Source organism: Pigmentiphaga sp. MLSB6-MA01 (assembly GCF_058793475.1).
In genome coordinates this window covers 55,597-110,773 of sequence record NZ_JBXAFV010000006.1, presented here as the reverse complement: position 1 = coordinate 110,773, position 55,177 = coordinate 55,597, and the positions used below count along the sequence as shown (strand labels likewise).

Sequence of the window (55,177 nt, the reverse complement as noted above, 5' to 3'; positions counted from 1 at the left end):
GGCGCGCTGTTCATGCTGGGCGCCTTCATCGCCTTCACCGGCGTGGCCCTGCTGCAACTGCCGCTGCCCGTGGCGGCCACCGGTTCGGTGCTCATCGTCGCGCTGCTCGGCATGCTGCTCGAACGGGTGGCGCTGCGGCCCCTGGAGAACGCGCCCTATATCGCCCCCGTGCTGTCCACCCTGGCGATCAGCCTCATCCTCGAACAACTGGCCGAGATCATCTGGTCGCCCGAGAGCCAGTCCTTCCCGGTGTCGTTCGACGAAGCCACGTATTACTTCGGCAATGCCTACCTCACCAGCACCGACCTGCTGATCTTCGGCTTCGGCGCGCTGGCCACGCTGGCCCTGACGCTGTTCCTGTCGCGCTCGTGGTGGGGCCGCGCGCTGCGCGCCACCGCGCAGGATCGCGACGCCGCGGCGCAACTGGGCGTGCGCACCGGCAGCGTGCGGCAACTGGCCTTCGCCCTGGCCGGCGCGCTGGGCGCCCTGAGCGGCGTGCTGGTCGCGCTTTATTTCAAGAGCGTGTTCCCGCAGATGGGGCTGCCCTTCGGCCTGAAGGGTTTCGCGGCGGCGCTGCTGGGCGGCCTGACCAGCACGCCGGGGGCGGTGCTGGGCGGCCTGCTGCTGGGCGTGGTGGAGACGCTGGCCAGCGCCTACATCGGGGAAGGGTCGCGCGACCTGGTGGCGTTCTCTCTGGTATTGGTCTTCCTGGTCTTCCGGCCGCACGGCCTCCTGGGCGACCGGCGCCTGGACGCGCTGGGCGGCGCCAGCGGCGCGGCGGGCGCCATGCCGACCACCAGCGTGCTGGCTTCGTCGTCCAGCCAGCGCGGCGCCGTGCGCGCCTGGGAGCTTCCCCCCTGGGGCTTCCTGGCGGCGGCCGCCGTACTGGCGCTGCTGCCCGCGCTCACACAAAACGCCTACTTTCTCCAGGCGGTGGTCTACGCCATGATCTTCGCCCTGCTGGTGGCCAGCGTCACGCTGGTCTCCGGCGCGCTGGGCGTGCTGTCCATCGGCCACGCGGCCTTCTATGGCGTGGGCGCCTACGCGGTGGGCCTGCTGGCCCGCAATCTCGGCTGGCCGGCGGAGGCGGCCCTGGTCGGCGCCGCGCTGGCCACCGCCTGTGTGGCGGTGGTGGCCGCCCTGCCCTTGCTCAAGCTCAGCGGCCATACGGCGGCGCTGGGCACGCTGGCCGTCGGGCAGATCGGCTATCTGGTCTTCATGAGCTGGCTGGATGTCACGCGCGGCCCCATGGGCTTCATCGGCATTCCCGCCCCCAGGCTGGCACTGCTGGGCGGGCAGTCGCTCACCAGCCTGGCCGGCAAGTTCTGGCTGGTGGCGGCCGTGGCCGGACTCGCGCTGTTCCTGGCGCAGCGCCTGCTGGACTCCGGCGTGGGCCGGGCCTGGCGCGGCATACGCGAGGACAGGCTGGCCGCGCACACCGCCGGACTGCCGGTGCGCCGCTACCTGCTCGTGGGCTTCGCCTGTTCCGGCCTGCTGGCGGGCCTCGCGGGCGGACTGTTCGCCTATGTGCAGAGCGTGGTCAGCCCCGAGAGCTTCACCGTCAGCGCCTCCATCCTGCTGCTGACCATCGCGGTGCTGGGCGGCCTGGGCAACCTGACCGGCGCGGCGCTGGCCGGCTTCGCGCTGACCCTGCTGCCGGAACTGCTGCGGCCCTTCGCCGAATGGCGCATGGTGGCCTACGGACTGGCGCTGCTGATCATGCTGCGCCTGCGCCCGCATGGCCTCCTCGGAGCAAGATGAAACCCACCCCCTACGCGCTACGCGCGCCCCCTCAAGGGGGCGGCACTGGCGGACCGGCAAAGCCGGATCCGCTGTGCCCTCGATCGAAACACGCGTCGCAACGGACTCCTCTTTGCCATGAACGACTGATATGACGACTCGCGATGAACAACGAGGACTGCGGGTGGAGCGCCTGAGCCGCCATTTCCGCGGCGTCAAGGCGGTGGACGACGTCAGCTTCACCGTCGGCCCGGGCCAGACCGTGGCGCTGGTGGGCCCCAACGGCGCCGGCAAGTCGACCCTGATCCAGTTGCTGAGCGGGGTCGAGAAGCCTTCTTCGGGGCATGTCTTCCTGGACGGCCGCCGCATCGACGGATTGGCCCCCGAGCGCATCGCCCGGCTGGGCCTGGGCCGCAGCTTCCAGACCTCGCGGGTCTTCCCCGCGCTGAGCGTCTGGGACAGCGTGATGCTGGGCACCCAGGCCGGATTGCTGGGCCGGACGGGATCCGCGCGGCTGGTCGATCCGCTGACCGAGATCGCCGGCGAACTGTTCGACCTGCCCGCCTGGCGCCGCCGCCGTGCCGAGGCGCGGGAGCGCGCCCGCGCGGCCCTGCAACGCTTCGGCGACCGGCTCTGGCCGCGGCGCGACCAGCCGGCCTACAGCCTGTCCTACGCGAACCGGCGGCGCCTGGAACTGGCGCGCGTACTGGCGGCCCGGCCGCGCTTCGTGCTGTTCGACGAGCCCGCGGCCGGCATGAACCCCAGCGAGACCGCGGAACTCACCGACCTGCTGCTCGCGCTGCGCGCGGAGCAGCCGCAGCTCGGCATCCTGGTCGTCGAACACAAACTGTCGCTGGTCCGCCGCATCGCCGACCACGCCATCGTCCTCAACCAGGGACGGGTACTGGCCACCGGCACACCGGCCGAAGCGCTGGACCATCCCGAAGTCGTCGAAGCCTACCTCGGCCGCGCGCGCAAGCGGCCGGTCAATTCGGATGCCCATCTTGGCTGAGCTGCCCCCCTCTTCCCCCCTGCTGCGGCTGGACGCGGTCGACGTGCACTACGGCGCCGTCCAGGCCTTGTTCGGAATCAGTCTTCACGTCCAGGCCGGAGAAGTGGTCTCCGTGCTGGGCGGCAATGCCTCGGGCAAGTCCACGACGCTCAAATCGGTGCTGGGCCTGGCCCGCCCGTCCCGCGGCCGCGTCCTGCTGGACGGGCGCGAGATCCAGGGCCTGGCGCCCGCCGAGGTCATCGATCTGGGCGTGGCCAGCGTACCCGAGGGACGCCGCGTCTTCCCGGACATGACGGTGCGCGAGAACCTGCTGCTGGGCGCCTACCCCCGGCGCCACGACAAGGCCGCCCTGGCCGGCGACCTCGATGAGGTGTTCCGGGCCTTCCCCCGCCTGGCCGAGCGCCGCGGCCAGTTGGCCGGCACGCTGTCGGGAGGCGAACAGCAGATGCTGGCGCTGGGCCGCGCGTGGCTGCGGCGGGGGCGGCTGGTCTGCATCGATGAACCGTCGATGGGCCTGTCGCCCAAGTTCGTCGATGCCGTCTACGAAGTGCTGTTCCGCTGGAAGGAATCCGGCCAGACCATCCTGCTGGTCGAACAGAACGCCCGCATCGCGCTGGAACTGGCCGACCGCGCCTATGTGCTTCAGCACGGCCACGTGGTATTGCAAGGCCGGGCCGCCGACCTCGCGGCGGACCCCGCCGTGCGGCGCGCCTACCTGGGCGCCGAGGCCCCGGTCCGAGAATTGGAGGGGGCACCGGTCCCCGACGGAGAATGAACATGTCCCATCCCACCCTGCACACGCTGGACACCGACGTACTGGTGATAGGCGCCGGCGGCGCCGGCCTGAGCGCGGCGATCGCCGTCTCGCGGGCCGGCAAGCGCGCGCTGCTGGCCGACCGCAGCCTGATCGGGCGCGGCGGCGCCACCATCATGGCGCAGATGACCGTGGCCGCCGCCCTGGGCGAGCAGGGGCCCGACCATTGGCAACACCACCTGCGCGACACGCTGGCGGCGGGCCGCGGCCTGTGCAGCGAACCGCTGGCACGGCTGCTGTGCGAGGAAGGCGTGGACGCGATCCGCCTGCTCGACCGCTGGGGCGTGGGCTGGGCCCGCGACGGCGAGCGGATGGCGCAGACCCGCGCCCCCGGCCACGACCGGCCGCGCTGCGTCTACGTGGACTACCTGAACACCGGTCCGGCCGTGGCCAAGACCCTGCGCGCGCAGGCCGCGCGCGAGGCGGGCGTGCGGCGCGTGGGCGACCTGCTGGTGGTGGAGCTGCTGCGCCAGGACGGCCGCGTCGTCGGCGCGGTGGCGCTGCACCTGGGCACCGGCGACCCGGTCCTGATACGCGCCGCGGCCACCATCATCGCCACGGGCGGCCTGACCCGGCTCTACCGCCGCAACAGCGCCTCGCTCAACATGGGCGGCGACGGCTTCGCGCTGGCCCTGCGCGCGGGCGCACGGCTGATCGACATGGAGTTCGTGCAGTTCTTCCCCATCGGCCACCTGGCACCGCGCCTGGTCGGCTTCGACCCCATCATGTGGGACCCCTTCCGCTACAAGCTGGGCGGCAAACTGCTGAACAACCAGGGCGAGGAATTCGTCGAGCGCTACGGCAACGCGGCCGAAGGCCAGGGCTACACCACCACCCGCGACGCCGCGACCTACGCCATCCTGAAGGAAGTCGAGGCCGGCCGCGGCACGCCGGCCGGCGGCGCGTGGCTGAGTTTCCGCCACGTGCCGGAAGACACGCTGCGCGCGGCGTTCGGCCCCATCATCAACAAGCTGGCCAAGGCGGGCATCGACCTGACGAAGCAGATGATAGAAGTGGCGCCCATCGCCCACTATCACATGGGCGGAATCCGGGTGGACACCGACCTCGCCACCGACGTGCCCGGCCTGTATGCCGCGGGCGAGGCCGTGGGCGGCGCCAACGGCGCCAACCGGCTGTCGGGCAACGCCATCACCGAGGCCATCGCCTTCGGGCTGCGGGCCGGACGCGTCGCCGCCGCCGACTGCCCGGAACCGCCGCCGCTGGAAGCACTCGAGGCCCTGGCCCGCCCCTGGCTGCAGCGGCTCGCGCCGAGCCACGGCGAACCGGACGGGCGCAATGCCGCATCGCTGATCGAGGAATTGCAGGCGCTGATGCAAACCCACGTCGGCCCTTTCCGCACCGAGGAAGGACTACTGCGCGCGCTGAGCGAACTGGACGCGCTGCGGACCCGGGCCGGCGACGACCTGCCGGGCGGCGGTCCGCAGGATCCCGTGCGGCTGGACACGCTGGACCTGCGCAACATGCTGCTGGTGGCCGAAGCGGTGACGCGCTGCGCGCTGGCGCGGCGCGAGAGCCGCGGCGCCCACCAGCGCGAAGACCATCCCGGGCAGGAAGACGCCTGGACGCTGAACCAGACCATCGCCTGGCGCGACGGCCAATGGACGCTGGCCCGCCAGCCCGTTCAGCGCCTCGAGGCCGCGCAGGAGGACATCGCATGACATCGCCCAACGACTCCATCCGCCTGAAGATCCGGCGCGCCGGCGCCGATACCGAGCCCCGCGTCGTCGAGTACGACGTGCCGCCCCAGGCGGCCGCCTCGCTGCTGGACGCGCTGCGCTGGGTGCGCGCGCACCAGGACGACACGCTGGCCTTCCGCTATGCCTGCATCAACGCCAACGCCTGCAAGGAATGCATGATGCGCCTGGACGGCAAGGTCGTGTACGCCTGTCTGGCCAGGCTGGAGCCGGGTAGCTCGCACACGGTCGAACCCCTGCCCAACAAGCCGCTGGTGCGCGATCTCGTGACCGAGATCGCCCCTCCCAAGGAACGCCTGTTCGTCATCGAGGGCGACGACGATGACGAATGACGCCCGGCACGACGAGGCATCCGACGGCCCCGGCGAACGCCTGCGTATCCTGTCGTCGGCGCACCTGGCCACCGGCCCGCACGCGGAGCTTTCCGAACTCGAGTTCGGGCTCATCATCGCCCACAACGCGTTCAGCCGATGGGTGGTGCGCTGCATGGCGGCCGCCGGCGTGACCGATCTCGCGGTCACGGACGTGCTGGTGCTGCACCACGTCCATCACCGCGAGCGCGGCAAGAAGCTGGCCGACATCTGCTTCACCCTCAACTACGAAGATACGCACGTCATCAACTATTCGCTCAAAAAACTGGCCGGCCTGGGCCTGGTGCGCGGCGAGAAGCTCGGCAAGGAAGTGTTCTACGCCACCACGGCCGAAGGCGCGGCGCTGATCGACCGCTTCCGCGCCGTCCGGGGCCGCTGCCTGCTCGCCAGCGTCGAAGGCGAACTGGCCGATGGCGCCTCGCTGTCCGATGTGGCCCGGCGCCTGCGCATGCTGTCGGGCCTTTATGACCAGGCCGCTCGCGCGGCCTCATCGCTATGAATACGACCTCTCCCTCCGACCACGCCCGCTGGGAATTCTGGATAGACCGCGGCGGCACCTTCACCGACGTGATCGGGCGCCGTCCCGACGGTACGCTGGCGACCGCCAAGCTGCTGTCCGAGAACCCCGGGCGCTACGACGACGCCGCCGTCGAAGGCATACGCCGCCTGCTGGAGCTGGCTCCGGGCGAACCGGTGCCCGCCGATCGCATCGAGGTCGTGCGCATGGGCACCACGGTCGCCACCAACGCCCTGCTCGAACGCAAGGGCGAGCGCGTGCTGCTGGCCGTCACGCGGGGCTTCCGCGACGCCTTGCGCATCGCCTACCAGAACCGGCCACGCCTGTTCGACCGCGAGATCGTGCTGCCCGAGCAGCTCGCCAGCCGGGTGGCCGAGATCGACGAACGCCTGGCGGCGGACGGTGCCGTCGTCGCGGAACTGGACGAGGCGCAGGCCTGGACGGCCCTCGCCGGAGGCCGGGCTCAGGGCTACCAGTCCATCGCCATCGCGCTCATGCATGGCTACCGCAACCCGGCGCACGAGCTGCGGCTGGCCGAGATCGCGCGCGAGCTGGGCTATGCGCAGGTCTCCGCCTCGCATGCCGTCTCGCCGCTGATCCGCTTCGTCGCGCGCGGCGATACCACCGTGGTCGATGCCTACCTGTCGCCCGTGCTGCGCCGCTACGTGGACCGCGTCTCGTCCGCCCTGCCCGGCGTGCGCCTGCAGTTCATGCAATCGAGCGGCGGCCTGACCGACGCCCGCGCCTTCCAGGGCAAGGACTCCGTCCTGTCCGGCCCCGCCGGCGGCATCGTCGGCATGGCCGGCGTGTCGGCCGCCGCCGGCTTCGACCGGGTCATCGGCTTCGACATGGGCGGCACCTCGACCGACGTGTCCCACTACGCCGGCGAGTACGAACGCACCTTCGATACGCTGGTGGCGGGCGTGCGTTTGCGCGCGCCCATGATGAGCATCCACACGGTGGCCGCCGGCGGCGGCTCCATCCTGCGCTTCGACGGCACGCGGCTGCGCGTGGGCCCCGAATCGGCCGGCGCCGACCCCGGCCCGGCCTGCTACCGGCGCGGCGGCCCGCTGACCGTCACCGACGCCAACGTCATGCTGGGCCGGATCCAGCCGACCCACTTTCCCGCGGTGTTCGGCCCGGACGGCAACCAGCCCCTGGACGCCGACGTGGTCCGCGCGCGCTTCGCCGAGCTGGCCCGCGAAGTCGGGCGCGGCACCGGCCGCGCCACCACGCCCGAAGAACTGGCCCACGGCTTCCTCGAAATCGCGGTCACCAACATGGCCAACGCGATCAAGCTGATTTCCGTGCAGCGGGGCTACGACATCACCCGCTACACCCTGACCACTTTCGGCGGCGCCGGCGGCCAGCATGCCTGCGCCGTCGCGGACGCGCTGGCCATGCCGCGCGTGCTGATCCATCCGCTGGCCGGCGTGCTGTCGGCCTACGGCATGGGCCTGGCCGTCGCGACCGCCGTGCGGGAACGCTCGGTGGAACGCCGCTTCGACGCCGACGGACGGGCCGAAGCGCGCCGGGTACTGGACGAGCTGGGCGGCGCGGCCAGCGGCGAGCTCCTGGCCCAGGGTTGCGACGCGGCCGGCATACGCATCGCCGAACGCGCCTACCTGCGCTACGAAGGAACCGACACCGCGCTGCCGGTCCCGCTGGGCGAGACCCCGGCCATGCTGGCGGAGTTCGAGCGCGCCTATCGCCAGCGCTTCGCCTTCCTCATGCCCGGCCGTGCGCTGGTGATCGACGCCGTGGTGGCGGAAGCCACCTCCGCCGAAGGTCCCCGGGATGCGCGCGCCGCATGGTTCGATCGCCCCGCGCGCGAGGCCGGCACGTCCCTCCGGGCCCGCGACAGCGCCCCCATCCACGCGGCCGGTGCGTGGCAGGACAGCCCGCTCTATGCCGCCGCCGACCTGCGGGCCGGCGACGTCATCCCCGGTCCGGCCATCATCACCGACGCCAACGCGACCACCGTGGTCGATCCCGGCTGGCGGGCCACCGCGACCGCAAGCGGCGACATCGTGCTCGAACGCGCCGTGCCCCGGCCGCAGCGCCGCGCCGTCGGCACGCAGGCGGATCCGGTCATGCTGGAGATCTTCAACAACCTGTTCATGTCCATCGCCGAGCAGATGGGCTGGCGCCTGCAGAACACCGCGCACTCGGTCAACATCAAGGAACGCCTGGATTTCTCTTGCGCGATCTTCGACGCGCAAGGCGACCTCGTCGCCAACGCCCCCCACATCCCGGTCCACCTGGGATCCATGGGCGCCAGCGTCCAGGCCGTCATCGACAGCACCCAGGGCACGCTGCGGCCCGGCGACGCCTACGTGCTCAACGACCCCTACGCCGGCGGCACCCACCTGCCGGACGTCACGGTCATCACCCCCATCTTCGACGAAGCCGGCACCCGTGTATTGTTCTACGTAGGCTCGCGCGGCCACCACGCCGACATCGGCGGCCTGACGCCGGGCTCCATGCCGCCCGACTCGCGCACCATCGACGACGAAGGCGTGCTCATCACCAGCTTCCTGCTGGTGCGCGACGGCCACTTGCGCGAGGCCGAGATGCGGCAGTTGCTGGCCGGCGCGCGGCATCCCGCGCGCAACATCGACCAGAACATCGCCGACCTGCGCGCCCAGGTGGCCGCCAACGAAAAAGGCCGCGAGGAACTCATGGCCATGGTGCGCTACTTCGGCCTGGCCGTCGTGCAAGCGTACATGGGCCACGTCCAGGACAACGCCGAGGAATCGGTGCGCCGCGCCATCAGCCGCCTGCGTGACGGACGCTATGCGGTGTCGCTGGACAACGGCGCGCAGGTGCGCGTGGCGGTCACCGTGGACCATGCCACCCGCAGCGCCACGCTGGACTTCACCGGCACGTCAAAGCAGTTGCCCAACAACTTCAACGCCCCGCGCGCCGTCACTTCGGCCGCCGTGCTGTACGTGTTCCGCACGCTGCTGGACGAGGACATCCCCATGAACGCGGGCGGCCTGAAACCGCTCACCATCGTGGTCCCGGAAAGCTCGATGCTGAACCCGCGCTACCCGGCCGCCGTCGTGGCCGGCAACGTCGAGACCTCCACCTGCGTCACCAATGCGCTGTACGGCGCGCTGGGCATCATGGCCAGCAGCCAGCCCACCATGAACAACCTGACCTTCGGCAACGCCCGCCACCAGTATTACGAAACCATCTCGGGCGGCTCGGGCGCCGGCGGCCGCTTCGACGAAGCCGGCAACCTGGCCGGCGGTTTTGACGGCACGTCGGTGGTGCAGACCCACATGACCAATTCCCGGCTGACGGACCCGGAGGTGCTGGAGCTGCGTTTCCCGGTGCGGCTGGAACGCTACGAGATCCGCCACGGCTCGGGCGGCGACGGCCGGTGGCGCGGGGGCGACGGCGGCGTGCGCACGCTGCGCTTCATGGAACCGATGACGGTTTCGCTGCTGGCCAACGGCTGGCACCATCCCGCCTTCGGACTGCGCGGCGGCGGGCCCGGCGCGCCGGGATTGGCCCGGGTGCTGCGCGCCGACGGACGCATCGAACCGCTGGACCACGCGGATCGCGCGGAATTGCAGGCGGGCGACCGGGTCGAGATCGAGACGCCGGGCGGCGGGGGCTACGGGGAAGCCTGATGATCGATCCCTGCCGGCCTCATCCCCCCTGACAGGTGGCGTACAGGCTGGCGATCTCCCGCGTCAACAACGCCTGCCAACGCATCATGATGTAGTTGCAGACGGCCGACGAGTGGATTCCCTCGCACGGCCAGTCCAAGGGCAAGGTGCCGCTGTCGGCCTTGGCGATGCTGTTGCCGCCGCCGTCGCTCTGGTTGGCGGTGGTGGCCGAATCGCGCGCCGCCTGGTCGGCCTGCCCGGCCTGCTGGCGCAGCACCTCGGCACTGCCTCCGCCGGCCTTCACCTTGGCCAGCGTCGAGGCGACGTCCGTCTGCAAGGCCTCCTTGCGGACCTCGGCCAGGAGGGGATTGGTGTAGGACCGCAGTTGCGGCGCAAGATGCGCCATCGTCCCTGTGCAGCGCCCGCCCTGGCCGGAGGAAGCCCGCGCCGTCGCCGCCCCCGCGCCTGCCTGCGCCGCGCCACCTTCGCGCGGGCCCGCCGCCTGCGGCCTGGGCGGCACCCTGGGCGCGGGACCGTCGGGCAGCACCAGCTTCACGGCCTGCCCGGCCGGCGTGGTCACGCTGACATTGCGCAGCTCCAGGTAATCCTCGTCGATCACGCGAAGCTCGCCCGTCACGCTCATGTCCTTCGCGTCCGCGAACTGCCGGGCCTGCGCCGGCGGCAGCGGCACCGTGACCGGCACGTTGCGCCAGGTGCCGATGAACATGCCCCGGTCCGCGTCGTAGTCCTGCAGCGAGACCTTCATCGCATGCGGCAGCGCCAGCGTTGCCAGCCGCTTCTGGTACTCGGCCGAGGTCTCGAACTTGTCCTTCTTCAAGGCGGCCAGGAACGCCGCGGCCGGCTTGCCCGCGTCGTCATCGTAGGCAAAGCGCCAGAGACGCGTGCGCCAGTTGTACGACGGGCCGGTCAGCAGATCCTGCTGGATGATGTATCCGGCCTGGAACCTGCCCGCCGGCAGGGTACGCAGCAACTGGCCGGTCTTCGTATCGAAAAGCTGCGCCGGTATCGGGGACGAGGTCGCATACGACGTCACCAGTACCAGGTCAGGATGTCCCGGCAGCTCCTGGAACGAGCCGGCGAACGAACTATCCTGCGGCGACTTGCGATGCAGCGTCTGCAACGTGGCGCGGCGTTGCCACGTCGAGGTCCCGATGACGTCGACCTTTCCCGTCTGCTCGTCGTGCAGATAGGCGTTCGCCCCCCACGCCAGGAGCCGCTCGTTGCCGTTGCTGACGCGCGCCATCGAACAGTCGGGCAGATTGACCCTCGCGGGCGGCTGGGCGGTCACGATATTGCCCTTCTTGTCGGCATACGGTATCCCTGTGACCTGGCCAGGCAGCTCGCACAACACCTTCCCCTGGGCCACGTCCCATACCCGCAGCCGATGCGACGGGTTGTCCCAGTCCCCCATCTCGGAGTACGCATAGGGCGTGTTGCCTATCCATCGATAGTCGAGGCGCTTGTACTTGTCCGACGGCCGCCGGTCGTCCCCGCGGAATTCGCCGGCCTTGGCGCCATTGACGAAATAGCTGACCACGCCATCTTTCTGCGCCAGGAACTCCTGCCGGCCCTGGTCGTCGATGCGGGCGGCGCAGGCGTCGGCCTCATCCACCGACACCCCGCCCAGCTCGCCTCCCCGGGCGTCGTAGTAACTGACGCCAAGGCAGCGCCGCCCCTTGTCGAATTCGGTCAGCCGCAGGTGTTCGACGACATAGCGCCCGCCCACCTCCCTCGGCCATGGGAAATATCCGGCCGGCGGCAGCGTGCGCAGCGGATTGCCTTGCAGGTCGACCAGCTCGGAACCATTCTTCAGGTCGCTGATCAACAGCGCCTCGTTGCCGACGAAGGACAGCGTGCGGGAGGACTCGCCGCGCGGCAGCCGGGTCGGCAGCACCCGGTCCCTGCCTGAAGCCGTATCGCGCAACATGATCTGCCCGTCCGTCGCGTCGAAGGCCAGCCAGGCGCCATCCGGGGAGATATTGGCGGTACTGCGCGCGGTAATGTCGAAATCGGGCCGGGCGTTGCCGGTTTCCTGCATGCCGAGCAGGCGCTTGTGGATCACGATGCGGCCCTGGTACTCGGGCGGCGGCGCCAGCGCCTGCAGGGCCTGCTCCTGTTCCCGCCGGGCCGTTTCCTGCTGCTGGTGCTGCCGGGCCGCGGCCTCGCGTCCCCGCTGCGCCTGCTGCTCGCGCTCGCGGCGGGCCTGCTCGGCGGCGCGCTGGTCCTGCTCTTCCTGGCGGCGCCGATCCTCGGCGATGATCCGGCCGGTCTGCTCGACCATCTGGCCCAACTGGCGGAACAGCGCGCCGGAATCGGCGGCCAGGACCGGCGACAGGCAGCCCGTGGCGGCCAACGCGGCCATGCCACGCAACATGCGAGAACGGGGGTAAGGCAAGAAATCCATGATGTCGAATCAGGCAGGCGGATAAATCGGAAGCTCGGGTGAAAACAGCCCATGCTCCAGAATATCGTTGTGCCGAAACCATCACATCACTCAAATGGGTGACACCCGCGGCGAGTGCCCATCCCGGCCTTGTCCATGCGCCACGAGGCGAAAGCGGGCCATAAAGACACCCTATTGCCACATTTCATTTAATCAATTGGCAGGAAGTGGAAGCACCCACTATCATCAAGGAGCATTCGCCTCAACTCCGACGTGGGATGGACACCATGCTTCTGGAAGTTCTGCTGATCTGGTTGGCCTGTGCGCTGCTGGTGGTGTACAGCGTCGAGCGCAAAAGAAGAAAACGCAATTCGGCCCGATGATCACGCCGTGGGACAGCACGGCGGCACGACGTTCCTGCCTTTACAGGCACCCCACGGCAAAGCTGGACAGCAGCCGGGATTCCGGCACTCCGCCCGCGTGGCAGGCGACCCGGAGAATGGCGGCGTTCAGGAAACACACCGCCACGAAAGCGACGAGGACACGCAGAAAGCGCTTGAATGCCGGCCTTTCTGTTTCGCTGCGATAGCTCATGAAAACAATACTGGCAAGTGATTCCAATTACTAAATACGTTACCGCATCCTCCCCTTATTCGCAATTATGCGAACAGCCGATTCATGACAACAACTCTCGGCCATGAACTGGATGGACACCCGCGCCGGCCCGACTAGTGCGCTGTCCCGGAGATACGCCCGCTTGACGAAAGCTTCCCGCCGGGGGCGTGGCTAGGCGCCGCGCGCCGCCAGCGCGCGCGACAGCACCTGGAAGATCCTGCCGTCACCGGACTGCGAGACGTTGAACCGCAGGAAGCCCGACGCGCTGCGCGATTGGCTGAACGCATTGCCCGGGGCCAGCACCACGCCCTCCTTCAGGCACGAACGCGCGATGTCGGCGGCATCGACACCATCGGGCAGGCGGCACCAGACGAACATGCCCGCGGCCGGCACGAGCCAGGGCTGGATGCCGATGGCCCGCAGCCGCGCGAGGGTCTTGTCCATCGCCTCGGCCAGCCGGTGCCGGACTTCCTCCATGTGCCTGCGATAACCGCTGTGCGTCAGCGCAGCCAGCAGGACGCACGCCGCCAGTTGTCCGTTGCCGAAGGTCGTGGCGATCTTCAGGTCGACCAGGCTGTCGATCCAGTCCGGGCGCGCGGCCACGTAGCCGCAGCGCAGCGAAGCCGAGACTGTCTTGGAAAAACTGCCGATATGGATCACGCGGTCGAGGCCGTCGAAGGCCGCCAGACGCGGAGCGGGCGCGGCCTCGAAGTCGGCGAAGATGTCGTCTTCGACGATGACCATTCCCGTGCCGTCTATCAGTTTCAGCAGCCGGTGCGCCGTCACGGGCGACAGCGTCGCGCCCGTGGGATTGTGGATGGCGGAATTGGTGATGTAGAGCCGGGGCGCATGCTCCCGCAGCGCAACCTCGAAAGCCGCGACGTCCGGCCCGTTCGGGGTATAGGGGACGCCCACCGCCTTCGCCCGGTGCGCCTTGAGCAGGGCGTGGAAATTGAAGTAGCACGGATCGTCGACCAATACGGTATCGCCCGGCTCCAGCAAGAAACGGCAGATGAGGTCAATGGCCTGCGTGCCCGAATCGGTCAGCATGATCTGCTCGGGCGCGGCCTCGATGCCGGTGGCGGCCATCCGGCGGGCAAGCAGCTGGCGCAGCGGCGGCAGTCCCAGCGGCGTGCCGTAGTCCGCCAGCACGGGCGCGTTGGCGCGCGCCATGGCCCGCAGCGCCCGGCGCATGCCGTCCTCGTACATCCAGGCGGGCGGCAGCCAGCCGCAGCCGGGCTTGAGCACGGCGTCGCCGGTCTCCAGCGACTGGCGCGATATCCATAGCGGATCGACTTCCCGGTCGAGCTTCGGACCGATCTCCGACAATGCCAGGGGCGCCGCCGGACCGGACACGTAGAACCCCGAACCCGGCCGGGACCGGACGGCGCCTTCCGCCGCCAGCCGTTCGTATGCCTCGACCACGGTCGAGACCGACAGTCGCATGACCTGGGCCTGCGCGCGCACCGATGGCAACCGCGTCCCCGGCGGGTAGGCGCGGGAGGCAATACCCGACCGGATCGTTTCCATCACGGCGTCGATCCGCGTGCCCTGTCCCTTCATCGCAATCTCCGACTGTATCGGCCATATATCCATAACAGTTATCTTTAATTGTACTGGACCGTATCTGGGCTTGGGAACCTTCCCATGCTCTACTGGCAAGCACGGAAACAGGTGGCCCATGGACAAGACGACGAACGGATGGATCAACGGATTGATAGGCGTGGTGATTTTCGCCGGCTCGTTGCCGGCGACGCGGGTCGCGGTCATGGACCTGGATCCGATGTTCCTGACCGGCGCGCGGGCCACCATCGCCGCCCTGCTGGGCGGAATACTGCTGCTTGCCTTCGGTGAACGCCGCCCCGCGCTGCCGGACCTGCCGGCGCTGGCCGTGGTCGCCCTGGGCGTCGTGGTGGGTTTTCCGCTGTTGACCGCGCTGGCGCTGCAACACGTCTCGTCCGCGCACTCGATCGTTTTCCTGGGACTGCTGCCGCTGTGCACGGCGGCCTTCGGCGTGCTCCGGGCCGGAGAACGTCCCCGCCCGGCGTTCTGGCTGTTCTCGCTGCTGGGCAGCGTATTCGTGGCCGGACACGCCGCCCTGGGCGGCATCGCGGCGTCGACGCGGGGCGATCTGCTGATGCTCGCCGCCATCGTCGTGTGCGGCCTGGGCTACGCCGAAGGCGCGCGGCTCTCCCGCCGCCTGGGAGGCTGGCAGGTCATCTGCTGGGCGCTGGTCCTGTCCCTGCCCGTCATGCTGCCGATGGCGCTGCTCGCTCGCCCCGCGTCGTTCGGCAACGTCGGCGCGCCGGCCTGGTTCGGCCTGGCCTATGTGTCGCTGTTCAGCATGTTGATCGGCTTCGTGTTCTGGTACCGGGGCCTGGCGCAGGGCGGCATCGCGGCGGTCGGGCAATTGCAGTTGCTGCAACCCTTCCTGGCCCTGGGGCTGGCCGCGATGTTCCTGCACGAGCCCATCAGCGGCACCATGCTGGCCGCGACGCTGGGCGCGGTGGGATGCGTGGCGGGCGCCAGGCGGTTCGCGTGAACAACCCGGTATCTCGCCCTATTCCTCCGGCACCCTGAGCAGCACCGTGTCGTCCGGGCCCACCGACCTCCCGTCGGGGGCACGGATATCGAGCCGGACCGGCAGGCCGGTCTCGCGGTCGACCAGTTCCGAATGCGCCTCGCCCGGCTTGAACAGATGCCGCTCGCCGAACTGGCGCAGGGCGACCATCACCGGGAACAGGTCCCGGCCCATGGCCGTCAGGCGGTACTCCAGCCGCGCGCCGCTGTCGCCCACCGGGACGGCCTCCAGGATGCCGCGCGACACCAGGGTGCGCAGGCGCTCGGTCAGGATGTTCTTCGCGATGCCCAGGCTTTTCTGGAACTCGCCGAAACGCGTCAGGCCATCGAACGCGTCGCGCACGATCAACAGCGACCACCAGTCGCCGATCACGTCCAGCGACCGGGCGCTGGGGCAGTAGTCCCCCTTCAGGCTTTTTCGTCCAACCATGGCCGCGCTCCATCGATATTAAGTTGCATCATAAAACCAAAACCCTTATCCTCCAAAATGGTTGCGTAATGAAACCAAAAAGGAGTCTTGTCATGAGTTCCACAGGAAACGCGGCACCATCGCCGCTCACGCGTCCTGTCACGCTGCTCTTCGCGGCCGCGAGCGGTCTCGCGGTCGCCAACGCCTATTTCGCCCATCCCTTGCTGGACGTCATGGCGGACGACCTCGGTCTTTCCCACGCGGCGGCCGGCCTCATCGTGGGGGCGACGCAACTCGGCTACGGACTGGGCCTGGTCCTGCTGGTACCGCTGGGAGACCTGCTCGATCGCCGCAAGCTCATCGTGGGACAGTCGCTGCTTTCCGTGCTGGCCCTGGCATGCGCGGGGTTTTCGTCGACGGCGGCCATGCTGCTCGCGTCCATGGCGGCGGTGGGCCTGCTCGCGGTCGTCACACAGGCGCTGGTCGCCTATGCCGCCACCCTGGCCCGGCCGTCGGAGCGAGGCCAGGTCGCGGGCACGGTCACCAGCGGCATCGTGCTCGGCATCCTGCTGGCGCGAACCGCCGCCGGCCTCTTGACCGACCTGTCGGGATGGCGGACGGTCTACCTGGTGTCGGCCGCGCTGACCCTGGTGATCTCGGGATTGCTTTACAAGGCCCTGCCCCGCCAACCGCGGACGGGCCCCCGGATCTCGTACCCGCGCCTGATCGCCTCGGTGTTCACGCTACTCCTGCAAGAACCGGTCTTGCGCATCCGCGCCGTCCTCGCGATGCTGATCTTCGCCGACATCACGACGCTGCTCGCGCCCATGGTGCTGCCGCTCGCCGCGCCGCCCTTTTCGCTGTCCCACACGGAGGTCGGCCTGTTCGGGCTGGCCGGCGCCGCCGGCGCGCTGGGCGCGGCCCGGGCCGGCCGCTGGGCCGATCGTGGGCATGGCCAGCGCACGACCGGTATCGCGCTCGCGCTGATGCTGGCCGCGTGGCTGCCGATCTCCATGCTGCCCCATTCCATCCTGTGGCTGGTCCTGGGCGTACTGGTGATCGACTTCGGCCTGCAGGCGGCGCACGTCACCAACCAGGGCATGATCTATCGCGTGCGGCCGGAAGCGCAAAATCGCCTGACCGCCGCCTACATGGTGTTCTACTCCATCGGCAGCGCGGCCGGGTCGTCGATCTCGACCATGGTCTATGCCCGCGCGGGCTGGAGCGGCGTCTGCCTCATGGGCGCGGGCATCGGCGCGCTCGCGCTGCTGTTCTGGGCGGCCACCCTGCGCGCGACGCCGGCGGCGGCAACGTGCCAAACTAGCACACCGACATTGTCCTAGGACGACATGAGAATACGAGGAAAGAGCGCGGCCGAGATCTTCGACAGCGTTCGCGCGCAGGTCCAGTCCCAGCAGATCCTGCCCGGCCAGGGCCTGCCGCCCGTGCGCGAGCTGGCGGCGCGACTGGACGTCAACCGCAATACCGTGGCCGCCGCCTACAAGCGCCTGGTGGCGGCGGGCATCGCCACCGCGCAGGGACGGCGCGGGACGACCATACGCGGCCAGGGCCCCGGCGAACAGGAAGGCGCGCTGCCCGACTCGCCGCTGGTGGACCTGGCCAGCGGCAACCCCAACCCGGCCTGGCTGCCGGACCTGGCCGCCGCGCTGCGCGCCATGCCCTACCGGCCCCGGCTCTACGGCGAACCATTGATCAACGCCGGGCTGGAGGCCCACGCCCGCGCCTGGTTCACTCCGGACTGCCCGGCCCCGTTCGAGGTCGACCTGGCCCATGGCGCGGTCGATGCCATCGAACGCCTGCTCGGCGCCCTGCTGGTCCCGGGCGACAAGGTCGCCGTGGAGAACCCCTGCTTCCTGAGCAGCATCAACCTGCTGCGCGTGGCCGGCCTGCAGGCGGCCGGCGTGCCGGTCGATGCCGAGGGCATGCAAGCCCAGGCCCTGGATGCCGCGCTGGCCAAGGGCGCCCGGGCGGTCATCCTGACGCCCAGGGCGCACAACCCCACCGGCTGCAACCTGAGCGCGCGGCGGGCGCGGGCCCTGTCGCGCGTGCTGGCGAAGCACCCTCACGTCGTCGTGATCCTGGACGACCATTTCGCGCTGCTGTCGAACGCCGCCTACCATTCGGTGCTGCCGGCGGGCACCCGGCGCTGGGCGCTGGTACGCTCGCTCACCAAGGCCCTGGGGCCCGACATCCGGATGGCGCTGGTGGCAAGCGACGAAGCAACCTCCCGCCAATTGCGCCTGCGCCTGGCATCGGGCACGAACTGGGTCAGCCACCTGCTGCAGGACATGGCGGAGAACACACTGGGCACCCCTGAGGCCGCGCGGCTGATGACGCGCGCCCGTAAAGACTACGCCTTGCGCAGAAAGCGCCTGGAAGATGCGCTTGGGGAACACGGCATCGCCTGCCTGGCGGGCGGGGACGGACTCAATCTATGGGTGCCGCTGGCCTCCGACGATCAGGCGGTCGCCCTGGCGCTGTCGCGGCGGGGCTGGCTGGTCCGCCACGGACAGGCCTTCGGCGTGCACGAGGCCGTGCCCGGGCTGCGCATCACACTTTCCGAAATCGAGCCGGCGCAGTGCCGGCGGATCGCCGCGGACCTGCGGCACTGCCTCGGCTAGGACGCCGGCGCCGCGCAGGCATCCGGGCCGCATCCCGTACCCGACGGTCCGTTCGCGGGCGGACCGGCCTCGCCGCCGTCCCGCGCCGCGCCCTCTTCCAGCAGGCGGCCGATGGCCGAGCCCAGCGCCAGGTCATCGATGCTGCCCAGATGGTGCAGGCGGATGTGTCCCCGGCGATCCAGCAGCACCAGGCTGGGCGTACCGCCCAGGGCATAGTCCCGCATCGTCATCGGAATGTTCCCATCCGGCGCGGGACGGTCGACCCCGATGGGGAAACTCCAGCGATATTCCTGCGTGAAGGCGCGCAGCGCGGCCGGGCCCGTCACGTCATGGTGCTCGAACACCGTATGCAGGCCGATCACGGCCACGTCGTCCTCGCGGAACATGCGGTGCACGCGCTCGGCCTGCGGCAGGCCATGCGCCAGGCAGGCGGGACACAGCATCTGGAAGGCGTACAGCAGCACCACCTTGCCCCGCAAGCCGGCCAGATCGACGGGAGCGGAGGCATTGAGCCACTCGTCCACCTGCAAGGGCGGCGCTTCCACGGTATGCACCTTGGGTCGGGACATGTCGGACTCCTGTAGTCGTTCCCGAACATGATACTCTTTTGGCATAGGACAAAACCGATGAGCCGGACATGAGCGCCGAAAGCGAAGCCCCCCAGGCCGACACCCCCACCCAGCACGACCAGCATGGCCGCTGGCCCCAGGCCACCTCGGTCGACGATTTCCGCCGCAACCTGGCCGCGGTGCACGAGCGCATCGGCGCGGCATGCCGGCGCGCCGGCCGCGCCCCGGCCGGCGTGCGGCTGCTGCCGGTCAGCAAGACCGTGGACGAAGCGCGCATCCGGCTGGCCTATGACGCCGGCTGCCGCTTCCTGGGCGAGAACAAGCTGCAGGAAGCGGCCCGCAAGTGGGAAGCGATGTCCGACCTGGCCGATCTGAAGTGGTCCATCATCGGCCACCTGCAGACCAACAAGGCCAGGCTGGTGGCGCGCTTCGCCGCCGAGTTCCAGGCGCTGGACAGCCTGCGGGTGGCCGAGGCGCTGGACCGCCGGCTGCAAGCCGAGGGCCGCGCGCTGGACGTGTTCGTGCAGGTCAACACCTCGGGCGAGGCCAGCAAGTACGGCCTGCATCCGGACGACGTCGAGGATTTCCTGCGCGCGATGCCCGCCTTTTCCGCCCTGCGCGTGCGCGGCCTGATGACGCTGGCCCTGTTCTCCGCCGAAGCAGAACGGGTCAGGCAGTGCTTCGTGCTGCTGCGCACGCTGCGCGACCGCCTGCGGCAGGACGCGCCGGATGGCATCGGCCTGGATGAGCTGTCGATGGGCATGTCGGGCGACTACGAGATCGCCATCGAGGAAGGCGCCACCGTGGTCCGCGTCGGGCAGGCCATCTTCGGCGCGCGCAGCACGCCGGACGCCTACTACTGGCCCACCGGCGCCGGCCCGGAGCCGACGCCATGAACACGCCACCCACCCCTTCCGTGGAAAACGCCCCCGGCCCGCTTCCCCTGGACGTGGTTTCCATCATGTCCCAGGTCGTCTACGGCCACGTCGGCAATTCGATCGCGGTGCCCCGGCTGTGCCGTGCCGGCCTGCACGTCGCCGCCGTGCCGACCGTGGTGCTGAGCAATACGCCCCACTACCCCACGATGCACGGCGGCGCCCTCCCGCTGGACTGGTTCCAGGGTTACCTGGACGACCTGCTGGCCCGCGACGCGCTGCGCCGGCTGCGGGCCGTGGTCGTGGGCTTCCTGGGCAACGCCGCGCAGGCCCGGGCGCTCGGCCCCTGGCTGGACAGGATACGGCCGGACCATCCGGATCTCATGCTGATCGTCGATCCGGTCATCGGCGACCACGACCACGGCATCTACGTCGACCCCTCGCTGGTGGCCGCCTACCGCGACCACCTCGTCGGCCAGGCCCGCGGACTGACGCCCAACGGCTTCGAACTCGCGCAACTGACCGGCCTGCCGGTGGACGGCATCGACGACACCATCCGTGCCGCCCGCAAGCTGCTGACGGGCAACACCGAATGGGTGGTCGTCACCAGCGCGGCGCCCGCGACCTGGGCCCCGGACGACATGAAGATCCTGGTCGTGACCCGCGCCGACACGGCAACCATCGTCCATCCCCGGCTGGCGCTGACTCCCAAGGGCACCGGGGATCTTTTCACCGCTTCACTGGCCGCGCACCTGCTGGATGGCGCGACCATCGAAACGGCGGCGCGGCGGTCCGCCGATGACGTCCTGTCCGCGCTGCGGGAAACGCAGCGCGCCCATTGCGCCGAACTGCTGCTGCCACCCCATCCCTGAACGCCGAACCGGAGTCCCCGAAGATGGACCGTCAAGCCCTGGTTGTCCGCCACGTCGCCTTCGAAGACCTGGGCACGCTGGCCCCGCTGCTGGCCGAGCGAGGCTACGGCGTGCGCTACCTGGAAGCCGGCGTCGACGCGATCGATCCCGGCCCGCTGGCCGCCGCCGACCTGGTCGTGATCCTGGGCGGCCCGATCGGCGTCTACGAGACGGACCGCTATCCTTTCCTTGAAGCGGAACTGGCGGCCATTGCCGAACGGCTGAAGCAGGACCGGCCGACCCTGGGCATCTGCCTGGGCGCGCAATTGATGGCCAAGGCGCTGGGGGCGGACGTCAGGCCCACCGGGCGGGTCGAGATCGGCCATGCGCCCCTTGCCCTGACCGACGCAGGGCAGCACTCGGTGCTGCGCGGCATCGGGCAGGTGCCGGTGCTGCACTGGCACGGCGACCAGTTCGACATCCCGCCGGGCGCCGCGCGACTGGCGCAGACGCCCGGCTTCCCCAACCAGGCCTTCTCCCTGGGACCGCGCCAGCTGGGCCTGCAATTCCACCTGGAAGCCCAGGCTACGCACATCGAACGCTGGCTGATCGGTCATGCCTGCGAACTGGCGACGCACCGGATCGACGTCGCCGCCATCCGGCGCGATGCGGCGCGCCACGGCGCCGCGCTCGAACGCGTGGCGCGCGTGGTCATCGGCGACTGGCTGGACGGCTGCTGACCTCCGGCGCCGCCGTCTCAGGTCCGCGCCGCCCCGCCGCCCGTGGCGGCCTCGGCCGCCTGGATACCCGACAGAATCGCGGACGGCACGCCATAGCCGGGAAACGTGGTCTGCCCGGCCAGATACAGGCCGCGCAGCGGCGTGCGATGCGCGAAGAAGCGGTCCGGCGACGCACCGGGCGCCACGCCATACAGCGCCCCCTCGTACAAATGCCGCTGGCGGGCGAAGTCCCGCGGATCCAGCACGCGGACCGCGTCGATCTCCAGCCCCGGCACGCACCGCCGCATGGCCTCCAGATAGCGGTCCACGGTCGACCGGGTCATGTCGGGCGTCCACTCGTGGGCCGAGGCAATGCCGGTGGCGGGCGCGTACAACTCCAGGATGGACCGTCCCGGCGGCGCCAGATCCGGCAGGACCAGCGTGGGGCAGGTGTACGCCAGCCAGCGCGGCGCATCCGGCGACGACACATGCAGCCGCCCCTGCTCGCGCATCGGCGGCACGTGGTTGACGATGAACGCGTCCGGCCCGGCGGCGACGGCGCCTCCCAGCTGGATCGATATCGCGCGATGGGACAGCGGAGCACGGCGTGCTCGCCGCGCCAGTGTCCGGGAAACCGCCTCGGCGGGCAGCAGGCGATTGACCACGTCGAAGCCCGAGCAGGCGGCGATCACACAATCGGCCTGGATGCGCTCCCCCTCCGCAAGCGTTACGCCGCGCGCCACGCCGCCAGCCACGGCGATGCGCTCGACCGGCCGGCCGCACAGGATGCGCACGCCCTGGCGCTCCGCCGCGCGGTACAGCGCCTGGCTGATGGCCCCCATCCCGCCCCGGGGAAGGTGGAAGCCCTCTTCCAGCAGGGCCATCAGCCCGATGATCTGCGTGGCGGGAAGCCGTTCCGGACCCATGCCCGTATACAGCAGGGTGGACGCGACGGCGGCCTGCAGCCCGGCATCCGGGAAATGCCCGGCGATGAGGCGATCGGCCCGCCCCGACAGCGTGGGCAGGTAGCGCCACAGCCGCCCCAGCGTCCTGGCCAGGGCCGGCTCGAACGGCAGCACCTCCTGCACCAGCGTGCGATAGATCGGCGCCCAGCGGCGCCGCAATTCGCCCAGACCGTCCCGCAGCACGGCCGTCCGCGCCTCGTCGCCCTCGACCAGGGAATCCTCCACGCCGGCCAGGCGCACCACCGTGCCATCATCCAGGTGCGTCGCATGCGGACGCGCGATGGCGACCAGTTCGACCTCCCGGTCCAGATCCATGCCCAACCGCGCGAAACCCGATCTCAACAACGAAGGAACCGCCACGTACACGGCGCCGTTGTTGAAGGTGAACCCTTGTTCGCCAACGGTGGAGCAGCAGCCCCCGACCGCCTCGCCGGCTTCGGCCAGCACGACATCGATGCCCCGCCGGGCCAGCGCCACGCTGGCCGCCAGGCCCGACAAGCCCGCGCCGACGACCACCGCCGACCGTATCGACGTTCCCATGGCACTGCCTCCTTGCCCGTCAAAATTAGACAATGTACAAAATTCTACACTGTATAATTCCTTCATGACCCAGGCCGCCCTTCCCTCCAAGCGCCAGCGCACGCGCCACCACATCGCGACGGTGGCGGGCGAGCTGTTCGAGCGCCACGGCTACGAGGCCGTGACGATGGAACAGATCGCGGTCGAGGCGGGTGTCGTGCGAGGAACGCTGTACAACCACTTCGCGGTGAAGGAAGCGGTGCTTGCCGAATGGATGCACGCGCGCCTGGCCCGGGACCTGGCGCCGCTGATGCAGGCGGTCATGAAGCGCAAGGCCTTCGCATCCCGCGTCGCGGTGATCCTGGACGCCTCGGCCCGGTGGTGGGAGGAACATCGGCCGTACGCCGCGCCCTATATCCGCTTCCGCTTCCAGCAGGTACGCGACGGGTCGGGCGAGCAGGCCTCGTCCGACATGGTCGCCGCGTACACGGCGCTGATCCACGCGGCGCAACAGGCCGGGGAAATCCGCGACGGCGAATCGCCGGGACGCCTGGCCAACTACCTGCATTTCCTGTATCTGTCGGCCCTGATGGCCTGGCTCGAGGACCCGAAGGCTTCGCTGCGCAGGGAGTTCGCGCGCGCCTTCGACTTCTTTCTTCAGGGCGCGTCGCGACCCTGAGCTTGGCCGCCGTCCTTTCGCCGTGCACCGACCGCGATCCTGAAGGCACCCAGCGCCACCACCGTCAGGAAGATCTGCACCACCGCGCAGGAGATGGCCGGATCCGCCCCATAGCCGACGAGCTTGGTGCCCAACGCGCCGGCCGCCATCTGCCCGAACCCGTACAGGCCCGCCGCCGACCCCGTCAGCCCCGGGGCCGAGGACAAGGCGCGCGACAGCCCCGCCGGACTGGCCATGCCGCATCCCATGGTCAGCACGAAAGTGATGGCGATCAGCACCGGCACGTTCAGCCAGCCCATGGCCTGCACGCCCAGGAACACCACGGCCATGGCCAGGCTCAGCCCCGCGCCCAGGTAGAGGAACAGCTCCGTGTTCAACCGCCCCACCAGCCGCCGGGTCGTGGCCGAGCCCAGGCTGGCCCCCACGATGGTGATCGCCGCGAACCAGCCGATCTGCGAGATGGGCAGGCCCAGTTGCCCGTGCACGATGTAGGGCGCCGTGGCCAGATAGGGATAAAGCGCCGTGCTGGAACAGGCCCCGCCCACCATGAACCCCAGGAACCGCCGGTTGCCGGCCAGCTGGCCGTAGTCCCGCGCGATCTTGCCGAAGGCCAGCGGCGCGCGGTCCGGGTTGGTCTCGGGCAACAGCCGCCAGGCGCACAGCACCATCGCGGTCGCCATGCACACCAGGAAGACGTAGATCGCACGCCAGCCGAAACTGTCGGCCAGGTACGATCCCAGGATGGGCGACAACCCCGGCCCCACCAGCGTCAACAGGTTCAGAAGCGCCAGGTCCTTGGTGGCCCGCTCGGACGTGGAGATGTCGCGGACGATGGACCGTCCCAGCGTGATGCCCGCCGCGCCGCCCAACGCCTGCGCCAGGCGCGCGGCCAGCAGCCATTCCAGCGTGGGCGCGAACAGCGCGCACACGCTCGCCACCAGGTAGATGCCCAGGCCCAGCAGCAGCGTGGGCCGGCGCCCGATGGTATCCGACACCGGCCCGTAGATCAGTTGCCCGAACGCCAGCCCCACCACATACAGCGTGATCGTCTGCTGCATGCCGGCCGGACTCGCGCCCAGGTCGGCGCCCGCCAGCGGCAGGGCCGGCATGAAGATGTGCATGGCCATCGTGCCGCTGAGCGTCACCAGCACCAGCAGCCACAAGGGCGCCCGGACGGAAGGGGCAAAGGGCGGATGCGCGCGGGTCATCGAGAGCCTTCGTCTACAGCGTGTCGAACCGGCGCGCGATCTTTTCCAGGGCCTGGCGGGTGATGCGCAGCTCCTGCGCGGTCAGGTCGTCCAACAGACTGGCTTCGATCTCCAGGCTCTTGGCCACGATGCGCCCGGCCAGGGCGCGCCCGTGGGAAGTCAGGCGGATGGCCTTCGCGCGGCGGTCGTCTTCCGCCGCTTCCCACTCGATCAGGTCCATGTCGCGCAACTGGGACAGGACACGGACGAGCGAGGATTTCTCCAGCGACAGGGTCTCCGCCAGATCCTTCTGGCGCATGGCGGCTTCCCCCGATTCGTACAGGACGAGCAATGGCGCCCGCGTCGCGTCGGTGAGCCCCATCTCCTTGAAATGCTGGTCGACCAATCGGCGCCACTTGCGATAGACGGCACCGACCAGCCGGCCAAAGCGGGCCCGAACGTAGTCGCCATTCCCGGAGGGGAGCATGGAGTTAGGTTGCATGCGAACCATTTTCCCAAACAATTAGTTCGCATGCAACCCAACTCCACGGCCGCCGCCCCCTTTCTTCGCGGCGTGGCTTATAGTCTCCTGCGCTCCCCCGCCGTCCATCTGGAGACCCGAGACGTGCGCATCCTGCTTCTCCTCGCCGCCCTGCTTGCCATGACCGGCCCCGCCCAGGCCACGAGCTGCAAGAAAAACGCCAAGCCATGCGGACAGACCTGCATCAGCCCATCCCAGGCTTGCCTCCTCAGGGAAAAACTTCCCGCCCCCACGGGAAGCACCGGACCGGCCATGCCCGGGAAGGCCGGACCCGACGCCGGTCCGGCCACGCCCGTTCTCTCGCGCCCCCGGCAGGAAGGCCCGGCCGACACACGCTCGCGCACCGGCCTGCCTCCACCATGAGTCCGCACATCCGCCCGGAAACGCCGGAAGACATCCCGGCCATTGCCAGCGTGATCGCCCGCGCCTTCGCGACGGCTCCCCATGCCAGCGGCACCGAAGCGCAGATCGTCGCCGCCCTGCGCGACGCGGGTGCGCTGGCGCTTTCACTCGTCGCGGAAACGCGGGGATCCGTGGTGGGCCACCTGGCCTTGTCCCCCGTGGCCCTGTCCTCCCGGGCACCAGGGTGGTACGGCCTCGGCCCGCTTGCCGTGGCGCCCGGACACCAGGGCCGGGGCACGGGCGGACGCCTGGTCGCGCGGGCGCTCGACACGCTCCGCCAGCGCCACGCGGCCGGTTGCGTCGTGCTGGGCGAGCCCGGCTACTACGGCCGCTTCGGGTTCAGGACCGATCCGGCGTTCGTGCTGCCCGGCGTCCCGCCGGAATACTTCCAGGTCATCCGGTTCACGCAAGCCAGTAGTGGCGGGACCGTGGCGTACCACGAAGCCTTCCACATAGCGGCCTGATGCGCGGACGCATCGCGCCTACAGGCGCTTGTCTCGCCGCCGGTACTCCCACGGCGCCACCGGCGCCGGCAAGGCCCACAACCCGCGCCGTCCCGCCTTCGCCTGCCCCTGCAGATCGACCAGCGCGCGTTGGGTGATGAACTTGGGATAGACCCAGGCCTGCCCATGGCGAAGCATGGTGTCCTGCACACTGCCATGGCCGCAATCGACGTCGCCCAGCGTGCGCCCATAGCGATCCTTGCCATGGCGCGACAGCCGGGCCTGCGAGCCGACCGGACACAGCGCCCGCAGGAAATCGCGCGAAGCGATCCCGCCGGCCTGGCCGATCTCCGGCGCATCGATCCGCTCCAGGCGCACCGCCATGCTTTTCTTCTGCGACGGACACATCAAGCGCATCGTGTCGCCGTCATGGACGGACGTGACGGTACAGACCTGGGCCAGGACAATGCCCGGCAGGGCCAGCGCCAGACCGCCCGCCAGATGCTTGATGAAGGAACTCCTGGATACGACACGCTTGAAGGTATTCGAATACTGCGTACGGAACATCGATGCTGGCTTTACGGTATGGAAATGTTGGCCGGTCCCGGCGACGCTCGATGGGCGGTGGCCGGACAGCCCCGCGACACCAGCGGCGATCCGGCGTGGCAAGCCCTAGTACGCGGAGGTCCGTTGCGGGCAGTCGCGATATTGCGCGAGCGTGATGTCCAGGCCATCCCGCAAAAGCACCGTGTCTATCGCTACGGCAACGAATTGCGCCCCCAGGGCCAGGCATTCACGAGCGCGCTCTTCATCGGTCATCATGATGCCGGGCGCCTTTCCGCAGGCCCGGATGCGGCGAATGGCATCGTCGATGGCCCGGGTGACGTCGGGATGCCTGGATTTTCCAGGAAACCCCATGCTGGCGGAAAGATCAGCGGGACCGATGAAGATGCCGTCGACGCCTTCGACGTCGGCAATGCGTTCGATCTGGTCGAGTGCCTGCATGGTCTCCACTTGCACCAAGACGCATAGTTCGTCCGCGGCGCGATCTACATAATCGGGAATGCGGCCAAAATTGGACGCGCGCGTCGAGCCTCCCATGCCCCGGATTCCATGGGGGGCGTACCGTGTCGCGCTGACGGCGGCTCGTGCTTCCTCTGCGTTCTGTACGAACGGCAGCAAGAGCGTCTGGGCGCCCACGTCCAGGTAACGCTTGATCAATACGGGATCATTCCAGGCCGGGCGGACAATCGGATGACTCGGTACCGTGCCGGGCTTGGCTATCGCGCCGGACACCGCCTGGAGTTGGTTGAGCACCAAAGGCACGTCAGTCGGCGTGTGCTCCGAATCGATCAACACCCAGTCATAGCCCGCCCCGGCGATCAGCTCGGAAATGTACGGTGATGGAATCGTGGACCAGACGCCGAGCTGCGCCGAACCAGAACGCAGAGCCCGCTTGAAATGATTGATGGGAAGCATTGTTATGTCGAACCTCATTGCTGTCTAAAAGCCGCGGAACGGATCTCGAGCCAGACCATGCTCCGGATGCCGGGTCTGCGCGCAGGGCATAACATAGCGCCCAATGAGCCTGTATGCCAAACCAGTCCAGGCAGCCGCCCCGGGGCCAAGACGGGCGGGGCGACGCATGGCAAGGCAGCGCCAGGAGACACGCGATTTACCGGACGGTCGATGCCGCGGCCAGCACTCGATCGACCCAGGCCATCGCCTCCTGCACGTCGTAATTGCCGGCGTGGCCCTGGTCCCACTGAAGGGCGTAGTCGATGTCCTTGACCTTGGGATCGGCCTTCAGCGCACGGCTGAGGTTGTAGGCGACGGTAAAGGACGTATCGCGATCCCGCGCGCCCACGCGGATGCGCCAGTGCGGCGTAATGCCATCGGTCTTGCCGACGTACGGCAGCGCGTTGATCATCTTGTACTGGTTCAGCAAGAACGCCCGCTGGGGATTGGCGGCCCAGCTGTATCCGGTACTGGCCAGGCCGACCCCGTCCTGCCTGTCGGTACCATTGGCGCCATCGTTGTGGTTCCAGCCGTACTCGGTGAAATTGGAATAAACCTGAATAGCGTTGCCGAACAGGTTGGACTCGCCACCGGCGTTGTTGACGGTGCCGGCGCCGTCAGTGGTCACGGCCCCCGCCGCGGTCCCGCTTTGGCCGCTCCGGTCAAAAGCCGGCACGGACTTGAGCCGGGCTTGCGTGGCGACGAATTTCATGTACTTCGTCATGTCGAAAAACGTCACCTCGCCGCCGGCATCCACGCCGATGAAATCGTTCAGATAGTGCAGGGTCCCGCTTCCCCCGCCCACCCCGTTGCCCGCGGCGTCCCCGTACGCGCCATAGGCGACGAACGGCTTGCCAGCCTTGACCTGCCTGGTCGCCGCCTGCTTGATCTCGGCCTGGATGGCGGCCAGCATGTTGTCGGTGGTCAGCGCCGAACCGTCATCGTTCTTCAGACCCAGGCCGGCCTGGTAGGTCTTGAACGCATGCATCAGCTCGACGCTGCCGGCGGGATCGGGATTGGACGCCCGGATGAGCTTGGTACCGCCCGCATCCACGATCTTCCCGGCCAACTGGTCCGCCGCCACCAGCGCGCGCGTATCCAGCACATTGAACATCCATTCGTAGGCCAGGTCGGCGCTGCCCATGTCCTGGATCGGGCAATAGGCCACGATGGCAAAAACGTCGTCCCCGATCGAACTCTTGCCGTCCTTGTCGATGCCGGCGGCGCCGATGGCCTGCAGGTAGGGGAAATAATCCGCGCTGTTGCCCGTAGCGCCGAGCTGCGTGCTTTGCGCGCCGCCTCCGCTGGTACCGTTCACCACGATGCGGCTGGCGTCACCCGACATAAGGGCGTCGTTCAGGCGCAAATAACGCACGGCCGCCTTGGCGTCGACGATGGCCGCCGGCGCCTTGCCCTGGTAGACCCCGTCCGCGTAGACACCGTCGGGAGCGACGGCGCCACGGCTGCGCGAGGCGACATTGATATACACGAAGCCGCGGCTGAGCGCGGCGCCGATCTTGTCGGTATCGCCGGTGCTGACGTAGGCGCCGCCATTGACGATGTCGGCACCCGAATAATTGGTCCGCGTGACCGGCGTCGCCGGGTCCCAACCGCCCTTGCCGCCCTGGTAGCTGGCAAGCCAGCCGGAGTTGTTGACGTTGAAGAAAATGGGATTGTCCTGCCTGGCGGCGTCGGCCTCGCGCACGAAGATGTTCATGTTCTGGTAGCCGCAATCCTGATTGTCCACCGCGCCCGCGGACTGCGTGGGCGCCAGCTTCATCGGTTTGCCGACGTAGCAGACCTCCCGGTACCAGCGCACCGGCGTGCTCACGCCATCGACCGTAACGGTGATCGTCGTGTAGCCGGCCTTGTCGAAAGCCAGCGAGCCGTCGAATACGCCCGGACCGGCGGCGGCCGGCGGAGGGGGAGTGGTGGTATCGGTGCCGGTGCTCGAACCATCCGAGCCGCCGCAGGCAGCAAGTGCCAGCAGCACGCAGGTGCTTATCAGGGTGCGTGGGAACATGTGTGGCGTCTCCATCCGTTTATGTTTTTCACTACGCGGGCCTTGGGTGGGTGGGCGTAGTGCGGACGATTATGTGAGACGGCGGCCTGGGTAGGGAGATGTCGAAACGCGTGACGCGATAGCAAGCCGTTATTGCGCTTCGTCTTCACGGCGTGAAGATGCGGGAAGGCTGAAGGCCATGCAATGACAGGCCTAACGGCTTGGGTCAGGCGGGGGGAGTTGCGCGAAACCGCGCATGAATACTGTGGTGCCCGGGGCCGGAATCGAACCGGCACGCCTTGCGGCGGGGGATTTTGAGTCCCCTGCGTCTACCAATTTCACCACCCGGGCAGGGTTCCGGCGCGAAGGGCCGGAAGGAAATGAGCCATAAATTATACCTGTAAATTGAGGTACTCTGCTCTCTCTTTACCAAGGAGCAAATCATGGCCCATGCAAGCGCCCGCCACATCCTGGTCTCGACCGAGGCCCAGTGCAACGAACTGAAGGCCGCCATCGAAGGCGGCGCCGACTTCGCGCAGGTCGCGCGCGAACACTCCAGCTGCCCCTCGCGCGCCCAGGGCGGCGACCTGGGCACCTTCGGCCCCGGCCAGATGGTGCCGGAGTTCGACAAGGTGGTGTTCAGCGCCCCCGTCAATGTCGTCCAGGGCCCGGTCAAGACCCAGTTCGGCTATCACCTGGTTGAAGTGACCAGCCGCCAGGACTGACACGCCCCGCACGCGGTCGCGCTGGGGGTCGCCCCTCAGCCCGCCGCGACGACCCGCTGTGTCTGGTTCCCCAGCACGCCGCCGCCCAGCGTGACCACGTCACCCGCCTCCAGGTAGCGCGGCGGGCGGGCCCCCATCCCTACTCCGGCCGGGGTGCCGGTGATGATGACGTCTCCAGGTTCCAGCGTCATCACGCGGCTGCACTCGCTGACCAGGCGGGCGCAGGAGAAGATCATGTCGCCGGTGTGCCCCGTCTGCCGGCGTTCGCCATTGAGTTCCAGCCACAGTTCCAGGGCCTGCGGGTCGGGCACTTCATCCACCGTGACCAGGTAGGGCCCCAGCGGGCCGAAGCTGTCGAAGCCCTTGCCCTTTCCCCATTGGCCGCCGCCACGGTCGATCTGGTATTCGCGTTCGGACACGTCGTTGGCCAGGCAGTAGCCGGCCACGTGGCGCAGGGCGCCGGCCTCGTCGACGGCCCGCGCGCGGCTGCCGATGACGATGCCCAGTTCCACCTCCCAGTCGACCCGCGCGCAGCCGGGCGGAATGACGATGTCGTCGTCCGGGCCCGAGATGCAACTGGTCCATTTGCAGAACAGCGTGGGTTCGGCCGGGATGGCCATGCCGGCCTCGGCCGCATGGCGCCCGTAGTTCAGCCCGACCGCGACGAACTTGCCGATGCCGCGCCAGGGCGTGCCCAGGCGCGGGGTCCCCTCCACCGCGGGCAGGCGCTCCGGGTCGAGCGCGGCCAGCGCTTGCAGGGCGGCCGGCGACAGGGTGTCGGGCCCGATGTCGGCCAGGAGACCGGACAGGTCGCGGATGGCGCCGCCGGCATCGAGCAGGCCGGGCCGCTCCGCGCCCGGCGGGCCATGTCTCAATAGCTTCAAGGGAGTCTCCGGATGAACGCGTTCTTCAGTTGGGCGTGATGTCGGCCAGCTTGACCGCCTTGCCGAATTTGTCCAGGTTGTTGCGGATGTTGGCGGCATAACCCTCGGGGCTGCTGCCGATGGCGGTGGCGCCCATGGCCCTCAGGCGGACGACTGTCTCGGGCTGCTTGAGCGCCTGCGCGACCGCTGCCGAGAGCCGCTGCACCACGGTCTGCGGCGTGCCCGCCGGCACCACGATGCCCATCTCGGAACTGAAGTCGAAACCGGACACGGTTTCGGATACCGCAGGAATGTCGGGCGTCATGGCGGAACGCTCCAGGGTGGTGACGGCGAGGAATCGGGCCTTGCCGGTCCTGACGTACTGTTCGAGCGCAGGATAGGCGGCGATCACCAGGGAGGTCTCGCCGCCCATGAAGGCGGGCACCGACTGCCCCGCCCCTTTGTACGGCACGTGCACGACGTTGATGCCGAGCCCGTGCAGCATCGACTCCATGGCGATGTGGTGGATGCTGCCTATTCCCGACGAGCCATAGGTCAATGCCCCCGGCTTGGCCTTGGCCAGGGCGACGAGGTCGGCCACGCTGCGCACGTTCAGCGACGATTGCACGGCGATGTAGAGCGGAATGGCCGCGGCCAGCGCCACGGGCGTGAAGTCCTTGTCGGCGGCATACGGCAATTTCGCGAACAGGTAGGGATTGATCGCGAGCTGCTGGATGTCGGAAAAGAACAGCACGTGACCATCCGGCGCGGCGCGGACGACGCTTTCGGCCGCGCCGATGCCGCCCGCGCCGGGCCGGTTCTCGATCACGAACTGTTGCTTGAAAACCTCGGACAGGCCGGGCGCCAGCGAGCGCGCCAACACGTCCGGCGCGCCGCCGGGCGCATACGGCACGATCATCCGCACGGGGCGGGTCGGGTAGTCCTCGGCCTGGACGGCCGGAGCCGCGGACGCCAGGACCGACATACAGGCCAGCAGGCGGCCGATGCGCAGCAGGAATTTCATCGTGGACCTCCAGGGGGGAAGAGCGCCGACGCGCGTCCTCAGAACGGCTGGGTCAGTTGCGGAAAACTCTGGTCGCAGTTGGTAAGCCGCACGCACTTCTGGACGATCTTCAGGTGCGCGCCGTCCAGGCGCAGCGTGTGCAGATAGCGTCCGCCGTACACGCGGCGGTCCGCGCCGGGCCGGTCTTCCAGCATGATGAACTTGCTGCGGACGCGGACATGGTCGCCGCCGGCGGCTTCCAGGCTGAAGTTCGACAGCACGCGCACCGTCGTGGAAGGCGGGTCCTGGCAATGGATCATCGGGTGCTTGAGCCGCGCCACGCGCGTCTTCATGGTGTGTTTTTCGTCATAGTAGAGCGACACGTGGCTGATCCAGTCGGCCTGGTCCTGCGCGGCCGGCACCCAGTACACGGCGTCGTCGCTGTACAGGTCGAGCCAGTCGTCGAAGCGACGATTGTCGAGCAGATCGGCCTCGTGCTCGACGAAATCGCGCAAGGCGTCCAGCGACGGGACGGCTGCGGCGGCGGGGTTGAGTCTTGCTAGCGTATTCATGGTGGCTCTCTGGTGGAATCAGGCGCTCATCAGGTCGCGCCAGGCATAGTGTTTGGCGCGCTGGCCGACCTCGCTCGACCGCGCGCCGAACAGCACGCCCTCGCCTTCGTCGACTTCGGCGCCCAGGCCGCGCGCGACCAGCACCCAGTCGCTGCCCTGCGCCTTCAGCCCTTCCTGGCAACGCTCGAAGGCTTCGAGGTCATCGGTCTGGATGAACGACGACGCGGAGTGGGTCATGTTGACGTACTTGACCAGGTCGTCCGAGATCACCGCCGGCGCTCCCGCCAGCCGGACCGGCCAGATCTCGACCTCGGTCAGGTCCACCGCGATCGGCTTGACCACGCGCACCGAAGTCTGGGCGATCAGGATGTCCAGCGTCGGGAACAGCGTCAGGCTGTGCCGGCGGTTCTTCAGGATGTCGGCGGTGCGCGCTTCGCCGTGGCGCGCGACCATCAGGGCGCGATAGTCGTCCCAGGCGCCGCCCGCCTGCTCCTTGTCGAACAGCGATTGTTCCGAACTGTGGCCATGCGGGAAGCCGCGCACGCCCAGCTGCGACACCACCGCCTCGCCATTGGGCGCGAAGAACAGGGCCGCGCCGCCCTGGTCGCCGGCGCGCCGCTGGAACTGGCGGCCGTCGGGACCGACGGTCGAGCCGTGGGCCGCCGCGGGGTGGTAGGTGTCGGCCATGTTGTCCATCTGCAGCTTCCAGTTGCCCCGGAAGTGATAGCGATGGCAGCCGGCGGCGAACTCGACCCGGCCTTCGGGCGAGCGGTCGACCAGTTCGTCGATGCCCTTGCGCGCCTCGCCCAGGAAATCGAGCAGCGGCATCACGCCGGGATCGAGCGCGGCGAACACGAAGCCCCGATAGCTGTCGACGCGCGGCAGCGGCTCCATCCCCGCGCGCGGCTCGCGCAGCGCATCCTCGGGGAAGTCGGCCCGCATCGGCACGCCCGCCAGCTCGCCATTGGGGCGGAATGCCCACCCGTGATACATGCACGAGAACACGCGCGCGTTGCCGCGCGTGCGGGACAGCACCTTGGCGCCCCGATGGCCGCAGCGGTTGTACAGCACGTGCACCGAACCGCTTTCGTGGCGGCTCAGCACCACCGGCTGCCCGGCCAGCGTCGTGCAGTAATAGTCGCCCGGATCGGGCACCAGGCTATCGTGGCCCACGTAGACCCACACCTTGCCGAACACCTTGGCCATCTCGGCCTCGAATACGGCCGGGTCGGTGTAGTAGGCCCTGTGCACGCGGTCCGCCCGCACCAGGCCGGCGAGTTGTTCTTTACTGTACGTCATCGAATTTCCTGATGAAGAATGAAGAAGGGTCAGCGCCGCAGGACGCCCTGGCCGGCTTCCTGGTCGTAGTGGAAAATGCCATTGAGGAACATCTTGTGCCGCTCGTAGTGCATGGGCCTGCGCGGCGCGGGCGGCGTGCGGTCCACCGGACGACCGGCCTTCAGGATGAGGTCGAAACGGGACGGCTTCTGCAACAGTCCGATATCGGCCAGCGGATCGCCGTCGACCACGATGATGTCGGCATGGCGCCCGGCCTCGAGCTTGCCGATCCGGTCGCCGAAGCGGCGGAACAACCGCGTCGCGCCCAGCGTGCCTGCATGCAGGGCCTGCCCGGGCGACAAGCCCAGGTCATCCACGAATATCTGCATCTCGCGAGCGTGCCACTGGCCATAGGGCACCGGCGACCAGCCGCTTTCCGAACCGGGCACCAGCGGCACGCCGGCCCGGCTCGCGCGCGCCAGGTTGACGATCGCCGCATCGACCTCGCGCTGGAACCCGGCGTTGGACGGGTTGGCCGGACCGCCCGTGGCCTCGATCGCGTTGACCAGCAAGGGCAGCGTGGGCACGATCACGCAGCCGTTGCGCAGGCACAGGTCGATGCCCTCGTCGTCGATGAAGGAAGCATGGAAGATCACGTCGAAGCCGGCGCGCGCGGCATCGGCCACGGCATCGCGGGAACGCGCGTGCACCGTGCACATGCGGCCGAGCCGGTGGGCCTCGTCGGCCACGATCCGGTACTCGTCATAGGTGAAGGCCGAGCCGTCGAGCGCATCAGGGGTGATGAAGGAATCGTTCGATCCCGACACCTTGATGGCATCGACGCCGTCCTTGACCTGGTAGCGGATCTGCTCGACCAGTTCGTCGCGGCTGCGGATCAGCACGCCCGCCTGCCCCGGCGGGAACTCCATCCAGTTGGGGAAGGAATCCTCCAGCCCCTGGTGGGAGGTCAACTGCCGCCCCGACACCGCGAGCCGGGGGCCCTCGAACATGCCGCTGTCGATCGCATCGCGCACCGATTGCGCGATGTTGAACGTGGTGGCGGCATCGAAGGCGCTCGTCACGCCCGCCTGCAGCACTTTCTTCGCGTTCCACACCGCCTTCAGCGTCCGGAACTCCACCGGCGTGTACAGCGCCAGCTCCTCTTCCGAGCGCGCCTCGCCGAAGGAGATGTGGATGTGCCCGTCGACCAGGCCGGGCAGGATGCTGCGGCCGGGAAGATCGACCACCTGGACGCCGGGCCGCGCGTAGCGCGGCGGCAAGGCCGCCTCCTCGCCCACCCAGGCGATCTCCTCGCCCTGCGTCACGACCGCGCCACGCGCGATCGGCGCATCCAGCGTGCCATCGATCACCCTGCCCTTCAGGATGTAGGCCGGCTCATCCATGCGCCACCCCGGCGAAGAACGGCACGGCCAGCGCCAGGAATTTTTCCGGCCACTCGAAGGCGACAGAGTGGCCGCAACGGCTCAGCAGATGCACGTCGGCCCGGGCGATGGACCGTGACATCGGAAGCGTAAGCACGTCGGCGGGAAAGCCCCTATCGTCGCGGCCGTGCAGCATCAGCACCTCGCAGCCGATGGCGCCCAGCTCGTCCGCCGTCAACGCGACGGCATCGATGAAGCGCTGCTTGTCGCCCGCGAACATCTGCTCGAAACGCCCGCCGTGATCACCCTCGCGCAGGATGCGCTCGCGGCCGTCCAGATAGGTCTCGTCGATCAGCGCCGGATCGTGCACCAGCAGGCACGAGGCCTGTCTCAGCGCCTCGCGGTCCCGGGGAAAGCGCCAGGCGGTTTCCGTGGCGGGATTGGCGGCGAACGATGCGCCCATGGTCGCCGTCGTCATCACGCGCGCCACGCGCGGCTCGCAGGCCGCCAGGCGCAGGGCCAGGGTGCCGGACAGGGAGTGCCCGATCACGCCTATCCGTGCTCCCGGCATGCGCGCGATCATTTCGCGGCACTGGCGCAACCATAGCGCATAGTCGAAATGCGGGCCGGCGGGCTTGGCGCCCGACCGGCCGAAGCCGATCAGGTCCATCGCATGCACGTGGTGCCGCTCGGCCAGCCGCGGCAGCACGCGCTGCCAGTTGCCGTGGCTCGACGCGCCCGCCCCCGAGCCGTGCAACAGCAGCAGCGGCAGGCCGGCGCCCCCTTCGACATAGCGCACCGGAATGCCGTCCAGTTCGAAGACGTGCTCGCGCAGGCAGGCGTTCACTGGACGACCCTCCTGTCGCCGCGCGACATCCTCCCCGGAGGTCGCGCGCCCTTCGGGCGGCCGGGCGGGCGCGCTCATAGCGCCGCGACCGCCTGCACTTCGATCAGGAAATCCTCGCGCACCAGGCGATCGATCATCAGCAAGGTATTGGTCGGATAGGCGCGGGCGCCGAACATGCCGGGAAACGCTCGCTCGCGATAGGCGCCCAGCCGGGGGATATCCTGGGAATGCACCAGATAGGTCGTGAACTGCAGTACGTTCTGCCAGCCGGCCCCCACCTCCTGGAGCGCAATGCCGATGTTGCGGAAGACCTGCACGCACTGGGCGTCGAAGTCACCCGCGCCGACGCTGTTCCCTTCCTGGTCGGTCGCGACCTGCCCCGCGATGAAGACGAACTCGGAGGCCCTGACACGGGCTACCTGGGAATACTGGGCAAGCGGGGTACCAAGGCCAACGGGATTGAGGATCTGGATATCGGGCATAGCGTGTCCACGGGTGGTTTTTCAGATTAGACGCACTAACTTGATGCATCCGGAAGATGACTTGGGCGCGGAATATGGCGCTCTTGTTTCCAGATCACTATAGGCACGCCCTCCAGGCCTGTCACACGAATTCTCTTCCCATATGAAGTTAGAAAAACTAATCTAAAAACATGAGTCATCCACTGCCTCCCCTGACCGCGCTGAGAGCCTTCGAGTCGGCCGCCCGCCACCGCAGCCTGAAGAAGGCCGCCGAAGAACTGAACGTCACGCCGGCCGCCGTCAGCCACCAGATCCAGATCCTGGAAGACATGCTGGGCGTACGCCTTTTCCGCCGCGTCCACCGCGGCATCGAACTGACCGCCAGCGCCGAAATCTTCTTCCCCAAGCTGGAAGAAGGCTTCGACTGCCTGCGCCAGGCCGTGGGACGGCTGCGCGATCACCGCGGCGCCGACGTGCTCGAGGTCGGCGCGCCCCCGTCCTTCATCTCCAACTGGCTGATGCCGCGCCTGCATCGCTTCGTGACCGCCTTCCCCGACATCGACGTGCGCGTCTCCACCCGGGTGCGGCAGTTCCCGCGACTGCCGCGCGGACCGCGCGGGGACGTCGCCAGCGTGATGGGCTGGGTGGACGAGGTCGACGTGCTGGTCGTATTCGGCAACGGCGGCTATCCGGGCATGCGGGTCGACCAGTTGATGCCGCTGACGGTCACGCCGCTGTGCAGCCCCGCCCTGCTCGAGGGCGACAACCCCCTGCGCCAGCCCGACGACCTGCGCCGCCACGTGCTGCTCCACGACGATCGCGGCGTGCTGTACGAAGGGCCGTCGTTCTGGGACATGTGGCTGGAAAAAGCGGGCGTGACGGGCATCGACACCTCGCGCGGGCCCCACTTCTGGCACTCCATCCCCGCCATGGAAGCCGCCGTCGCCTGCAAGGGCGTGGTCGCCACCACCAAGGAACTCGCCCGCCTGGACCTGGCGACCGGACGGCTGGTGGCGCCCTTCCCGCTGGAGGTCCGGCTGGCGTCCAGCTACCACATCGTCAGCAACGAACCGGCTTCCAAGCGCGAGGTCGTCCGGCTGTTCCGGGACTGGCTCGGGAAGGAAGCGCGGACGGCCTGAACCGGCGGCGGACACGGCCGGGCCGCCTGCCGGGCAGGCGCCCATTCCAGGCTATGATGGTGGGTTGCCGTGCGCTTTCCCAACCCTGTATTGCCCGTGCCAGATCTCACTCTCGACGATTTCGACTACGAACTTCCGCCCGAGCTGATCGCCCAGACCCCCGCCGCCGACCGCACCGCCAGCCGCCTCCTCCACCTGGATGCGCAAGGCGGACTGCACGACCGCCGGTTTGCCGATCTGCCCGGCCTGCTGCGCCCGAACGATCTCCTGGTCTTCAATGACACCCGGGTGATCAAGGCGCGCCTCTTCGGGGAAAAAAGCAGCGGCGGCAAGGTGGAAGTGCTGGTCGAACGCATCACCGAACCCGACCGGGCGCTGGTGCACCTGCGCGCCAGCAAGTCGCCCAAGGCCGGCGCGGTGATCCGCCTGGCGGGCGCCTTCGACGTCACCATGCTGGGCCGCGAGGGCGACCTGTTCGACCTGCGTTTTCCCGGTCCGGTGCTGGAACTGCTGGCCGATCACGGCCAGACGCCGCTGCCCCCCTATATCACGCACACGCCGGATACCGGCGACGACACCCGCTATCAGACGGTGTACGCCCGGGAGCCCGGCGCGGTGGCCGCCCCCACGGCCGGACTGCACTTCGACGACGCCCTGCTGGCGACGCTGCGCGCCCAGGGCGTGCGCACGGCCTTCGTGACGCTGCACGTGGGCGCCGGCACCTTCCTGCCGGTACGGGTGGACAAGCTGTCCGAACATGTGATGCACAGCGAACTCTATACGTTGCCCCAGGCGACGGTGGACGCCATCGCGCAAGCCCGCGCCGCGGGCGGCCGGGTGGTCGCCGTCGGCACGACCAGCGTGCGAGCCCTGGAGTCGGCCGCCTCCACCCACTGGCCGCTGCGCGAGACGCGCGGCGACACGCGCCTGTTCATCACGCCCGGCTTCGAGTTCCGGGCGGTGGACGCGCTGGTCACCAATTTCCACCTGCCCAAGTCGACGCTGATGATGCTGATCTCGGCGTTCGCGGGCATGGACCCCATCCGCCGCGCCTACGCCCACGCCGTGGCCCAGCGCTACCGCTTCTTCAGCTACGGCGACGCGATGTTTATAGAACGATGAACGGACTGAAATTCGAACTGCTGGCCACCGAGGGCCAGGCCCGCCGCGGGCGCGTGACGCTGAACCACGGCGTGGTCGAGACGCCCATCTTCATGCCGGTGGGCACCTATGGCACGGTCAAGGCCATGGCGCCCTACGAACTGGACGAGGTCGGCGCGCAGATCGTGCTGGGCAACACCTTCCACCTCTGGCTGCGGCCAGGTACGCAGATCATCGATGCTCACGGCGGCCTGCACGGCTTCATGCAATGGCACAAGCCCCTCCTGACGGACTCGGGCGGTTTCCAGGTGTTCAGCCTGGAGGGCCTGCGCAAGATCACCGAGGAAGGGGTGCGTTTCGCCTCCCCCATCGACGGCGCGCGGCTGATGCTCACGCCCGAGGAATCGATGCGCATCCAGCGCAGCCTGAACTCGGACATCGCGATGGTGTTCGACGAGTGCACGCCCTACGCCATCGACGGCCGGCCGGCCACCGTGGAGGAGGCGGCCACCTCGATGCGGATGTCGCTGCGCTGGGCGCGCCGGTCGCGCAACGAATTCGAGGCGCTGGAAAACCCCAACGCGCTGTTCGGCATCGTCCAGGGCGGCATGTACGAGGCCCTGCGCGACGAATCGCTGGCGGGCCTCAAGGACATCGGCTTCCATGGCTACGCGATCGGCGGCCTGTCGGTGGGCGAGCCCAAGGAAGACATGCTGCGCATCCTGGCCCATGTGGCGCCGCGGCTGCCGCAGGACGCCCCCCGCTACCTGATGGGCGTGGGCACGCCCGAGGACCTGGTGGACGGCGTGGCCGCCGGGGTGGACATGTTCGACTGCGTGATGCCCACGCGCAACGCCCGCAACGGCTGGCTGTTCACCCGCTACGGCGACGTCAAGATCCGCAACGCCCGCTACCGGGACGACACCCGTCCGCTGGATGAAACCTGCGGCTGCTATACATGTCAGAACTTTTCCCGCTCGTACCTGCACCACCTGTTCAGGTCGAACGAGATCCTGGGGGCGCGGCTCAATACGATCCACAACCTCCACTATTACCTGCAGCTGATGCAGGAAATGCGCGATGCCATTGCCGGCGGCGTTTTCGCGGCCTGGCGCGCGGAATTCGCCGCCAACCGGGCGCGTGGCGTCTAGAATGCCACCTCCCGGCCCCGCCGTGGCCAACCAGGAGCTCGCGGCCACTGGTCAGCACGGCGGCCATGGCATGGGTTATCCCTGAAAGAGGTCCGGTTCCGCCCTGGGCGGGCTAGGCTACAATTTTGAGTTATTTTCGACGCAAGTCATTGATTCCGGAGAAGAAATGCTGACATCCAACGCGCTCGCCAATGTCCTGGCGCAAGCTCCCGCGGCCGGCGGCGAAGGCGCCCTGATGGGGATGCTGCCCATCGTCCTGATGTTCGTGATCCTCTATTTCCTGATGATCCGTCCTCAGATGAAGCGCCAGAAAGAGCACAAGAACATGGTTGCCGCGCTGGCCAAGGGCGACGAAGTCGTCACCGCCGGCGGCATCCTGGGCAAGGTCGTCCAGGTCAACGATACCTACGTCTCGGTGGAAATTTCGCGCGAAGGCGACAAGGCGGTGGAAGTCCTGGTCCAGAAAACCGCGGTCCAGACCGTCCTGCCCAAGGGCACCATCAAGGCTCTGTAAGCCGGGCGCTCGCGTCCATGCCGCCCGCGCGGCATCGATGCACTGCCGGGGGCTGGCGCCGGGCGCCGCCCCTTTTTCGCGTTCTGCGGCCTGGCCCGCCGCGGGCACCGGCGCCGATGCGCCAGCCTTCCGAGGTTTGATTACCGATGAATCGCTATCCTCTCTGGAAGTACATCATGATCGCCGTGGTGGTCGTGATCGGCTTCGTCTACACCTTGCCGAACTTCTTCGGCGAGTCCCCCGCCGTCCAGGTCTCCAGCGCCAAGGCGACCATCAAGGTCGACAACTCCATGATGGAGCGGGTGGACCAGACCCTTCAGGCCGCGGGCATCGCCAACACCGGCCTGTATTTCGAACAGAATGGCCCCGTGGGCACGGTGCGGGTGCGCCTGAACTCCCCGGACCAGCAGTTGCGCGCGCGCGACCTGCTTGAAAAGTCCCTGAACCCCGATTCCTCCGATCCCGGCTACGTGGTCGCGCTGAACCTGCTGTCGGCCTCGCCCGCCTGGCTGCGCTCGCTGCACGCGCTGCCCATGTACCTGGGCCTGGACCTGCGCGGCGGCGTGCACTTCCTGCTGCAGGTGGACATGAAGGGCGCGCTGACCAAGCGCTACGATGCCATGACCGGCGACGTGCGTTCGCTGCTGCGTGACAAGAACATCCGCCACAACGGCATCGACCGCGTCGGCCAGAGCATCGAGGTCAAGTTCCGCGACGCCGCCACCCGCGATGCCGCGCGCGACGTGCTGCGCACCGGCCTGCCCGACCTGCAGCTCAGCGACCAGGACGCCGGCGGCGACTTCAAGCTGACGGGCGCGCTGACCCCGCAGGCCATCAAGACCTCCCAGGACAACGCGCTGCGCCAGAACATCACGACGCTGCACAACCGCATCAACGAACTGGGCGTGGCCGAGCCGGTGATCCAGCAACAGGGCGCCGACCGCATCGTGGTCCAGTTGCCGGGTGTGCAGGACGTGGCCAAGGCCAAGGACATCCTGGGCCGTACGGCCACGCTGGAAGTGCGCATGGTGGACGACTCGCCTGAGGCCACCAGCGCGCTGGCCAGCGGCACCGTGCCCTTCGGCCTGGAACGCTACACCGACCGCGACGGCCGCCCGGTGCTGGTGCGCCGCCAGGTCGTCCTGACCGGCGAGAACCTGCAGGACGCCCAGGCCGGCTTCGACGGCCAGACCCAGCAGCCCGCCGTGCACCTGACGCTGGATGCCAAGGGCGCCCGCATCTTCCGCGACGTGACCCGCGACAACGTGGGCAAGCGCATGGCCATCCTGCTGTTCGAGAAGGGCAAGGGCGAAGTCGTGACCGCGCCGGTGATCCGCAGCGAGATCAGCGGCGGCCGCGTGCAGATCACCGGCAGCATGAGCACGGTCGAGGCCAACGACACCGCGCTGCTGCTGCGCGCCGGTTCGCTGGCCGCGCCCATGGAAATCATCGAGGAACGCACCATCGGCCCCAGCCTGGGCGCCGACAACATCCAGAAGGGCTTCCACTCGGTGGTCTACGGCTTCTCCGCCATCGCCATCTTCATCATCCTGTACTACGGGCTCTTCGGCGTATTCTCGGTGATCGCCCTGGCGGTCAACCTGCTGCTGCTGATCGCGCTGCTGTCCATGCTGCAGGCCACGCTGACCCTGCCCGGCATCGCCGCCATCGCGCTCACGCTGGGCATGGCGATCGACGCCAACGTGCTCATCAATGAGCGGATACGCGAGGAACTGCGGGCCGGCGCCGCGCCGCAACAGGCCATCCACCTCGGCTTCGAGCGCGCCTGGGGCACCATCCTGGACTCCAACGTCACCACGCTGATCGCCGCGGTGGCGCTGCTGGCCTTCGGTTCCGGCCCGGTGCGGGGCTTCGCCATCGTCCATACCATCGGGATCCTGACCTCGATGTTCTCCGCCGTGGTCGGCGCCCGCGCGCTCGCCAACCTCTGGTACGGCCGCCGCAAGAAACTCGCCAAGCTGTCGATTGGCCAGGTCTGGAAACCCAAAGAGGTCTGAGCAACATGGAATTCTTCCGCATCCACAAGACCATCCCGTTCATGCGCCATGCGCTGGTGCTGAACATCATCAGTCTGGTCACGTTCCTGGCGGCGGTGTTCTTCATCGCCACCAAGGGCTTCCACCTGTCCATCGAATTCACCGGCGGCACGGTCATGGAAGTGGCCTACCCGCAGGCGGTGGAACTGGACAAGGTGCGCGGCACCATCTCGCAGAAGGGCTACAACGACTTCCAGGTGCAGAACTTCGGCACCTCGCGCGACGTGATGATCCGGCTGCCCAACGTCGAGGGCAAGACCTCGACCCAGCAGAGCAACGAGGTCATCGAGGCCCTGAAGGCCACCGACCCCGGCGTCGAACTGCGCCGCGTGGAATACGTCGGCCCGCAGATCGGCAAGGAACTGGCCCACGACGGCCTCCTGGCGCTGCTGTTCGTGGTGGTCGGCATCATGATCTACCTGGGCTTCCGCTTCGAGTGGAAGTTCGCCATCGCCGGCGTGGTGGCCAACCTGCACGACGTGGTCATCATCCTGGGGTTCTTCGCGTTCTTCCAATGGGAGTTCTCGCTGCCGGTGCTGGCGGCGGTGCTGGCGGTGCTGGGCTACTCGGTGAACGAATCCGTGGTCATCATGGACCGTATCCGGGAAAACTTCCGCAAGCAGCGCAAGGCCTCGGTGCGAGACGTGATCGACAGCGCCATCACCGCCACCATCTCGCGCACCATCATCACCCACGGCTCGACCCAGATGATGGTGATCGCCATGCTGATCTTCGGCGGCCCGTCGCTGCATTATTTCTCGCTGGCCCTGACCATCGGCATCTGGTTCGGCATCTACTCGTCCGTGTTCGTGGCGGCCGCCATCGCCATGTGGCTGGGTGTCAAACGCGAAGACCTGGTCAAGCCGGCCAAGAAGGATACCGGCGAGGTCGTGGGCTAACGCCCGCGCCGTCCCGGACGACGTCCCGAAGCGCCCGGCTCCGCCGGGCGTTTTTCATTCCGGCCTCCCCCTGGCGGAGAACTTCCATGAACCCGCGATTCGATCTTCTGACCCTGCAACTGCTGAGAAAGGTAGACGAGACCGGCAGCGTGGCGCGCGCGGCCGAGACCATCCACCTGACGGCCTCGGCCGCCAGCAAGCGCATCCTGGAGCTGGAATCCCAATTGGGCATCGCCCTCTTGACCCGGCGGCCGGAGGGCGCGCGCCTGACCGCCGCCGGCCTGGCGGTGGCGCGGCGCACCGAACGGGTGCTGGAAGAATTGCAGGGGTTGCAACAGGACCTGGCGGGGTTCGCGGACGGCACCTCGGGCACGGTCAGGATCGCCTCCAACACCTCGGGCATGTGCGCGGGGCTGGCCGACCTGATGGCCCGGTTCTCGGCGCAATACCCCGGCATCCGCATCTCGGTGCGGGAAGCCACGAGCGCGGCGGTGCTGGAGGCGGTGGCCAACGGGTCGGCCGATCTCGGCATCGCCCATGCCGGCGCCCAGGCGGACCACCTGCGAAGTCTGCCCTATACGCGCACGCCTTTGGTCCTGGCGGTACCCGCCGGCCATGAGCTGGCCGGACGCAAGGCCGTCTTCTATGAAGAAACGCTGCGGTTCCCGCACATCGCGCGCTCGGCCGGCAGCGCGCTGGCGCAGTTCTCGGGCCAGGACGGACCGGGCACGCCGCACCCGCCCGCCGTCTCCACCCAGGTGACCAGCTTCCCCGCGGTGTTCTCGCTGGTCAGCGCGGGGCTGGGCGTGGCCGTGGTGCCCGCCGCGCCCGCGGACTGGCATGCTCCCGCCAACATCCGGCAGGTCCCGCTAGCCGACGACTGGGCCAGCTTCGAACTGCGCCTGGTGGTCGACCCGGGCGTGGTCCCCACGCCCGCGGTGTCGCGCCTGCTGGACGCGCTACTCTCGCAGGCGGCCTAATCCACGCTGACCGAAGCGTCGCGCACCACCTTGCCCCACTTGACCTTGTCCGAAGCGATGAGCGCCGAGAACGCCTCCACGGTATCGGCCGCGGGCTCGTAGCCGTTCTCGATCAGCTTCTGCCGCACGGCCGGCCTGGCCACGTAGGCCCGCATCGCGGTGTTCCACTTCTGCACCACCTCGCCAGGCGTGGCCCGGGGCGCCGCGACGCCCCACCATTCGTCAGCCACATAGCCGGGCAGGCCGGCCTCGGTCACCGTCGGGACATCGGGGAAACTCGCCGCGCGCGCGGCGCCGGTGGTGGCGAGCAGTTTGACCCTGCCCGATTTGATGTAGGGCGTGGCCGGCCCCAGGATGGCGAACATCATGGAGATCTGGCCACCCAGCAGGTCATTGAGCGCCGGGCTGGTGCCGCGATAGGGAACGTGGCGGATGTCGATCCGCGCCATGGACTTGAACAGTTCCCCGGGCAGGTGGCCCGCGGCGCCGTTGCCCGCCGACCCGAAGGTCAGCATGCCCGGCTTGCTCCTGGCCAGCGCGATCAGCTCGCCGATGGAGTTCACCCCCAGCGACGGATGCACCAGCACCCCGAACACGGTCGAGGCCACCCGGCTGACCGGCGTGAACTGCTTCTCGGGATCGTAGGGCAGCGACTTGTACAGGCTGGGATTGATGGCCGACACGCCCGCGGTGGTCATCAACATGGTGTAACCGTCGGCCTTGGCCGTGGCCACCGCGGCCGCGCCGATGGCGCCGCCCGCGCCGGGACGGTTCTCGACGATGACAGGCTGGTGCCATTGCTGGTCCAGCTCGCGCGCGAGTTCGCGCGCCAGGATGTCGGTGCCGCCCCCGGCGGGGAAAGGCACCAGCAGCCGGATCGGCCCGGCCGGATAGGCATCGGCCGCCTGCGCGGCATGCGGGCCCGCCAGCGCAAGACCGGCGACCAGGAGAACACGGAACGATTTCATGCGAGGACTTCCCTTGCAGGCTCGGCGGCGAGCGCTTCCAGCGTCGCCTCCGGAAAATAGACGGTACCGGCGTACAGGCGCCGGGCGGTGCGAAGCAGGCTGGCCGAACGGATCTCCGTACCGGCGGCGCCCTGGCCGGCGTCGATCCCGACGCGCAGCGTGCCGGCGGGATGCTCGATGGCGATCTCGTCCGCCATGGCCCGCGCGGCCATCCGCGCCGCGACCGATCCCGGCACCCGCACGGCCGCCGCCAGGCACACCGCGCCGGTCACGGCGAACGAGGTATGGCAGGTGTACGGCATGAAGTACCGGGCACTGATCGTACCGCCCGCCACGGGCCGCGCCACGGTCACCAGCTTGGGCATCTCCAGCCGCGAGACGTCGCCCAGCCCCATCGCCCGGCCGGCCGCGCAGCGCACGCGCTCGACACGGGCCAGCAGGTCGTCGCGGGCGTTGATCTCGTCGGTGGTCTCGTAGCCCGTCATGCCCAGTTCGGCGGCCTCGACGATGGCCATGGGCACCGCCGCGTCCACACAACTGACGGATACGCCCTCCAGCGTCTCGACGGCCCTGCCCGTGGGCAGCAGCCTGCCGGTCTTGGCCCCGGCCACGTCGCAGAATCGCAGCCACACCGGCGCGGCGGTGCCGGCCACGCCGTCGATGGCCGCCTCGCCCGCATAGACGGCGCGGCCGTCCCGGGTCCGCACCGTGGCAACGATGCGCTTGCCGGTGTTGACGTTGAAGATGGCAACCTCGGTGGATGGCCCCGCTGCGGCCGCGACGAGGCCTTCGTCGATGGCGAACGGGCCGACGGCCGCCAGCATGTTGCCGCAGTTCACCGAGTAGTCGATGGTGTTCTTGTGGACGCAGATCTGGGCGAACAGATAGTCCACGTCCACGCCCGGCCGGGTACTGCGCGAGATGATCGCGACCTTGTTGGTCAGCGAGTCAATGCCGCCTATGCCGTCTATCCGCCGCGGCTCCAGGGCCCCCATCAGCCTGAGCAGCGCGGCGTCGCGCCGCGGCCCGGCCGGCGGCAGGTCGTCCGCCAGGAAAAACGGCCCCTTGGACGTGCCGCCGCGCATCAGTACGCAGCGCAGCCCCAGTTGATCGGAAAATGTCTGCATGGCTTTCCTCCTTGCGGGGCAAGTCTGGCCTGTCCCGGCGGGCCGGGCAAACGACGAATCGGCGCGGGGGACGCGAAAAAAATTCACGTCTCCCCGGGGTGGCGCCCCACGCATACTGGCGGCCATGCGACACCTGGACTATTCCCGACTGCCAGCCGGCGAGATCGTCGCCCGCCTGCGCGACGGCACCTTGCCCCCGGCCGAAATCTCCCGAAGCGTGATAGACCGGCACGCCCGCCTCGAACCGGCCCTGAAGGCATGGAGCTGGTTCGAGTCCCGCCGGGTCGAGCTCGCCTATCGCGACGGTCTGCCGCTCGCCGACCCTCGCCTCACCCTGCTGGGCGTCCCTGTGGGCGTGAAAGACATCATCGACGTCGAAGGCATGCCGACCGGACTCGGCCTGCCCGGCGCGGCGGCTCCGGCGCCGCGCAGCGCGGCCTGCGTCGAGCTGCTGCGGGCGGCCGGCGCCGTTCCGGTGGGCAAGACCGTCACGGCCGAGCTGGCATTCTCCCACCCCGGTCCGACCCGCAATCCGCGCATGCCCGGCCACACTCCCGGCGGCTCGTCCAGCGGCTCGGCCGCCGCGGTGGCCGCCGGCATGGTGCCGCTGGCGCTGGGCACGCAGACCGGCGGATCGGTCATCCGGCCCGCCGCCTATTGCGGCGTGGTCGGCGTCAAGACCTCGCTGAACGCGGTCCCCCCGGCCGGCGTCTCTCCCGTGGCCGACAGCCTGGATTGCGTGGGCTGGTTCACGCGTTCCGTGGCGGACGCCATCCTGGCCGGACGGGCCCTGCTGCCCTGGCGGAACCTCGCGCCCCGCCAACCGGTGAGCAGCCTGCGCGTATGGCGCCTGGACGCCACGGAACTGGGACGGCTGGCGCCCGAAGCGCGACAGGCGCTGGACCAAGCGGCCGCCGCGCTGCGCCGGGCCGGCTGCGCCGTCGCCGAGGCGCCCCTGGCCGACCTCCTGCCCGCGCTGGCCGAATGCCACCGCCGCATCATGCTGCACGAACTTTCCCGCTCGCTGCTGCCCATCCATCGCACGCGGCGTCACGAGTTGAGTGCGGTCATGCTGAAGGCGATCGAGGCGGGACGGGCCGTGACGGCCGGGCAGTACGGCGAAGCCCTGCACCAGGTCCGGGAAGCACGCGCCGCGCTCGACGCCAGGATGCGGGACGTCGACGTCATCCTGACACCCAGCGCCGCGGGCGAGGCGCCGGCCGGCCTGCACCATACCGGCGACTCGACCTTCAACCGGGTCTGGTCGGTGCTCGGATGGCCCGCTGTCCACCTGCCGACGGACCAGTCTCCGGGGGGCCTGCCGGTGGGCGTGCAGTGCGTGGGCAGGCTGGGCGAAGACGAAGCGCTGCTGCGGCACGCCGAGGCCATCCATCCCCTGATCGACCGGCGCGAACCGGAGCCACGCAGCCAGGCACCGATGGCACAATAGCCACTCTCCCGCTTCTTCGGTGGCTGCTCCATGTCCAACCCAAGCAAGATCCGCGTCTGGGACTTCCCCACCCGCCTCTTCCACTGGCTGCTCGTCATCTGTGTGATCGGCGCGTTCGCCACCATCAAGGCCGGCGGCCTCTGGACGGAGTACCACCTGCTGTTCGGCTACGCGGTGCTGGGGCTGATCCTGTTTCGCATCGTCTGGGGATTCGTGGGCGGCAACCACGCCCGCTTCGCGCGCTTCGTGCGCGGGCCGCGGGCGATCGCCGCCTACCTGCGGGGCACGATGCCGCGCACGCCCGGCCACAATCCGCTGGGCGCGCTGTCCGTCGTGGCCATGATCCTGCTGCTGGGCTACCAGGCCGTCACGGGGCTGTTCGCCAACGACGACATCTTCACGGAAGGACCGCTGGCCGGCCTGGTCGGCAAGGATTGGTCGGACCGGCTCACCGGACTGCACAAGCTGGACGAACTGCCCATCCTGATCCTGGTCGGGCTGCACGTCCTGGCGATCGTCTGGTACCGGGTGGCGAAGAAGCAGAAACTGACCCGCGCCATGATCACGGGCGACGCGCCGGCCGAAGAGTTCGCCAACGGTGCCGATTCCGCGCGCGATACGGCGGGCACCCGCCTGCTTGCGCTGGTCATCGCGGCCGCGGCCGCCGCGGTGGTCTACGGCATCGTGTCGCTGCGGCCCGCCGCGATGTTCTGAGCCGCTCCCAGGCGGCGCCGGTCAGCGGCCGCCGTGATGGCCGCCACCGCCGCCACCGCCGCCACCACCGCCACCGGCCATGCCGACGCTGCCACCGCGTCCTTCACCGCCATGGCCGCCACCGGCCCCACGGCCGAAATCGCGGCCACCGCCGAACTCCCGGCCGCCCTGCGGCCCGCCCAAGCCCCGGCCCGCGCCAGGTCCCGCCTGGACACCACCGCCGTTGCCGCGGCCACCGGCCCATTCCCCGCCGCCGGACGGACGCGAGGGCGTGGTTCCCGCGCCGCGCTGGCCGTCCTGGCCCGGGCGCGACACCTGGGGCCCTTGCCCGCGGCCGCCGGCGCTCCCCGGCATGCCGCCCGCGCCGCCACCCGGCGTGCGGCCCGGCACCGCGCCGGGATTACCTGTCTCGCGGCCCCGACCGGCATCGGTCCTCGGTCCGCCCGCCTGTCCATCGAAACGGCTGCCGGGGGTACCGCGGTCGCCCGCCGCACCCGGCCGCCCGCCGTCGAAACGATTGCCCTGGCCCCCGTCGAAACGGCTGCCGAATCCCCTGCCGGGGTCGCGCAGCGACGCGCGATCGATGTTGGGCAGTTCGCGCCGCCCGGCATCGGCCCGGGCGCGATACGCCTCGCGCGCGGCGAAATGCCCGGCAGGATCGCCACCATAGAACTGGCGGCCGCGTCCCGGATCGCCGTAGCCCACGTTGCGGCGGTGGTAGGCATCATGCTGCCAGTCGACGTGGCTGAATCGCGTACGGTTGAAGTTGTTGTAGTTGTAGATGTTGACCACGTTGACCCGGTGCGCGTGCCAGTCGTAGCCCCCCCACAGCGCATGCCCGATGAACAGGCCCACGCCGAACGAGAACACGACGCCGGCGGCCACGTATCCGGGCGGGTACCAGTAGAACGGCGTATAGGCCGGATACAGCCACGGCCCGTAGACGACCGTGGGGTTGTAGACCGGCACGTAGACCACGTCCGGCCGCGTGGGCTCGATACGGATGACCGTGGTGCCGCTCGAGGCCGGCACGGTGGTGACCGTCTGCTCCGACCCCGACGTCAGGTTGCCAGCCGCCTGGGCCCGCGCCCGCAGGACCTGGACCTGATCCATCAGCGCATCCTGCTGCGCCAGGAAAACGTCGCCCAGCCGGCTGGTCCAGCCCAGGCGTTCGTTCATCATGTCCAGCACATTGGGGAAGGCGACCAGCGACTTGACGCTGGGATCCCAGTCCTGGTTCTGCATCGCGCCTTCCAGGTCCGCGCCCGTCACATTGGGATGGTCCTTCTGCCAGCGGGCGGCCTCGACCACTTCCAGCGGATAGGTGGACGCCATCAGGATCTGCGACAGCAGCGCGTCGGGATACAGCGCGATGGGCGCGACCAGTTGCTCCAGCTCCGCGGGTTGCGCGATGCCATTGCGTGTCGATGCCGTGGTCTGGGCCACGACGGGAACCGGCAGGCCGACCACCGTGGAAAAGGCGGCGGCCATGCACAAGACGATTTTCGATACGGAAGCCATGACGGGCCCCCCTTTGGCGGGAATATAGCTATTCGACCGCCGGAAAACGAAAAAAGCCAGGATGGACCTGGCTTTTTTTGAAACAACCGGCTTACAAGCGCCAAAACTTATTTCGATCGATTACCGGTTCCGGAAATTGTCGTGGCAGGCCTTGCAACTGGCGGCGACCGCGCCATAGGCGGTCCGCACCTGGGCCAGGTCGCCGCTGTCGGCCGCCGCCACCAGCTTGTCGATGTCGCCGTGCAGGCGTTCCTGGCCCTGCTTGAACCTGGCGTTGTCGGACCAGACCGCCGGACGGGCGCCGCCGCCTTCCGTTCCCGGACCGAACGCGCTCCACGGCAGCTTGGACATCATGGCGACGATGGCCACGTCGGCCTTCACCTGGGCCGCATCGTAGGGCTGCTGTCCGCGCACGACCGGCGCGATCCGGCCGAAATGGTTGGACATGACGGTAAGGGCCGATTCGCGATACTTGACGGCGTCCTCCGGCTTGGCGAACTGGGCGGCGGCGGTGGCGGGCAGCAGCATGGGAGCGGCGGCGATACAGGCGACGGACAGCACGCGCAAAAGTCTCTTCATCAGGGGCTCCTGGGTAGGGCGGACAGGGTGGGGTCTACCGGACGATAGACCGGTCGGACAACGATTCCAACGACTTCGATGCGCGGGGCGCGCCAGGGTTCCCGGACGTGGACGCCATGGCGTCCACGTCCGGTGGGCGGTTACAGCTCGCGGGCGAGCTTGGCCGCCAGGCCGATGTAGTTGCGCGGCGTCATCGCCAGCAACCGGGCCTTGGGTTCGTCGGGCAGCTCGAGTCCCAGGATGAACTCGCGCAGCGCCTCTTCGCTGATGCCCTTGCCGCGGGTCAGGGCCTTCAACTGTTCGTAGGGCTGGGGCAGGCCGTAGCGCCGCATGACCGTCTGCACGGGTTCGGCCAGCACTTCCCAGCAGGCGTCCAGGTCGGCGTCGATGGCCGCGCCGTTGATCTCCAGCTTGTCGAGCCCGCGCAGGCAGGCATCGTAGGCCACCAGGCAGTAGCCGAAGGCCACGCCCAGGTTGCGCAGCACGGTGGAGTCGGTCAGGTCGCGCTGCCAGCGGGAAACGGGCAGCTTGTCGGCCAGGTGGCGCAGCGTGGCGTTGGCCAGCCCCAGGTTGCCTTCGGAGTTCTCGAAGTCGATGGGATTGACCTTGTGCGGCATCGTGGACGAGCCGATCTCGCCTTCCTTCAGGCGCTGCTTGAAGTAGCCCAGCGCGATGTAGCCCCAGATGTCGCGGTTCACGTCCAGCAGGATCACGTTGGCGCGCGCCGCGGCGTCGAACAGCGCGGCCATCCAGTCGTGCGGCTCGATCTGGATGGTGTGGCGGTTCTGCGTCAGGCCCAGGCCCTGGAGCACCTTGGCGCTGAAGGCCTCCCAGTCGATCTCGGGATAGGCGGACAGGTGGGCGTTGAAGTTGCCGGTGGCGCCGTTGAGCTTGGCGAGCGGCTCCACGCGTTCGATCTCGGCGATGGCCCGGCCCAGGCGCGCCGCCATGTTGGCGAACTCCTTGCCCATGGTGGTGGGGCTGGCCGGCTGGCCATGGGTGCGCGACAGCAGCGGCTGGTCGGCATGCTGCACGGCCAGGGCCGCCAGCTTGGCGTGGACCTTGCGCAGCGACGGCACGAGGGCCTGGTCGCGCGCGGCGCGCAGCATCAGCGCATGGGAAGTGTTGTTGATGTCTTCCGAGGTGCACGCGAAGTGGATGAACTCGGCCGCGGCGGACAGCTCGGCGTTGTCGGCCACTTTTTCCTTCAGCCAGTACTCCACCGCCTTGACGTCGTGATTGGTGGTGCGCTCGATATCCTTGATGCGGGCGGCGTCGGATTCGGAGAATCCGGCCACCAGCTCCGCCAGGCGCTGGCGCGCGGCGACGGTGAAAGGTTGCAACTCGGGCAGCCCCGCGTCGGACAGCGCCACCAGCCACGCGACCTCGACCTGCACCCGGTGATGCATGAAGCCGGCTTCGGACAAGAGCGGACGCAGGAGCGCGCCGCGGCTGGCATAGCGGCCGTCCAGCGGCGACAATGCATTGAGGGGGGTCAGCTGGTCGGAAGTCTTCATAAGCGCTTGATAGTAAAAAGAAATTGTAGCACCGCACCGTTTCCGGGGACGGGTCCCGATGGTATACTCCGCGGCCCATCCATGCCCGCCGGTTGGCCCCGATTTTAGGACCATCCGGCCCTCGCTCTATGAAACTTATCGGCTCGTTGGCCAGCCCCTTCGTCCGCAAAGTCCGCGTCGTCCTGGCAGAGAAGAAACTCGACTACCAGTTCGAGCAGGAAAACGTGTGGGCGGCGGACTCCCGCATCCAGGACTCCAACCCGCTCGGCAAGGTCCCCTGCCTGATCATGGAGGATGGCGGCGCGGTCTTCGATTCCCGTGTCATCGTCGAATACCTGGACACGATCACGCCGGTCTGCCGGTTGCTGCCTCCCTCGGGCCGCGAGCGCTCCGAGGTCAAGTGCTGGGAAGCCCTGGCCGACGGCCTGCTGGACGCCGCCGTGCTGATCCGCGCCGAATACACCCAGCGCCCCGAGGCGCTGCGCAGCGAGAGCTGGATCGCGCGCCAGCAAGGCAAGATCGACGCCGCCGTGGAAACCATGGAAACCGGCCTGGGCGAAAAGCCTTTCTGCGCCGGCAACAGCTACACGCTGGCCGACGTCGCGGTCGGCTGTGCGCTGGGCTACCTCGACTTCCGCTACCCCGAGCGCGACTGGCGCGACGGCCATCCGAACCTGGCCCGCCTGGCCGAGAAACTGGCGCAGCGCCCCTCGTTCGCCGACACGGACCCGCGCCAGGGCTGATCCCGGCCCCTCCCTGCCCGCGCTGCTATGCTTGACTCCATTTCATTCCAAAGGAGTCGCGCATGTCCTGGCTTGCCCCCCGATACACGACGTTGTGGCTGGCCGTCCTGGGCACCGCGGGATTCGGCCTGCTGGCCGCGGACGACGCCGACTGGGGGATCCCGGCGCTGATCTTCGCGGCCCTGCTGGCGCTGGGAATCTTCGACCTCCTGCAGCGCAAGCACGCCATCCGCCGCAACTATCCCATCCTGGGCAACCTGCGCTTCCTGTTCGAGTTCATCCGCCCCGAACTGCGCCAGTACTTCTTCGAGGACGACACCAAGGCCGCGCCGTTCTCGCGCAACCAGCGCTCCATCGTCTACCAGCGCGCCAAGCAGGATATCGACAAGCGCCCGTTCGGCACCCAGGAAGACGTGTACGAACGGCGCTACGAATGGATCAACCACTCGATGGCCCCGGTGCACATCGAGAACTTCGATTTCCGCGTGACCGTGGGCGGACCGGACTGTACCCAGCCCTACAGCGCCTCGATCTTCAACATCTCGGCCATGAGTTTCGGCGCCCTGTCCGCCAACGCGGTGACGGCGCTCAACACCGGCGCCCGCAAGGGCAACTTCGCGCACGACACCGGCGAAGGCGGCATCAGCCGCTACCATCGGGCGCCGGGCGGCGACCTGGTCTGGAACATCGGCTCCGGCTACTTCGGCTGCCGCGACGCCGACGGCCATTTCAGCGAGGAAGCCTTCGTGGCCAACGCCACCTCGCCCCAGGTGCGCATGATAGAGATCAAGCTCTCGCAGGGCGCCAAGCCGGGGCACGGCGGCATCCTGCCGGGCGCCAAGGTCACGTCCGAGATCGCCGAGGCGCGCGGCGTGCTGGTGGGCGTGGACTGCAATTCCCCCTCGCGCCATGGCGCGTTCTCCACGCCCATCGGCCTGATGCAGTTCGTGGCGCGCCTGCGCCGGCTCTCCGGCGGCAAGCCCGTGGGCTTCAAGCTATGCGTGGGCCACCCCTGGGAATGGTTCGCCATCGTCAAGGCCATGCTGCAGACCGGCATCACGCCGGACTTCATCGTGGTCGACGGCGCCGAAGGCGGGACCGGCGCGGCGCCGGTGGAATTCACCGACCACGTCGGCGTGCCGCTGCAGGACGGCCTGCTGCTGGTCCACAACACGCTGGTCGGCGTGAACCTGCGCGACCGGATACGGATAGGCGCCTCGGGCAAGATCATCACCGCCTTCGACATCGCGCGCACGCTGGCGCTGGGCGCCGACTGGTGCAACAGCGCGCGCGGCTTCATGTTCTCGCTGGGCTGCATCCAGGCGCAGGCCTGCCACACCGACCGCTGCCCCACCGGCGTCACCACGCAGGACCCGCTGCGGCAGAAGGCGCTGGTCGTGCCGGACAAGGCCGAGCGGGTCTACAGCTTCCATCGCAATACCCTGCGCGCGCTGAGCGAACTGGTGTCGGCGGCGGGCATGGACCATCCGTCCAAGCTGAGCGCCGAGCACATCGTGCGCCGGATCTCGGGCAACGAAGTCAAGCTGCTGGCCAGCCTCTTCCCCTTCCTGAAACGCGGCGAGCTGCTGGCCGGCACGCCCCCCTACGAGGTCTACCGGAAATACTGGCCCATGGCCCAGGCCGAATCCTTCGAGGCCATGCTGCCCCAGACCCAGGCGGCCTCCTGACGGCGGCCTACCTCTCGCCCCGCTTCCGGCCGGCCTGCCGGAAGAAGCGGGGGAACGCCTCGCGCATGGTCGACACCGCCCCCATGTCCACGGCGATACCGGACTGAACGACATGGCGCGGCAGGCCGTGCGCGAACACCGGGAGGGGCTGCTTCAGGAAGCTTCCCTGGCCTCGTGAGTATGTCAGGC

51 protein-coding genes and 1 tRNA gene (2 of these 52 running past the window's edge) are annotated in these 55,177 nt (G+C 68.9%); 27 read left to right on the top strand and 25 right to left on the bottom strand.

Annotated elements, in window-relative coordinates; all coding sequences use genetic code 11:
* From AC1Q6E_RS12145 to AC1Q6E_RS12115, 7 genes are all read left to right on the top strand, one after another.
* On the top strand, window positions 1-1,761 hold the 3' portion of the coding sequence (locus tag AC1Q6E_RS12145) for an ABC transporter permease (protein WP_152797605.1). It extends 120 nt beyond the left edge of the window; only the last 1,761 of its 1,881 coding nucleotides appear in the window; the start codon falls outside the window, past its left edge; it ends in the stop codon at window positions 1,759-1,761.
* 130 nt (window positions 1,762-1,891) lie between these two features.
* Window positions 1,892-2,752 carry an ABC transporter ATP-binding protein gene (locus tag AC1Q6E_RS12140; protein ID WP_152797604.1) on the top strand — a complete coding sequence of 287 codons (861 nt, stop codon included), beginning with the start codon at window positions 1,892-1,894 and terminating at the stop codon, window positions 2,750-2,752.
* Window positions 2,736-3,527 (top strand): ABC transporter ATP-binding protein, encoded by a 792-nt coding sequence (locus tag AC1Q6E_RS12135; protein WP_152797603.1) that lies wholly within the window; start codon window positions 2,736-2,738, stop codon window positions 3,525-3,527. Before AC1Q6E_RS12140 ends, AC1Q6E_RS12135 begins: the two co-directional genes overlap by 17 nt.
* Window positions 3,528-3,529: 2 nt before the next feature.
* Window positions 3,530-5,245, top strand: coding sequence for an FAD-binding protein (locus tag AC1Q6E_RS12130; protein ID WP_296554967.1), 1,716 nt, complete (start codon window positions 3,530-3,532; stop codon window positions 5,243-5,245).
* Window positions 5,242-5,613, top strand: a complete 372-nt coding sequence (locus AC1Q6E_RS12125) for a 2Fe-2S iron-sulfur cluster-binding protein (protein WP_296554968.1) — start codon at window positions 5,242-5,244, stop codon at window positions 5,611-5,613. The genes AC1Q6E_RS12130 and AC1Q6E_RS12125 overlap by 4 nt, the downstream gene beginning before the upstream one ends.
* The gene (locus AC1Q6E_RS12120) at window positions 5,603-6,151 is read left to right on the top strand and encodes a winged helix DNA-binding protein (RefSeq protein WP_152797600.1); all 549 of its coding nucleotides are present in this window, start codon (window positions 5,603-5,605) and stop codon (window positions 6,149-6,151) included. The genes AC1Q6E_RS12125 and AC1Q6E_RS12120 overlap by 11 nt, the downstream gene beginning before the upstream one ends.
* Entirely contained in the window at window positions 6,148-9,810 is a 3,663-nt protein-coding gene (locus AC1Q6E_RS12115) for a hydantoinase B/oxoprolinase family protein (RefSeq protein ID WP_492572817.1), read from the top strand. Before AC1Q6E_RS12120 ends, AC1Q6E_RS12115 begins: the two co-directional genes overlap by 4 nt.
* Before the next feature lie 19 nt (window positions 9,811-9,829).
* Here the strand turns inward: AC1Q6E_RS12115 and AC1Q6E_RS12110 are convergent, their stop codons facing one another.
* The 3 genes from AC1Q6E_RS12110 to AC1Q6E_RS12100 all read right to left on the bottom strand — a co-directional run bounded on the left by AC1Q6E_RS12110 (window position 9,830) and on the right by AC1Q6E_RS12100 (window position 14,371).
* On the bottom strand, window positions 9,830-12,214 hold the full coding sequence (locus AC1Q6E_RS12110) for an MAP7 domain-containing protein (protein ID WP_492572816.1): 2,385 nt from the start codon (window positions 12,212-12,214) through the stop codon (window positions 9,830-9,832).
* 402 nt (window positions 12,215-12,616) lie between these two features.
* Window positions 12,617-12,787, bottom strand: a complete 171-nt coding sequence (locus AC1Q6E_RS12105; protein ID WP_296554972.1) for a hypothetical protein — start codon at window positions 12,785-12,787, stop codon at window positions 12,617-12,619.
* 192 nt (window positions 12,788-12,979) lie between these two features.
* Complete coding sequence (locus tag AC1Q6E_RS12100) at window positions 12,980-14,371, bottom strand: aminotransferase-like domain-containing protein (protein ID WP_492572815.1); 1,392 nt, start codon at window positions 14,369-14,371, stop codon at window positions 12,980-12,982.
* Window positions 14,372-14,489: 118 nt separating this feature from the next.
* On the opposite strand from AC1Q6E_RS12100, the gene AC1Q6E_RS12095 reads away from it, so the two are divergent.
* The gene (locus AC1Q6E_RS12095) at window positions 14,490-15,350 is read left to right on the top strand and encodes a DMT family transporter (RefSeq protein ID WP_296554975.1); all 861 of its coding nucleotides are present in this window, start codon (window positions 14,490-14,492) and stop codon (window positions 15,348-15,350) included.
* An 18-nt stretch (window positions 15,351-15,368) separates the two neighbouring features.
* On the opposite strand, the gene AC1Q6E_RS12090 is transcribed toward AC1Q6E_RS12095, so the two are convergent.
* Window positions 15,369-15,818, bottom strand: a complete 450-nt coding sequence (locus AC1Q6E_RS12090) for a winged helix-turn-helix transcriptional regulator (RefSeq protein ID WP_296554976.1) — start codon at window positions 15,816-15,818, stop codon at window positions 15,369-15,371.
* 92 nt (window positions 15,819-15,910) lie between these two features.
* Here AC1Q6E_RS12090 and AC1Q6E_RS12085 point away from each other — a divergent pair, with 92 nt between their 5' ends.
* Window positions 15,911-17,140: an MFS transporter gene (locus AC1Q6E_RS12085; RefSeq protein WP_492572814.1), complete on the top strand. Its 1,230-nt coding sequence runs from the start codon at window positions 15,911-15,913 to the stop codon at window positions 17,138-17,140.
* Window positions 17,141-17,146: 6 nt separating this feature from the next.
* Window positions 17,147-18,439: a MocR-like B6 salvage transcription factor PtsJ gene (gene ptsJ, locus AC1Q6E_RS12080; RefSeq protein WP_492572813.1), complete on the top strand. Its 1,293-nt coding sequence runs from the start codon at window positions 17,147-17,149 to the stop codon at window positions 18,437-18,439.
* Here the strand turns inward: ptsJ and AC1Q6E_RS12075 are convergent.
* The gene (locus AC1Q6E_RS12075; protein WP_492572812.1) at window positions 18,436-19,008 is read right to left on the bottom strand and encodes a TlpA disulfide reductase family protein; all 573 of its coding nucleotides are present in this window, start codon (window positions 19,006-19,008) and stop codon (window positions 18,436-18,438) included. The two genes, ptsJ and AC1Q6E_RS12075, sit on opposite strands and share 4 nt — an antisense overlap.
* A 68-nt stretch (window positions 19,009-19,076) precedes the next feature.
* On the opposite strand from AC1Q6E_RS12075, the gene AC1Q6E_RS12070 reads away from it, so the two are divergent.
* From AC1Q6E_RS12070 to AC1Q6E_RS12060, 3 genes are read left to right on the top strand one after another with little or no spacing between them, the layout of a single operon-like run.
* Window positions 19,077-19,904, top strand: a complete 828-nt coding sequence (locus AC1Q6E_RS12070) for a YggS family pyridoxal phosphate-dependent enzyme (protein ID WP_296554982.1) — start codon at window positions 19,077-19,079, stop codon at window positions 19,902-19,904.
* Window positions 19,901-20,755 (top strand): pyridoxine/pyridoxal/pyridoxamine kinase, encoded by an 855-nt coding sequence (pdxK, locus tag AC1Q6E_RS12065; RefSeq protein WP_296556873.1) that lies wholly within the window; start codon window positions 19,901-19,903, stop codon window positions 20,753-20,755. Before AC1Q6E_RS12070 ends, pdxK begins: the two co-directional genes overlap by 4 nt.
* A 23-nt stretch (window positions 20,756-20,778) precedes the next feature.
* Entirely contained in the window at window positions 20,779-21,474 is a 696-nt protein-coding gene (locus AC1Q6E_RS12060) for a glutamine amidotransferase (protein WP_492572811.1), read from the top strand.
* A gap of 17 nt (window positions 21,475-21,491) precedes the next feature.
* Here the strand turns inward: AC1Q6E_RS12060 and AC1Q6E_RS12055 are convergent, their stop codons facing one another.
* Entirely contained in the window at window positions 21,492-22,958 is a 1,467-nt protein-coding gene (locus tag AC1Q6E_RS12055; protein ID WP_492572810.1) for a phytoene desaturase family protein, read from the bottom strand.
* Between the two features lie 64 nt (window positions 22,959-23,022).
* On the opposite strand from AC1Q6E_RS12055, the gene AC1Q6E_RS12050 reads away from it, so the two are divergent.
* Window positions 23,023-23,616 (top strand): TetR/AcrR family transcriptional regulator, encoded by a 594-nt coding sequence (locus tag AC1Q6E_RS12050; protein ID WP_492572809.1) that lies wholly within the window; start codon window positions 23,023-23,025, stop codon window positions 23,614-23,616.
* Here the strand turns inward: AC1Q6E_RS12050 and AC1Q6E_RS12045 are convergent.
* Window positions 23,595-24,824, bottom strand: coding sequence for a multidrug effflux MFS transporter (locus tag AC1Q6E_RS12045; RefSeq protein WP_296556877.1), 1,230 nt, complete (start codon window positions 24,822-24,824; stop codon window positions 23,595-23,597). The genes AC1Q6E_RS12050 and AC1Q6E_RS12045 overlap by 22 nt on opposite strands.
* Before the next feature lie 13 nt (window positions 24,825-24,837).
* Window positions 24,838-25,305 carry a MarR family winged helix-turn-helix transcriptional regulator gene (locus tag AC1Q6E_RS12040; RefSeq protein WP_492572808.1) on the bottom strand — a complete coding sequence of 156 codons (468 nt, stop codon included), beginning with the start codon at window positions 25,303-25,305 and terminating at the stop codon, window positions 24,838-24,840.
* 398 nt (window positions 25,306-25,703) lie between these two features.
* Here AC1Q6E_RS12040 and AC1Q6E_RS12035 point away from each other — a divergent pair, with 398 nt between their 5' ends.
* Complete coding sequence (locus tag AC1Q6E_RS12035; RefSeq protein WP_492572806.1) at window positions 25,704-26,210, top strand: GNAT family N-acetyltransferase; 507 nt, start codon at window positions 25,704-25,706, stop codon at window positions 26,208-26,210.
* Window positions 26,211-26,228: 18 nt separating this feature from the next.
* Here the strand turns inward: AC1Q6E_RS12035 and AC1Q6E_RS12030 are convergent, their stop codons facing one another.
* From AC1Q6E_RS12030 to AC1Q6E_RS12015, 4 genes are all read right to left on the bottom strand, one after another.
* Window positions 26,229-26,756, bottom strand: a complete 528-nt coding sequence (locus AC1Q6E_RS12030) for a thermonuclease family protein (protein ID WP_492572805.1) — start codon at window positions 26,754-26,756, stop codon at window positions 26,229-26,231.
* 105 nt (window positions 26,757-26,861) lie between these two features.
* Window positions 26,862-27,674 carry an HpcH/HpaI aldolase family protein gene (locus AC1Q6E_RS12025; RefSeq protein WP_492572893.1) on the bottom strand — a complete coding sequence of 271 codons (813 nt, stop codon included), beginning with the start codon at window positions 27,672-27,674 and terminating at the stop codon, window positions 26,862-26,864.
* Window positions 27,675-27,864: 190 nt separating this feature from the next.
* Window positions 27,865-29,730 carry a subtype B tannase gene (locus tag AC1Q6E_RS12020; protein WP_296560914.1) on the bottom strand — a complete coding sequence of 622 codons (1,866 nt, stop codon included), beginning with the start codon at window positions 29,728-29,730 and terminating at the stop codon, window positions 27,865-27,867.
* Between the two features lie 245 nt (window positions 29,731-29,975).
* Window positions 29,976-30,060, bottom strand: a tRNA-Leu gene (locus AC1Q6E_RS12015).
* A 53-nt stretch (window positions 30,061-30,113) separates the two neighbouring features.
* Between AC1Q6E_RS12015 and AC1Q6E_RS12010 the strand changes: the two genes are divergently transcribed.
* A complete protein-coding gene (locus AC1Q6E_RS12010; RefSeq protein ID WP_492572892.1) occupies window positions 30,114-30,434 on the top strand; it encodes a peptidylprolyl isomerase in 321 nt (106 codons plus the stop codon).
* 35 nt (window positions 30,435-30,469) lie between these two features.
* Here the strand turns inward: AC1Q6E_RS12010 and AC1Q6E_RS12005 are convergent, their stop codons facing one another.
* The 7 genes from AC1Q6E_RS12005 to AC1Q6E_RS11975 form a co-directional block, all read right to left on the bottom strand.
* Window positions 30,470-31,318: a fumarylacetoacetate hydrolase family protein gene (locus tag AC1Q6E_RS12005; protein WP_296560912.1), complete on the bottom strand. Its 849-nt coding sequence runs from the start codon at window positions 31,316-31,318 to the stop codon at window positions 30,470-30,472.
* A 25-nt stretch (window positions 31,319-31,343) separates the two neighbouring features.
* Window positions 31,344-32,321: a Bug family tripartite tricarboxylate transporter substrate binding protein gene (locus tag AC1Q6E_RS12000; RefSeq protein ID WP_492572804.1), complete on the bottom strand. Its 978-nt coding sequence runs from the start codon at window positions 32,319-32,321 to the stop codon at window positions 31,344-31,346.
* Between the two features lie 38 nt (window positions 32,322-32,359).
* Window positions 32,360-32,872, bottom strand: coding sequence for an aromatic-ring-hydroxylating dioxygenase subunit beta (locus AC1Q6E_RS11995; RefSeq protein WP_492572803.1), 513 nt, complete (start codon window positions 32,870-32,872; stop codon window positions 32,360-32,362).
* An 18-nt stretch (window positions 32,873-32,890) separates the two neighbouring features.
* Complete coding sequence (locus AC1Q6E_RS11990; RefSeq protein WP_152792422.1) at window positions 32,891-34,171, bottom strand: aromatic ring-hydroxylating dioxygenase subunit alpha; 1,281 nt, start codon at window positions 34,169-34,171, stop codon at window positions 32,891-32,893.
* A gap of 29 nt (window positions 34,172-34,200) precedes the next feature.
* Complete coding sequence (locus AC1Q6E_RS11985) at window positions 34,201-35,553, bottom strand: metal-dependent hydrolase family protein (RefSeq protein ID WP_492572802.1); 1,353 nt, start codon at window positions 35,551-35,553, stop codon at window positions 34,201-34,203.
* Window positions 35,546-36,379, bottom strand: coding sequence for an alpha/beta fold hydrolase (locus AC1Q6E_RS11980; RefSeq protein WP_492572801.1), 834 nt, complete (start codon window positions 36,377-36,379; stop codon window positions 35,546-35,548). The genes AC1Q6E_RS11985 and AC1Q6E_RS11980 overlap by 8 nt, the downstream gene beginning before the upstream one ends.
* 74 nt (window positions 36,380-36,453) lie before the next feature.
* Window positions 36,454-36,861: a RidA family protein gene (locus AC1Q6E_RS11975; RefSeq protein ID WP_492572800.1), complete on the bottom strand. Its 408-nt coding sequence runs from the start codon at window positions 36,859-36,861 to the stop codon at window positions 36,454-36,456.
* A 170-nt stretch (window positions 36,862-37,031) separates the two neighbouring features.
* On the opposite strand from AC1Q6E_RS11975, the gene AC1Q6E_RS11970 reads away from it, so the two are divergent.
* From AC1Q6E_RS11970 to AC1Q6E_RS11940, 7 genes are all read left to right on the top strand, one after another.
* On the top strand, window positions 37,032-37,979 hold the full coding sequence (locus tag AC1Q6E_RS11970) for a LysR family transcriptional regulator (protein ID WP_152792419.1): 948 nt from the start codon (window positions 37,032-37,034) through the stop codon (window positions 37,977-37,979).
* 90 nt (window positions 37,980-38,069) lie between these two features.
* A complete protein-coding gene (gene queA, locus AC1Q6E_RS11965) occupies window positions 38,070-39,101 on the top strand; it encodes a tRNA preQ1(34) S-adenosylmethionine ribosyltransferase-isomerase QueA (RefSeq protein WP_152794419.1) in 1,032 nt (343 codons plus the stop codon).
* On the top strand, window positions 39,098-40,231 hold the full coding sequence (gene tgt / locus AC1Q6E_RS11960) for a tRNA guanosine(34) transglycosylase Tgt (RefSeq protein ID WP_152792418.1): 1,134 nt from the start codon (window positions 39,098-39,100) through the stop codon (window positions 40,229-40,231). Before queA ends, tgt begins: the two co-directional genes overlap by 4 nt.
* 166 nt (window positions 40,232-40,397) lie before the next feature.
* A complete protein-coding gene (yajC, locus tag AC1Q6E_RS11955) occupies window positions 40,398-40,745 on the top strand; it encodes a preprotein translocase subunit YajC (RefSeq protein WP_124688279.1) in 348 nt (115 codons plus the stop codon).
* A 146-nt stretch (window positions 40,746-40,891) separates the two neighbouring features.
* Window positions 40,892-42,763: a protein translocase subunit SecD gene (gene secD / locus AC1Q6E_RS11950; RefSeq protein ID WP_152792417.1), complete on the top strand. Its 1,872-nt coding sequence runs from the start codon at window positions 40,892-40,894 to the stop codon at window positions 42,761-42,763.
* Between the two features lie 5 nt (window positions 42,764-42,768).
* A complete protein-coding gene (secF, locus tag AC1Q6E_RS11945; RefSeq protein WP_152792416.1) occupies window positions 42,769-43,701 on the top strand; it encodes a protein translocase subunit SecF in 933 nt (310 codons plus the stop codon).
* A gap of 86 nt (window positions 43,702-43,787) precedes the next feature.
* Window positions 43,788-44,681, top strand: coding sequence for a LysR family transcriptional regulator (locus tag AC1Q6E_RS11940; RefSeq protein WP_152792415.1), 894 nt, complete (start codon window positions 43,788-43,790; stop codon window positions 44,679-44,681).
* Here the strand turns inward: AC1Q6E_RS11940 and AC1Q6E_RS11935 are convergent.
* Together AC1Q6E_RS11935 and AC1Q6E_RS11930 are read right to left on the bottom strand one after the other, a co-directional pair.
* Window positions 44,678-45,649: a Bug family tripartite tricarboxylate transporter substrate binding protein gene (locus tag AC1Q6E_RS11935; protein WP_492572799.1), complete on the bottom strand. Its 972-nt coding sequence runs from the start codon at window positions 45,647-45,649 to the stop codon at window positions 44,678-44,680. The genes AC1Q6E_RS11940 and AC1Q6E_RS11935 overlap by 4 nt on opposite strands.
* Window positions 45,646-46,776: a 4-oxalomesaconate tautomerase gene (locus AC1Q6E_RS11930; RefSeq protein WP_492572798.1), complete on the bottom strand. Its 1,131-nt coding sequence runs from the start codon at window positions 46,774-46,776 to the stop codon at window positions 45,646-45,648. Before AC1Q6E_RS11930 ends, AC1Q6E_RS11935 begins: the two co-directional genes overlap by 4 nt.
* Before the next feature lie 124 nt (window positions 46,777-46,900).
* Here AC1Q6E_RS11930 and AC1Q6E_RS11925 point away from each other — a divergent pair, with 124 nt between their 5' ends.
* Window positions 46,901-48,226: an amidase gene (locus AC1Q6E_RS11925; protein ID WP_492572797.1), complete on the top strand. Its 1,326-nt coding sequence runs from the start codon at window positions 46,901-46,903 to the stop codon at window positions 48,224-48,226.
* A gap of 30 nt (window positions 48,227-48,256) precedes the next feature.
* The gene (locus AC1Q6E_RS11920) at window positions 48,257-48,940 is read left to right on the top strand and encodes a cytochrome b/b6 domain-containing protein (protein WP_152796052.1); all 684 of its coding nucleotides are present in this window, start codon (window positions 48,257-48,259) and stop codon (window positions 48,938-48,940) included.
* A gap of 21 nt (window positions 48,941-48,961) precedes the next feature.
* Here the strand turns inward: AC1Q6E_RS11920 and AC1Q6E_RS11915 are convergent, their stop codons facing one another.
* The 3 genes from AC1Q6E_RS11915 to purB all read right to left on the bottom strand — a co-directional run bounded on the left by AC1Q6E_RS11915 (window position 48,962) and on the right by purB (window position 52,557).
* On the bottom strand, window positions 48,962-50,461 hold the full coding sequence (locus AC1Q6E_RS11915; RefSeq protein WP_492572796.1) for a DUF3300 domain-containing protein: 1,500 nt from the start codon (window positions 50,459-50,461) through the stop codon (window positions 48,962-48,964).
* A gap of 120 nt (window positions 50,462-50,581) precedes the next feature.
* Window positions 50,582-51,040, bottom strand: a complete 459-nt coding sequence (locus AC1Q6E_RS11910) for a c-type cytochrome (protein WP_152796056.1) — start codon at window positions 51,038-51,040, stop codon at window positions 50,582-50,584.
* Between the two features lie 140 nt (window positions 51,041-51,180).
* A complete protein-coding gene (gene purB, locus AC1Q6E_RS11905) occupies window positions 51,181-52,557 on the bottom strand; it encodes an adenylosuccinate lyase (RefSeq protein ID WP_152796058.1) in 1,377 nt (458 codons plus the stop codon).
* Between the two features lie 128 nt (window positions 52,558-52,685).
* On the opposite strand from purB, the gene AC1Q6E_RS11900 reads away from it, so the two are divergent.
* On the top strand, window positions 52,686-53,300 hold the full coding sequence (locus AC1Q6E_RS11900; RefSeq protein WP_152796060.1) for a glutathione S-transferase C-terminal domain-containing protein: 615 nt from the start codon (window positions 52,686-52,688) through the stop codon (window positions 53,298-53,300).
* A gap of 62 nt (window positions 53,301-53,362) precedes the next feature.
* Window positions 53,363-54,988 (top strand): FMN-binding glutamate synthase family protein, encoded by a 1,626-nt coding sequence (locus tag AC1Q6E_RS11895; protein WP_152796062.1) that lies wholly within the window; start codon window positions 53,363-53,365, stop codon window positions 54,986-54,988.
* 7 nt (window positions 54,989-54,995) lie between these two features.
* On the opposite strand, the gene AC1Q6E_RS11890 is transcribed toward AC1Q6E_RS11895, so the two are convergent.
* Window positions 54,996-55,177, bottom strand: the 3' portion of a protein-coding gene (locus AC1Q6E_RS11890) for a hypothetical protein (RefSeq protein ID WP_492572795.1). 7 nt of this gene lie beyond the right edge of the window; 182 of the gene's 189 nt are visible here — the last part of the coding sequence; its start codon lies off the right edge, out of view; the stop codon is at window positions 54,996-54,998.

Excerpts from the sequence above, each read along its gene's own strand:
- yajC (WP_124688279.1), top strand. The coding sequence starts at position 40,398 with ATGCTGACATCCAACGCGCTCGCCAATGTCCTGGCGCAAGCTCCCGCG.
- AC1Q6E_RS11970 (WP_152792419.1), top strand. The coding sequence starts at position 37,032 with ATGAGTCATCCACTGCCTCCCCTGACCGCGCTGAGAGCCTTCGAGTCG.
- purB (WP_152796058.1), bottom strand. The coding sequence starts at position 52,557 with ATGAAGACTTCCGACCAGCTGACCCCCCTCAATGCATTGTCGCCGCTG.
- AC1Q6E_RS11985 (WP_492572802.1), bottom strand. The coding sequence starts at position 35,553 with ATGGATGAGCCGGCCTACATCCTGAAGGGCAGGGTGATCGATGGCACG.
- ptsJ (WP_492572813.1), top strand. The coding sequence starts at position 17,147 with ATGAGAATACGAGGAAAGAGCGCGGCCGAGATCTTCGACAGCGTTCGC.
- AC1Q6E_RS12035 (WP_492572806.1), top strand. The coding sequence starts at position 25,704 with ATGAGTCCGCACATCCGCCCGGAAACGCCGGAAGACATCCCGGCCATT.
- AC1Q6E_RS11940 (WP_152792415.1), top strand. The coding sequence starts at position 43,788 with ATGAACCCGCGATTCGATCTTCTGACCCTGCAACTGCTGAGAAAGGTA.
- AC1Q6E_RS12130 (WP_296554967.1), top strand. The coding sequence starts at position 3,530 with ATGTCCCATCCCACCCTGCACACGCTGGACACCGACGTACTGGTGATA.
- AC1Q6E_RS12100 (WP_492572815.1), bottom strand. The coding sequence starts at position 14,371 with ATGAAGGGACAGGGCACGCGGATCGACGCCGTGATGGAAACGATCCGG.
- AC1Q6E_RS11910 (WP_152796056.1), bottom strand. The coding sequence starts at position 51,040 with ATGAAGAGACTTTTGCGCGTGCTGTCCGTCGCCTGTATCGCCGCCGCT.
- AC1Q6E_RS12070 (WP_296554982.1), top strand. The coding sequence starts at position 19,077 with ATGAGCGCCGAAAGCGAAGCCCCCCAGGCCGACACCCCCACCCAGCAC.
- AC1Q6E_RS12075 (WP_492572812.1), bottom strand. The coding sequence starts at position 19,008 with ATGTCCCGACCCAAGGTGCATACCGTGGAAGCGCCGCCCTTGCAGGTG.
- AC1Q6E_RS12095 (WP_296554975.1), top strand. The coding sequence starts at position 14,490 with ATGGACAAGACGACGAACGGATGGATCAACGGATTGATAGGCGTGGTG.
- AC1Q6E_RS12085 (WP_492572814.1), top strand. The coding sequence starts at position 15,911 with ATGAGTTCCACAGGAAACGCGGCACCATCGCCGCTCACGCGTCCTGTC.
- AC1Q6E_RS12120 (WP_152797600.1), top strand. The coding sequence starts at position 5,603 with ATGACGAATGACGCCCGGCACGACGAGGCATCCGACGGCCCCGGCGAA.
- AC1Q6E_RS12030 (WP_492572805.1), bottom strand. The coding sequence starts at position 26,756 with ATGTTCCGTACGCAGTATTCGAATACCTTCAAGCGTGTCGTATCCAGG.
- AC1Q6E_RS12050 (WP_492572809.1), top strand. The coding sequence starts at position 23,023 with ATGACCCAGGCCGCCCTTCCCTCCAAGCGCCAGCGCACGCGCCACCAC.
- AC1Q6E_RS12140 (WP_152797604.1), top strand. The coding sequence starts at position 1,892 with ATGACGACTCGCGATGAACAACGAGGACTGCGGGTGGAGCGCCTGAGC.
- AC1Q6E_RS12125 (WP_296554968.1), top strand. The coding sequence starts at position 5,242 with ATGACATCGCCCAACGACTCCATCCGCCTGAAGATCCGGCGCGCCGGC.
- AC1Q6E_RS11895 (WP_152796062.1), top strand. The coding sequence starts at position 53,363 with ATGTCCTGGCTTGCCCCCCGATACACGACGTTGTGGCTGGCCGTCCTG.
- AC1Q6E_RS11975 (WP_492572800.1), bottom strand. The coding sequence starts at position 36,861 with ATGCCCGATATCCAGATCCTCAATCCCGTTGGCCTTGGTACCCCGCTT.
- AC1Q6E_RS11990 (WP_152792422.1), bottom strand. The coding sequence starts at position 34,171 with ATGACGTACAGTAAAGAACAACTCGCCGGCCTGGTGCGGGCGGACCGC.
- secD (WP_152792417.1), top strand. The coding sequence starts at position 40,892 with ATGAATCGCTATCCTCTCTGGAAGTACATCATGATCGCCGTGGTGGTC.
- AC1Q6E_RS11915 (WP_492572796.1), bottom strand. The coding sequence starts at position 50,461 with ATGGCTTCCGTATCGAAAATCGTCTTGTGCATGGCCGCCGCCTTTTCC.
- AC1Q6E_RS12135 (WP_152797603.1), top strand. The coding sequence starts at position 2,736 with ATGCCCATCTTGGCTGAGCTGCCCCCCTCTTCCCCCCTGCTGCGGCTG.
- secF (WP_152792416.1), top strand. The coding sequence starts at position 42,769 with ATGGAATTCTTCCGCATCCACAAGACCATCCCGTTCATGCGCCATGCG.
- AC1Q6E_RS12105 (WP_296554972.1), bottom strand. The coding sequence starts at position 12,787 with ATGAGCTATCGCAGCGAAACAGAAAGGCCGGCATTCAAGCGCTTTCTG.
- AC1Q6E_RS12020 (WP_296560914.1), bottom strand. The coding sequence starts at position 29,730 with ATGTTCCCACGCACCCTGATAAGCACCTGCGTGCTGCTGGCACTTGCT.
- AC1Q6E_RS12110 (WP_492572816.1), bottom strand. The coding sequence starts at position 12,214 with ATGGATTTCTTGCCTTACCCCCGTTCTCGCATGTTGCGTGGCATGGCC.
- AC1Q6E_RS11900 (WP_152796060.1), top strand. The coding sequence starts at position 52,686 with ATGAAACTTATCGGCTCGTTGGCCAGCCCCTTCGTCCGCAAAGTCCGC.
- AC1Q6E_RS12055 (WP_492572810.1), bottom strand. The coding sequence starts at position 22,958 with ATGGGAACGTCGATACGGTCGGCGGTGGTCGTCGGCGCGGGCTTGTCG.
- tgt (WP_152792418.1), top strand. The coding sequence starts at position 39,098 with ATGAACGGACTGAAATTCGAACTGCTGGCCACCGAGGGCCAGGCCCGC.
- AC1Q6E_RS11935 (WP_492572799.1), bottom strand. The coding sequence starts at position 45,649 with ATGAAATCGTTCCGTGTTCTCCTGGTCGCCGGTCTTGCGCTGGCGGGC.
- AC1Q6E_RS12045 (WP_296556877.1), bottom strand. The coding sequence starts at position 24,824 with ATGACCCGCGCGCATCCGCCCTTTGCCCCTTCCGTCCGGGCGCCCTTG.
- AC1Q6E_RS12060 (WP_492572811.1), top strand. The coding sequence starts at position 20,779 with ATGGACCGTCAAGCCCTGGTTGTCCGCCACGTCGCCTTCGAAGACCTG.
- AC1Q6E_RS11925 (WP_492572797.1), top strand. The coding sequence starts at position 46,901 with ATGCGACACCTGGACTATTCCCGACTGCCAGCCGGCGAGATCGTCGCC.
- AC1Q6E_RS11930 (WP_492572798.1), bottom strand. The coding sequence starts at position 46,776 with ATGCAGACATTTTCCGATCAACTGGGGCTGCGCTGCGTACTGATGCGC.
- pdxK (WP_296556873.1), top strand. The coding sequence starts at position 19,901 with ATGAACACGCCACCCACCCCTTCCGTGGAAAACGCCCCCGGCCCGCTT.
- AC1Q6E_RS12000 (WP_492572804.1), bottom strand. The coding sequence starts at position 32,321 with ATGAAATTCCTGCTGCGCATCGGCCGCCTGCTGGCCTGTATGTCGGTC.
- AC1Q6E_RS12040 (WP_492572808.1), bottom strand. The coding sequence starts at position 25,305 with ATGCAACCTAACTCCATGCTCCCCTCCGGGAATGGCGACTACGTTCGG.
- AC1Q6E_RS12115 (WP_492572817.1), top strand. The coding sequence starts at position 6,148 with ATGAATACGACCTCTCCCTCCGACCACGCCCGCTGGGAATTCTGGATA.
- AC1Q6E_RS11920 (WP_152796052.1), top strand. The coding sequence starts at position 48,257 with ATGTCCAACCCAAGCAAGATCCGCGTCTGGGACTTCCCCACCCGCCTC.
- AC1Q6E_RS11995 (WP_492572803.1), bottom strand. The coding sequence starts at position 32,872 with ATGAATACGCTAGCAAGACTCAACCCCGCCGCCGCAGCCGTCCCGTCG.
- AC1Q6E_RS12090 (WP_296554976.1), bottom strand. The coding sequence starts at position 15,818 with ATGGTTGGACGAAAAAGCCTGAAGGGGGACTACTGCCCCAGCGCCCGG.